This window comes from Lysinibacillus sp. K60, from assembly GCF_019731275.1.
In the GTDB taxonomy this organism is placed as follows: Bacteria; Bacillota; Bacilli; order Bacillales_A; family Planococcaceae; genus Lysinibacillus; species Lysinibacillus capsici.
The window spans coordinates 1-57,671 of record NZ_JAASJR010000007.1 but is presented as its reverse complement, the minus strand read 5'-3'; the positions used below and the strand labels follow the sequence as shown (position 1 = coordinate 57,671).

Below are 57,671 nucleotides of genomic sequence, written 5' to 3'. Positions count from 1 at the left end.
CTTGAATTCGTATTACTCGTATCTAAATGTAATTTATTGGCTAATCGAAGAGCTACCTCTCCACGCGATGCATAAATGCTAAAGTCAATTTCCGCATCTTTTACTTCTCCATAATCAGAGAAGTTGGCAATACGTTTTGCCCCTACATAACGTGAACCCCAATAGTATGGGTCATTCACTGTATCTACCTTAACCCCAGAACTCGTAGTAGCTGAGATAAAATTATTGTCACCTATGTATATACCAACGTGTGAAACACCGCTTCCAGAAGTATTAAAAAATACGAGATCACCCGTTTTTAAATTGTCTTTTGAAATTGAAGTACCTTGCTGGTATTGAGCTTTAGATGTACGTTCTAATGAAATGCCTAGCTTAGAAAAAACTAATTGTGTATATGCTGAGCAATCCACACCTGTCTTAATATCCGTTCCTCCATATTTATAAGGAGCTCCAATATATGCTTTGGCTGTATTTGTTATATCTGCTATTGTTGCCGCTTTCGCATCATGAATACCCATACCTGTAAAGAACATAAACGATGCGAAAATGGGTAGTAACCATTTTTTCTTCAAATCAATCTTACTCCTTTCAAAAAGCTTTCGCCTTTGAACTAAAGTAAGAATAGCATGAAATAGGGTAGAGTTATTTTTCAATAATATTACCGATTACCCCTAAACACCAAAATTGAAACCTTAATTTTAATTGTGTAAAACTTTTGCAATAATAATGGGCAATTTTACTAAAAATATATGAAATTAATGGTTTTATAGGGACATAAGTGTTAATTTAAATGTTTTATCCAATTGAAAAACCGATATTTTAATAGTAACTTTCCAGCTATTTAAATCATTATTAAGTGTTTCTCACGTTATGGCACTAAGGATGGTGGTAGAAAATTCTATTTATCAACGTATCTTCCATTTTATCTCTTTAAGGAATTTATACATCCTTAGACATGTGGACATGCGCTGCTTTTTATGTAGCTCCAGTATCTTCAAAGTCATTTATTGCTAAATAGGAATGGTTAGCCTTAATGTATGTCTTTTTGATCAATGGATACGTTAAACTATAATAAAAATAATAAAGAAACATACGAGAGTGATAGAGATATTAAAATCGAATGAATACTAAACGAGAAGGAGGCACTCCATTGCAGCAAATTTTTAATGAATTAATAAAACAGGACATCAAGCCATTTCTAATCAAGCTAGGCTACAAAAAGAAAGGATTGAACTTCTATCAAACAACTGAAAATCTTATCTATCTCATCAATTTTCAAAAATCCTCTGGTAATACAGCCGACACTCTGATGTTTTATGTGAATTGTGGGATATATGCAGCTGAGCTGGCACAGCTACAATCAAGAGAGTGTGTGACAGCACCCAAAGAAGCAGAATGCCACTTTCGAGCAAGGATTAGCTCCATTGTCGAAGATGCACCTGATCGATTTTCCATCACAGCCACTACAAATTTGGACGAATTAACCAACATATTGCTGCTGGGGTTAGAGGAGGTTCATAATTTCTATGAAACGATGACTTCTGCAAGATCCATTGTTGATTATTATATAGCAGGACCGTTTTTGCACTTGGGCGAAGAAAGTTTTCATTTGTTATTACAAGCCAATGATGTAACAACAGCAAAGCTCTACTACAATGCATTGCAGAAAAAGCATGGAACCGAACAGAGGTGGTCCATTTTCAAAAATAAATACCAAGCCATTTTCAATCAATACGGTGTGGAACTTGGGGAAAATTAGGCATCAAAACCAGAACTCATTCTTGAACGAGTATCTGGTTTTATATTTTAGGAGTTGTTCAGTATATTATCTAGTATTCTTCCAGTTATCGGCATAAAAAAATGGAGGATATAACCACCTAAGCAAACTGTTAATAATGTACCGACACCGATGGGGCCATTAAAAATGATAGCTAACATTAAAAATAAAATATAAATAAGGGTTCTTGAGAAGAAAACCGTTTTTCTTGTTAATTCTTTGATGATCAAAGTAAGTCGATCTACAGGAATTGGTGCAAAATTTGTATGTAAATAAGTTGCCGTTCCTAACCCAACTATAACTAATCCAGTAGTAAAACAGACAGCTTGGCTAAACAAAATATCTGGTGATACTACATCGTGTAATAAAAATAACCATATATCAATCCCTATGCCAGTGATCAATGCGGTGATCAACCCTAAAATTTCAGGCCTTTTTCTAGCTAATAGGGAATTACTACCTATTAATAGGAGAGCTAAGAGGATTTCCCAACTACCTACAGTTAGCCCCACATTTTTAGATAATCCTACTAGAAGCGCATCGAAAGGTGATGTACCGAGTTTAGATTGAATCGTGAGCGAAATACCTAGCGTTAAAATTAAAATGCCCACTACATAAAAGACATATTTCAACTAAAAGACCCCCTTCTACTATTATTATTGCAAATACAACAAAATTGCGTTAAATTGACTATATACTCTTTTTATTGCATTTGCAATATAAATTCTAGGAAGAGTTACGACAAAGGAGTGGAATCAATGTCTGTTAAATTAGAGAAGTGTGAGCACGCAGATTTAAAACAGCTTCAAGCAATAAGTATTGAAACATTCAATGATACATTTAAAGATCAGAACTCCCCCGAAAATATGAAGGCTTATTTAGAGCGTGCCTTTCATGAGCAACAGCTAGAGAAGGAATTGGCCAATTTGGATTCAGCGTTCTATTTTATCTATTATGAGGAAGAAATAGCTGGTTATTTAAAAGTAAATGTCAATGAAGCACAATCGGAACTAATGGGGGATGAGTCATTAGAGGTGGAGAGAATTTATGTTCGACATCAATATCAAGGAAAAGGGCTTGGCAAATACCTTATGAATAAAGCAATAGAGGAGGCTGTAGCTCAAAATAAAAAAAGCATTTGGCTAGGGGTTTGGGAGAAAAATGACAGTGCCATCGGTTTTTATCAGAAAATAGGCTTTGTCCAAACAGGAGCCCATTCTTTTTATATGGGTGACGAAGAACAAATTGATCTTATCATGACGAAAACACTTGCCTAAATGTTATGGCAGAAACGTTGATTCACAACATTTCTGCCTGCTATTTTAATGGCTTCTATTTTTCTTCATCGCCTCAGCCACCGCATCAGCATGTGGATTTTCCTCTTTATAAAGTTCCTTTATTATATTGGCGTAATCACTAGCATTTCGATTTTGACTTAATTTATAGGCTGCCTGCACTTCTTCCACCTTTATTTTAAACCCCTTTATTCCTTTCATTTCTTGCTGCAAAAGCTCAGGAGATAGTTTATCCCACAACACAGGATTTTCACGGAATGACTCATATTTTTCAAGTAAGCTAGTCAAATCTTGTTCTAAAGCTATTCCTTCAATCAGACTTGCCTTTCCATATACATGGACAGCTTGATAATTCCAGGTTGGCACATTTTCATGCTCATACCAAGAGGAAGAGATATAGGCATGTGGACCATTAAATATCACGAGAATGTCTTGTACTTCCTCAAAGGTCTTCCATAAAGGGTTACCATAGGCTAAGTGACCAGTCAAATAATAGTCATTCTCGATTTTTTTCAGCAACACGGGTATATGAGCTGCAATTGGCTTACCTTTTCTTATTGAAACGATTGTTGCGAAGGAATTATGTTGAATAAATTCTTTGATTTCTTCTAAATCCGATACTTTGTAATACTTAGGAACATACATGGAAATCTCTCCTTATACATAAAATCATCGCGAGTTTTTTGAATAAAAAAATAATTATGCAGGGATGTCTTTACATTTTCTACTCAACAATGTAGATTTTATTATAATCAATCACTGGCACCTCTTAAAAGTGCCAATAACGCTATTTCTAAAGGAGCCAAGAAGCATGCTCGAAATGACCCCAAACTTGAATAATCAGGAACCACTTTACCTTCAATTATATAACTATATAAAAGCAGAAATCCAAAATGGAAAGATAAGAGCTCAAAGCAAATTGCCGTCTCAGCGTAGTTTAGCTAAACATTTACAGATTAGTCGCAACACAGTAGATGCAGCATATCAGCAGCTTCTTGCAGAGGGCTATGTGATAAGTAGAGAGCGAGATGGACTATATGTGGTTGACCTTGAAAAAGGTTATTTTCAAGGAGGCCCTCATCATTTTGAACCACAACTAGCGACTCAGCAGAAACAAGACAGACCAGCGATTAAGTACGATTTTAATTATGGGGATATTAATCTAAAAGATTTTCCCTTTAAAATATGGCGTAAATTATCGATGCAGAGCCTTGATGAAGAACAGGCTCAACTCCTTTTATATGGAGATCCACAGGGAGAGCTGAAATTAAGAAATTATATGGCAAGCTATCTTTATGAATCAAGAGGGGTGCAATGTAGTGCAGAGCAAATCGTTATAGGAGCAGGCTTGCAGTTTCTTCTGGGTATCGTATGTAACCTAATTGGACGAAATGAGCTTTTTGCTATGGAAGATCCAGGTTATTATCGCGTTCGTTACCTGTTTAAAGATACTGGGATAAAGGTGAAACCAATCCCACTTGACGAGCATGGTATTCATATCAATCCGTTAAGGAAAAATAATATCAAAGCTGTTTATGTCACCCCCTCCCATCAATTTCCTCTAGGAACGGTTATGCCTATCTCAAGAAGATTAGCATTACTAGAGTGGGCAAAGGAAGAAGATGCTTATATCATCGAGGATGATTATGATGGAGAATTTCGATATGCTGGAAAACCGATTCCTGCACTACAGGGGTTAGATTCGAGTGATCGCGTCATCTATATGGGCACCTTTTCAAAATCTTTGATTCCAGCCATTAAGCTAAGCTATATGATATTACCTAGAAAATTAATAGATTTATTTCATCAAAACAATTACTATGTTCAAACTGTGTCTAGACTCCATCAGCATACGTTACAGCTATTTATAGAGAGTGGGCATTGGGAGAGACACTTGAATAAAACACGAAATAGTTATAAGCGAAGATATGAGGCCTTACTAAAGTCCATTCATCAAACTTTTGGGGAAAATGGGAAAATTTATGGAGCGAGCAGTGGCTTACATATTTTACTTGAACCAAATAATAAGATGACTGAAGAGGAATTGATTGATACAGCAAAAATGGTGGGTGTTAAGGTCTACCCTACATCTGTTTTTTATGCAAATCCCTTGGGTGTTCAGCCCGCAAAGGTATTACTTGGATTTGCTAATCTAGCGGAAGATGAGATTGACACAGGCATTAAGCTATTAAACAATGCTTGGTTTAACAGTACTACAATGACGTGAATCTCTTTCAAAGTTCTATTTCTACATTTCTTGTATATACATAGTAGAGAAAAGTGGGAGGGGGATTTTTATGCAATTTTATTATGGCCATCAAATGCCATTACGTGTATTAGATGAAGCTGAATTTTGGAAACATCAAGAAGAGGAGCATACAGTAGTAATCAGAGAGCTTGTGAAAGATTTGGAGCAGCAATATGTCGATGCGTTAAAGGAATGGGAAAAAGCTTTCGCTCAAACACATCAGCAAGTTGTGAGATATATAGAAACCGTCAATCGTTCACAGGGACAAGTTTCTCCAGCTTTGTTTCAGGATATTTTACAGCTTACTTCCTTCTGTCTGCAACAGAGTGATCAATTTATTCAATTTTGTCGAACGCTTATGCAAGAAAGTCAACCGATAAGCGCCAATCCGACAGCTAAAGTTGTATTAAATCATATCATTGTAGAATCCGAATATTTTATCGGGATTGCTCAAACCATTTTATATCAACAGAAATACTAGGTCTTAACGTCTGGAAAATGGAGTTTGGAGAAGGGACACTTGCCATACTCCATTTTCAGGTCGCTACACCCTAAAAATATTAACTATTCGGAATTTTCTCTTTATATTTAAAGGAGAGGAGGCTTAAAGAATAGTTTTTAAGTGTATCTGTGTGAACAAAGTCATTTAAAATACTTTCAATTGAATGACAATGTTGATTGATTAAATTAATTTCTTCTATATAATTTGAATCAATCAATACTTCTTTTAATGTTTTAAACACTACTTTCTGCTCGTTAAATAAATAAACCAGTTCAAACCTAGCGTTCAATACTAGAGTGGTAATCTCAGGAAAAATAATTCGATCCTTTAGTACTTCAAGAATGGAATCCACGGATTTTACTCCTTCAATAGCTTGTAAAGCTGAAAAAACACCATTTAATAACTCTTCAAAATCAACCTTCATCAAAATCCTCCATCAATCAAAATCCTTTTTGATCATAACATTTTTTCAGAAAAATTTTAATGATTAATATTTTCCTTCAATAATGTGGAAAGACTATTTAGACAATAGTATGTTGTTGAAAAACAAATCCCTTCACATACTTGCAGAGGCTAATAAAAATCCATAATCTGCTCACAATCATTTTTTTAAAATAACAACAAATAAAACATCAAGAAAGGTATTATTATTGTTTGTTTAGATTTTGTTCAAACACAGTATGCTACTATCTCAAAAGGGGTTGATTGTAAAAACTGTGAGCAATATGATGTAAAGATACATCATAAATGATCGATCTTTGGGGGCACGGAAATGAAAAAAAATATCATAATTATTGTCAGTATAATCATGCTTTTTGTGATTGATTTTTTGATTGGTAATTGGCAATATTTCTCCAATAATCAGCCGAAAATTATACATAAAGGTGTAGGAAAGTTAGAGGAAGAGCAATTATTAAAGCCTGTAAAGCTAGAAGGCGAATGGGTATTTTATCCAAATGTATTAATTTCTTTGGGGGAAAATTTTGATAGCTATCAACATAAAAAACTGAATTTAAATGTACCCTTTAATTGGCAATCATATGTAGAGCCAAATGAAGAGGGGCTTTCGGTGGGAACCTATCACGTCAGCATAGAGGTACCATCAGATGGATTTTACGGCCTATATATTCGAACGATTCGTCAAGCTAGTCGTGTATTCATTAATGGCGTTGAGGTAGGGGCTAAAGGAAATCCAAGTAGCGTTTTAAGTGCGTATGCATCTGAAAATGATGATAAATATACCGTGTTTTCTCCTAGTGTCAATAAAAAACTAGACATTGTCATCCATGTTGCAAATTACAATTATCCTCAGGCTGGAATTGTTTATCCTATTGAATTTGGTACGATGAAGGCTATTCAAAAGCATTATCACTGGAAATTGGTTTTAGATATAGTAGTGAGTATAGGTCATATGATAGTTGGTGCGATCTATGTCTTTACATTTTTACAGAATCGCAAGCGTAAAGAAGAGTTATTTTTTGGTCTTTTTACTATTTCATTAGGGTTTTATATGTCGTTTATCAATCAAAAAGTGTTTTTCCTGTTATTTACTGATCTATCAACGGTCAATCAATTACGTCTGCAATTAGGAATCATTCCACTTGCATTGCTTGCTTTAACATTTTTTATAAATGCGATGTATCCACAATTACTAGAAAGAAAAATTTTATACACGCTTGCCATATTGCTTGGTATCGTGTTTGTTATGTACGGTATCTATAATCCCTTTACTAAAAATGAAAGGGCCTCCTCAGAATTTGAAATGATTATGAGAAAAATAATCTATATTAGTGTCACCGCTCCGGTTATATTCTATAATATATGGATTCTTATAAAGGTCATGCTAAAACGTCTAGAGGCTGTGCGTTATGTGCTAATAGTTATTACAGCGATTAGTTGTTATTCCATTTTACTCATTTGTAACTTTTTATTTGGGACGCCTTTTGACTATACAGAATTTTTGTTATTTTTATTAATATTATTTGGCTTTGCCTCATTATTAAATTATCGTGCCAATCAAGCATTTTTAAAAATAGCAGCATTGTCAGAAGAATTGCTTGAACATAACCAAATGAAGAATGAATTTCTTCTGAAAACATCGCATGAACTCCGTGCCCCCCTAAACGGAATATTAAATTTATCCAAATCCTTAATGGAAGGTGCTCAAGGACCATTAAAACGATCGCAACAGGAGCAAGTTATTCTAATTCACAGCGTTACACAGCGCATAGGTCATTTAGTAGAAGATTTATTGTTTTCTTCCAATCAAATGACAGGAGAATTAAGGATTAGTCTACGTAGTGTATCTCTGTCTGTTATACATGAAGTAGTGGCCGAAATTCGTAGTGTAATGCCCAAAAATAGTCAAGTAAGGGTAGCAGCAGAGATAAACTGGGATTTGCCAAAGATCTTCACGGATGAATTACGCTTTAAACAAATTTTATATAACTTGCTGCATAATGCTATTAAATTTACACAAAACGGAACAATCACAGTCACTGCGCATGTTGAACAGCAGCAGATGGTCATCCAAGTAAGTGATACAGGCTGTGGAATTGCGACACAAGAGTTAGATCGTATTTTTAACGCCTTTTATCAAGGAAACAATCATCATAATAAAGAAGGGTTAGGTTTGGGACTAAGTATTACTAAAAATATTGTTGAAAAATTAAATGGTAACATTCATGTGACAAGCACTGTAGAGGAAGGCACAACATTTACATTTACAATGCCTCTCTCAACACCAGAAAACGTAAGTAATGAACAAGCTACCATTACATCGCATACCGATACAGAAATACAGCTTCGATTACCTCTTATTTATAAAGGAAGTGATAAAAAAATACTGGTGGTAGATGACAACCATGTTAATATAAAAGCTTTAACGGAAGCATTAAGTTTAAAGGGATATACAGTGATCGCCGTAGATAATGGCTTTGATGCGATCGATTATATTAAAACCAATCATGTAGATTGTATGTTAATTGACCTAATGATGAATGGGATGTCAGGTTATGAGTTATGTAAACGTGTACGTAAACAATATGATATGCTGGAACTACCCATAATTATCTTAACTACAGTTATGAAGCAATCTGACTTACTGCAAACGTTAAAAGTTGGGGCGAATGACTATCTACAAAAGCCGATTTCTACCGATGAACTTTTTATTCGTATTGAATCTTTATTGGCTGTTCGACAATCTTCAATCGATGCGATCGAAGTAGAAATGAACTATTTATATTCACAGGTCACACCACATTTTGTATATAACACCCTTAATACGATTATTGGTTTAAGTTATACAGATATGGAAAACACACGTGAAGCTCTTTATTGTTTAGCCACTTATTTCCGTGCAAAATTGAATGTTCATTACCGAAATAGCATTGTCCCCATTGATGAGGAGATGGAACTTGTAAAAGCCTATTTATCGATTGAAAAAATGCGCTTTGGAGATCGTTTACGTATTAAATATGATATTGACGAATCTATTCAATTAGGAATCCCTGCTTTGTCCATTCAACCATTAGTTGAAAACGCAGTATTCCATGGAATCTCTAAGAAAGTAGAGGGAGGGACCATTGAATTAAGCCTACAGAGAGAGGGACAATTTGTAAGAATAAAAATCTATGATAATGGTGTAGGAATTTCAGAAGAAAAAGTGCACCAATTGCTTAATGAAGAAAGTACAAGAATTGGCTTTATGAATCCATTAAAGAAATTTAAATTAATAAAAAATGCTAGTTTACGAATTTACAGCGAAGAAGGAAAGGGAACAACAATTGTCATTTTATTACCAGAGGGTGGTGGCACATGAATATAATGATCGTTGATGATGAAAAATTGGCTATTGATGTTTTAACTATTATGGTTAAACAGCTTGCCCAATTTCAGATTAACATTAAGGGGACATTTACAAATTCAACTGAAGCCCTCCATTTTCTTGAAAAAGAAATAATAGATGTAGTGTTTTTAGATATTGAAATGATTGACACACACGGTATGCAACTTGCAAAGCAGTTACTACACAAGCAACCATCCTTACAAATTATTTTTGTTACAGCTCATACACAATTTGCAGTGGAGGCTTTTGAAGTAGAGGCAACGGATTATTTATTAAAGCCTGTGCATGAAAAACGACTGATTATTGCGTTAACAAAAGCACAGAAAAAAATGGTCGTTACGTTGGCGCCGAGGGATGAGAAGAAAAACTCATTATATGCGCATACATTAGGCAGCTTTTATCTACTGGATGTTCAACATAATGTGATTAAGTGGCGTACAAGAAAAGTACGTGAACTATTTTTATATTTACTATTTCACCAAAAAAGACCTATGTTAAATGCAGTTCTTTTAGAGGAATTGTGGCCAGATTTGGACTTTGAAAAGGCAGCTAGTAATTTACATACAACTATTTATCATTTAAGAAAGATATTAAAGGACAATGGCATTCAAGATCCAATACTCTTGGTCAATAATCACTATAAATTAAATGCTGAAATTCAAACTGATTATGATGAGCTGAATCAACTATTGGAGCAGGATCAACATGATGAGAAATCCATTCAGCAGTTATTGAATTGCTATGAGGGTGATTTTTTAATAGATGAGGAGTATTTATGGGTTAATCAAATTAGGCTCCGCTTAAAGCAAGCTGTATTACATGTGCTTGAACAGTATATTGCACGTCCAAACGCTGCCCATACTTTATTAAAGTATAATTGCCTACAAAAGCTATTAGAGCTAGATGAATATAATGAACACTATATGTTTCAATTGTTAGAATTCTTAATTCAACAAAATAGAAAACAAGAATGTATAAAATTCTTTGAATCTATAGAGGCAAAATTAGCTGAAATTGATCTCCCTGTGCCAGAAAAAATTTATAGACAATACAACGAGTATATAAATCATTAGATTATCAAGAAGTGGGGAAAATTCCTCAATATACTATTTCATCAGATGGAGAATTAGAAGCAACCGTAATTTACTATAAATTAATTTAATCCATGGTATTCAATAGAACTGAAAACGTATAGAAAGGGAGCTAGTATATGAACGAAGAGCAATTATTTAAGCAAATGAAAATGTGGCGTAATTGGACTGTTGAATTTCTACGTACAATCCCTGAAAATATTGCTGATCAGATACCCGCTGGACATCATAACAATATTCGTTGGAATGCTGGTCATCTATTAGTTGGTTGGGATCATACCGTTTTTCCAGCTGTTACACAAGAAAGGCGTTTGCCCCTATCCTATCATGTAATGTTCCCAAGTGGCAGTAAACCAGATAACTGGACTGAGCAACCGCCAACAATGGATCAAATCATTATACTCCTAGAGGAACAACCCATTCTTATTGAACAAGCTTGTGAAGGACATTTACATGAACCGCTTAAAGAACCTTTTTTAGGTATGAAAACATTAGGCGACATGGTTGTCTTTCATATGAACCATGAAAATTTACACATGGGGATTATAAAAAGTATGATGCAAACGCTCTTAAAGAATGAAGCCTAACTGATGGAATCAGTTGGCTTCATTTTTCTATATATACCACGGCAACAAATCCTCCATTTTCTTACCTGGCTTACTTGTTTTATCTGTTACGATCCATGTGCCGTCTTTCTTTTGCAGTTGATAGCTTACATTTGTACCATCCGCCCTTTTAAAGACCATATAGCCTATATTACCCTTGATAAAGGTGACAGGGTCTATGACATTTTTGTAGGGAATCTTTCGATCAGGAAATAAAATATGGGTCACTATTTCCTCTGCAATCGTAGCAAGGGGTTTCATATCACTATTTATTTCAGCTTGATATTGCAATTGATCGTAATGATAGGAAGTATACGATGCTAAGTCCAGCTTAAAACTCTGCTGTATATCTAACAGTGTTGCCCTATAGAATGCGTTTATTGCTTTTTCTACATCATCTGCCTCATGTATATAGCGAAGTGTGCTGACACCAGTTGGACTGACTTCAAATGTAATGATTTCCTTACTGTAGGGTGGGGAATGTGCATGCTCAAAGGTAGTAGCTTCCACGTCAACCCTAAAGCTAAACTGACTTTCTCTGACAATCTTTAAAATTTTCACATCATATAAGCCGTACTGCTTAGGATAGCCGTAGTAATGATCAATTTCCTTTTCGATAAATGGATTAAGGATTGTAATGAATGTGTCCCTGATTAGCTGATCATCAGCTTGTTCACCTTGCGCATAAATCTTACATGGCACAATGAACATAGTGAAGATAGCCATTAAAACATAAGCAAATTTTTTCATGGAATAGTGACCTTTCTGCAGGATGATACTTTATAGAGTGCACCAATCACAGCAAATTATCGAGCATTTTTAAAGAAAGGGAGTTGAACAATGGGAAAAATAATACTGCCCTTTTTATGTATGCTTTTGTTATTTCCAACAGCTACTTGGGGGTCAGAACCTGAAGGCTTAAAATGTCCAAATCCAGATGTATTGATGAAAACAACGGAGAAAGACAAAGATGAGCTTAGGCAAGCATTAGCTGACATCATTCCAAAAGTATATGGCTCAAGCCCTGATTATCAGGAGTGGCAAATTGAGGTGATAAAGCCCATGCCCATATTAACTGGCATGGAGGAGAATTACTATAAAATGGTGGTGAACTTCTGTGGAGAAAATGTGACTAATCACTCCTGGTTTGTTCGATTAAGGTTTCCAAGATTACTGCCAGCGCAAAGTGCATCACTAGGTGAGCTATATATCGTGAAAGAGACAAATACTAGATGGGTCCATTGATTTCAATATCATTAAAAAGGAAGAATCCATAAAATGGATTCTTCTCTTTACGACATCGCTACCGTTTTCGTTGCTACAGTTTGTTGAAATGCCTGATCATGCTCAACAATCACCATTGTGAGATGGGAGCTTTTTATAAGCTCTTCAATCTGCATGCGTGAATAGATATCAATAAAATTGAGTGGTTCATCCCAAATATATAAATGAGCCTTCTCACACAAGCTTTTAGCAATCAGGAGCTTTTTCTTTTGCCCACCAGAATAATGAGAGATATCCTTCTCAAATTGAATACGCTCAAAATCCATCTTGCGCAGGATTGATTTAAATAACGTCTCATCAATACCATACTCTTCAATAAATTCCGATAACAATCCCTTTAAATGGGATGTATCCTGTTGAACATAGGAAATGACTAGACCTGAAGCTAACTTTATGGAGCCTGTATGTTGGATGGGCTTACCTAGAATAAGTTTTAACATACTACTTTTTCCGCTTCCATTTTTGCCATCTAAAACAACTCGATCCCCTTGTGCCACTTTGAAGCTAATAGGCTTATTCACGATATGGTTATCGTATTGAATGGATACATCTGTTACAGCAACCATTTCTTTAGATGAACATGATAATGGCTCTACTTTCAATGACTCAGTTTTTTCCACATTTTTTAGCAGCTTTGATTTTTCCTCAATAGCTCTTTGTTGTCTGGATTCCAGATTCTTTGCTCGTTTCATCATCTTAGCTGCTTTATGCCCGACAAAGCCTTTGTCCAGCTTTGAACCTGAATTGGTTGTGCCATTTTTGGAGGCTTCCACTTGATTAGACCATCCTACCGAACGCTTTGAGGATTGTTTTAATCTGTCGATATCTTTTTGCAGTCGTTGATTGGTTACTTCTTCGTGCTCCTGCTGTCGATCAAAATTTAACTTCCAAGAAGAATAGTTTCCACTTTGAACGTCAATATTGGCTCTATTGATCGATAGAATATGGTCAACGCAGCCATCTAAAAAGCTTCTGTCATGTGAAATTAAAATAAATCCTTTTTTCCTGCGAAGATAATCTGAAACCGTCTTTCGTGCATCCGTGTCTAGATGATTGGTTGGCTCATCAATTAATAAAAATTGACCCTCTGTCAAAAACAACGCAGCAAGCAGCACCTTTGTTTGCTCGCCATTGGATAATGTTTTAAAAGGACGATACATGACCTCTGCATCTACATGTAGGTAAGCTATTTCACGTAGACATTCCCAATCCTCTGCCTGAGGACAAATTTCCTCAAATATTTCGTGGGTATATTTATTTGGATTTGAAACAGGGTAGGGGAAATAAGTAAAGTCTACAGAAGAGATGATTTTTCCGCTATACTCATATTTTCCTAATAACAACTGAAAAAATGTTGTTTTACCTCGTCCGTTTCTACCGATAAATCCAAGTTTCCAATCCGTATCGATTTGAAAGTTGACATTCTCAAAAATATTGTCAAAGCTGCTTGGATAAGAAAAAGTTAAGTTTTGTACTTGTATCATGGACATGATAATTCCTCCTTTGTATTACAACAGTTTACTTTTCATACAAAGTCGGTCTATCCATCTATGTTTTATTTCTCCGTATAAGCAGATGGATATTAACGACTTATACGGAGTGTTACATGCGTCACAATAGTTTCTGAATCGCTCATATTTTCCCTCTCCTTTATGGGTAAATGAAAGGTGCAAAATCAACTATGAAAGCAAGAAAAAATCCCTCCAATTGTGCATTGGAAGGATTAGTCTTTCACTGAATAAATACAATTTGCCATTTGTGTCATGACAAATACAATGCAAACTGATTGTTAAAAATGGATAGACTAACCCTATATTTTGTGTTTGAAATCATTCAATTCAAATGAAAATATAGTTTAGTTCTTCATTGTCCATTCATCAGTCCTCTCATAATTGTCTTTTTATAGTAACAAATTTTTTTACAGAATACAATGTAACCTTATTTTCATTCAGTACGATACAACAATTCCTATAATATTTATAGAAATAATTTATATAATAGTTGAAAAATAATTTCTACTATTCTGAAATGTGTGCTATAGTAGGAGCATAATTGAATATTGTGTAAGACTTGGTGCCAAATGAAAGTTTGGCTTAAAAGGGAAGTCGGTGCAAATCCGACGCTGTCCCGCAACTGTAATTCGGAGCAAATCACAAATGCCACTGGGGAAACTGGGAAGGCTGTGAGGCGTGTTGATGAAAAGCCAGGAGACCTGCCAATTTCTAGTACACACCAAATACCTACGTGGAAATAGGTGGTGAAAAGTGACCAAATAGGCACTGTGCGATAATGATTATGCGAAAGTAGATACTTTTTCGTATTGTTTTAGCATTATTAATTTTAACATGCAGCCATTTTCCTAACAGGAGAATGGCTTTTTATTTTTTATAAAAAAGGAGCTTAAAAACATGAACTATACAAGTACATTGATCGGTTACCCCTATATAGGGGAGGAACGCGAATGGAAAAAAGCATTAGAAGCATTTTGGCGCAATGAACTTTCTGAAGAGGACTTTGAGGAAAGATTAAAGAAGATTCGTCTAGCTAGAATCGACAAGCAGCTACAACTGGGTATCGAAATGGTGACAGTTGGTGATTTTACGTATTACGATAGAATGTTAGATACGGCTTTAATGTTTGGTCTAGTACCAAAGCGCTTTAACTGGCAAGGTGGTAAAGTCGATTTACATACCTACTACAGTGTAGCAAGAGGGAATAAAACAGCCGTAGCGAGTGAAATGACAAAATGGTTTAATACCAATTATCACTATATTGTTCCTGAGTATGAGGGACAAAACTTACAACTAACAGAAAATAAAGTGTTAGCTGACTTTTTAGAGACGAAAGAAGCATTCGGGATCATCGCGAAGCCGACATTGATTGGTCCCTATACATTTTGCAAGTTAACGAAAGGCTACAACAAATTAACACAGGTTGAATACTTATTAACCTTATTACCGCTCTATACGCAGGTATTAAAAGAGTTAGTGGATGCAGGTTCCACTTGGATTCAGCTAGAAGAGCCATCCCTTGTTACAACTCTTGATCCAGCAGAGATAAAGCTGGTGCAAGAAATTTACGACCAGTTAGCCATTGCCGTTCCGGAGGCTAAAATAATGCTACAGACTTATTTCGAAGCTTTAAGTGCCTATGAAGCATTAAGTACATTGCCTGTTCAAGGATTCGGTTTGGACTTTGTTCATGGCTATAAAGGGAATATGGAGTCACTGCGTCAATTCGGTTTCCCGCAGGATAAAGTATTGGCAATTGGGGTTGTAAATGGCCGTGATATTTGGCGTTCAAACCTTGCAGAGGTCAACGCGACGATTCAAGCCATTGAACAGCTAAGTCATGCCGAAGAGCTATGGATTCAACCATCAAGTAACCTACAGTACGTTCCAATCACAACCTCTCTTGAAAATGAACTTGACCCTGTTTTAAAGCAGGCTTTGGCCTTCGCAGATGAAAAAATCGTAGAAATCACGGGGCTGACTAAATTCAGACGAGATAAAGATGGTTCCTTACAACATAATTTTTCAGAAAGTATGAAGGCGATTGAGGCTCTAAAAAATCATCCAATCCGCCAAAATAAGTTAATTCATCAAGCCGTTCAAACTGTAACAAAGCAAGATTTTGAACGACACAGTAATTTTACGAAGCGACAAACGATCCAACAACAAGCCTTAGGATTACCGCTGTTTCCAACAACTACAATCGGTAGCTTCCCGCAATCAGATGAAGTGAAAAGAAATCGTAATGCTTGGCGAAAGAAACAACTAACAAATAAAGACTATGAGGCATTTATAGAAGAGGAAACTAAGCGCTGGATCACTATACAAGAGGACCTAGATATCGATGTACTCGTTCATGGTGAATTTGAGCGTACAGACATGGTAGAATATTTTGGTGAAAAATTGACTGGCTTTGCCTTTACAGAAAAAGCATGGGTCGTGTCATACGGGTCACGTTGTGTGAAGCCTCCGATCATTTATGGAGATGTTGCGTGGGCCTCACCAATTACCGTAAAAGAATCAGCCTATGCTCAAAGCCTAACAAAGCGATTTGTAAAGGGCATGCTGACAGGGCCAGTAACGATATTAAATTGGTCCTTTGTGCGCGATGATCTTTCCCGTCAAGATGTCGCTTATCAAATTGCATTAGCACTTCGCAAAGAGGTGGAAGCACTAGAAAACGCAGGAATTTCGATTATTCAAGTGGATGAGCCAGCACTAAGAGAAGGTTTACCGCTTCGAAAAGAAGAGTGGGGGGCTTACTTAGATTGGGCTGTCAATTCCTTCAAGCTTGCTACATCTAGTGTCAAAGATGAAACACAAATCCATACACATATGTGTTACTGCGAGTTTAATGATTTCATCGAACCGATTAGCGCACTAGATGCAGATGTGATTTCCATAGAAACATCACGAAGCCATGGGGAACTTATTTCTTCACTACAAGTGCAGCCCTATATTAAAGGAATTGGCTTAGGCGTCTATGATATTCATAGCCCTCGTGTACCAAGCGAGGAAGAAATGCTCACTATTATGAAAGATAGTCTACAGGTGCTGGACCGTCATCAATTCTGGGTGAATCCAGATTGTGGCTTAAAAACGAGAAAAGAAGAAGAAACCGTTGCAGCATTAGCGAATATGGTTGCTGCTACTAAAACATTGCGTCAAGCCGTACAGCAATCTACATCAAGCTAACGAAGTGATTTTTTAATCTACTACATCTACTCTCCAATTACGAAGACTAGGGTAAATTCCTAGTCTTTTTATGTTATTTATTATATTCAGAAAATAAAATTGACGTGAACAGGCGAGCATGTTATGTTTATTACTAATTTCATAGCAATCATTACAAGTTTGAGTGAAATCGTCTTTCATTCAATTAAAAGGAAAATGGGTGAAATCCCCATGCTGTCCCGCAGCTGTAAATGAGTAGTTTTGTTTCAAATACCACTGAGTGAGTACTTGGGAAGGTGAAGCAAAATGATGATTCATGAGCCAGAATGCCTGCTTGTAAGAAGATTCATTGATGATCTACGAAAGATAGGGAGATGGATGGAGACTTGCTCATCGTGGGTTTTTCTGTCCTTATTCTTTTTTAGAATAAGGTTTTTTTATGCCCTCTCTTCTTCAACAAGTAGATTTATTTGTACTACGGATAGAGATAGGAGACAGAAAATGAGATTGATAAAGTATTTACTTCCTTTCCTGCTTGTCCTGACGTTCAGTTTACTTGCTGGCTGTACAGGCATGGATGAAGAAAAGGAAAAGACCTCAGCAAACCAAACAGATGAAAAAAGGATAACGATTGGCTGGCCATTAGATGTGGGTCCATTGAATCCTCATACATATTTACCGAATCAAATGACTGCCCAAGCAATGGTTTATGAATCCTTGGTGGAATACAACGATGATGGTACGGTTACGCCTAAGCTCGCCGAAAGCTGGGACATCTCCGAGGATAAAACTTCGTATACTTTCCATCTAAGAAAAGATGTGAAATATTCAGACGGCACCGCATTTAATGCAGATAATGTCATTCGTAACTTTGACGCCGTATTAGCGAATCGAGATATGCATTCTTGGATGGGGATGGTTAACCACATGAAAGAGGTTGTAAAAGTGGATGATTTTACAATTCGTCTGCAATTGGATGAGCCATATTATCCTGTCTTAAACGAACTTGCCTTTGTCAGACCTTTCCGTTTTTTAGGGGATAACGGATTCCCAGATGGTGATATGACGCAAGATTCTATCAAAGCACCGATTGGAACAGGCCCTTGGGTATTAACTGAATACAAAAAGGATGAATATGCATTATTTAGTCGCAATGAAAACTATTGGGGAGAACAACCATTAGTAGAACAAATAAAAGTAAAAATTATCCCAGACTCAGAATCTATTTCATTAGCATTTGAAAACGAAGAATTAGATTTAATTTATGGCCGTGGCATTATTAGTTTAGATAACTATACGTATTTAAAAGACAGTGGCAAATACAAAACTGCTACCTCTGAGCCTTTATCTACGAAAGCACTGCTATTCAATACACAATCTGGTCCATTATCTGAGTTAAAGGTACGTCAAGCCATTCAGTATGCTATTAATAAGGAACAAATGGTCGACAGTATTACACATGGTACGGAAAAAGTAGCGAACACATTGTTCTGGGATGCAATTCCTTATGCCAATATAGATTTAGCACCTATTGTATACAATCCAGAAAAAGCCCAACAATTGCTAGATGAGGCAGGGTGGACATTACCGAAGGGTGAAAAAATTCGTTCAAAAAACGGACAGCCGTTGACTTTAGATTTGATTTACATTGCATCCGATGCGATTCAAAAACCAATGGCAGAATTAATGCAAGGTGAACTCGCAAAAATTGGCGTTCAGTTGAATTTAGAAGGGGCAGATGTAATGGTCGGTCTTCAACAATTGATGGATGACCAGGTAGATATTAATTTCTGGCGGACCAATGGACCACCTACAGATCCACATAGCTTTGCAAATGAATCAGCTACACCAAATGCTAGTGGTGTGTATGAGGCGAAATTAGGCTTAGCAAACGCCAAAGAAATCGATACGAAAATTCACCAATTATTAGTAGGGACAGATGAAGAGGAACGCGTGCAGCTTTACACAAATATTTTAACGATGTTTCATGACCAGGCACTCTTTTACCCTATTTCTTACGAAACAAATAATGTGATTTATCAACCATCTCTAAAGGATTTTGCCCCACGTGCATCTGAATATGATATACCTTATGCACAAATGGCTAAAGAAAAATAAAAGTGGAGGAGAGAGTGTGTCTAGCAGAGACAGCTCTCTCTTTATCATAGGATTGAGTAGGAAGTGACAGCATGTATGAGTCGACATGGATGTTTTGTTTAAAAAGAATTTTAACATTGCCCTTTGTCTTATTAGGCGTTTCCATCCTAACCTTTGTATTTATTCGTTTTGTTCCAGTAGAGCCTGCTGAAGTCATACTACGTTTGGCAAGGGTTGCGCCAACAGAGGAAGCCATTCAGGCATTACGTGAAGAGCTAGGGACGGACAAGTCATTTCTTCTTCAATATTTACTATGGGGAAAAGGCGTATTACAGCTAGATTTTGGAACATCTTTTGTTAGTAAATTACCCGTGGCACATGAGCTATTCTCGAAATTACCCGCAACCATTGAATTAGCTATTGCTGCGTTTATCCTCATTTTAGGGCTAAGTATTCCATTCGGGGTAATAAGCGCATTGTATAAGCACACCATCATCGATAAAATCATACAATTCTTTTCCATCTTGAGTGTGTCGATTCCAACCTTTTGGTTAGGTTTCCTATCACTCTATTTATTTAGCTTAAAATTAGGACTCTTTCCGACAAACGGGAAGGGGACACCTGCTCATTTAGTTTTACCCGCCTTCACACTGGCGTTACCAACAATTGGATTATTCGTTCAGTTTATCCGTTCAACCATCCTAGAAGAATTACAACAGCAATATGTTCAATATGCACGGCTAAGAGGATTAAAAAGCTCTGTGATTCTTATCCGTCATGTGTTGCGAAATGCTGCTATTCCCTTGACTTCCTTGCTAGGCATGACCCTTGGCAATCTATTAGGTGGAGCCGTGATTGTGGAGCAGGTTTTTAGCTGGCCAGGACTCGGCAGGTACTTAATAGAATCCATTATGAACAGGGATTATCCAGTTGTACAATGCTATGTATTAATTATTGCGGTTATCTATGTGCTTGCCAATTTATGTACAGATATATTGCATCGTTTATTGGACCCTCATCTAATGATGAAGGGCAGGAGAGATTAAAAATGAAATTCGTACGAACAAAAAGTGGCAACTTAACAGGATTAATTAGTCTATCCCTCCTTGTCATTATTGGCTTATTAGGATTGTTTGCACCAATTTTAATGCCACACGACCCTTTTGCTGTCGATATAGCTAAGAAATTTTCAGTTCCGTCTTGGGACTATCCATTAGGTACAGATCATTTAGGAAGGTGTATCTTGTCACGCATTCTTTTAGGTATTCGTTATTCTTTAGGATCAGCGCTCATCATTCAGCTAGTTGCCATTGTTTTAGCTATCCTACTGGGTGCTTTTGTAGCATTGAAAAGAGGGTTAATCGATTTTCTTTTTATTCGATTATGTGATATTTTATTAGCCTTTCCTACACTCGTACTTGCATTTGGGCTGTTAGGTATATTAGGCCCTAGCTTAAAAAATGTTTTAATAGCGCTCATTTTTACACAGCTTATTTATTATGCAAGAATGGTCCGAAGTTTGTTTATTGGCGTGAATGAGAAAGACTTTGTTCAAGCTGCAAGGATTACTGGCACTACAGGTATCCAATTAATTAAACGCCATTATATACCCAATATATTGCCATCTATTGTCACGATTGTTGCATTAGATATTGGGAAGGTGATTTTAGAAATTGCAGGCTTTTCCTTTATCGGACTTGGCGTGCAGGCACCGATCCCAGAATGGGGCATGATGATCAATGAAGGGAAGCAATACATGCGGCAGCATCCTGAATTAATGCTTTATCCTGGGCTTGCCATCATCCTTGTTGTGTTATTGTTTAATCAATTAGCAAATCGTTTAAAAAAGCTTGACTAGTAAAGGGGAAGTTATGGAGAAAGTTTTAGAAGTGAAAGACCTCACAGTCAAAATCAGAGAGAAAAATATATTAACCTCTATCAATCTGACAGCTTATAAAGGGAGAGTCTTAGGAATTATAGGGGAAAGTGGCAGTGGAAAGACCATGCTTTGCCATGCCATCATGCAAACATTGCCGTCCTTTGCACATGTCAGCCAAGGTGAAGTACTCTATCTGCAAGAAAATTTATTGAACGTTTCAGCTGCTAAATGGAGAGCTTATCGTGGCAGACATCTTTCGATGATTTTGCAAAATCCATCCGCTGCATTCGATCATATTCAAACGATTGAAAGTCATTTTCGAGAAACATTAAAAGCACACTTTAAACTAACAAAAAAAGAAATGAGACAGATCGCCCTTGATGCTTTGAAAAAAGTTCATTTACCTCAGCCAGAGCAGCTTTTATCCTACTATCCTTTCCAGTTAAGTGGAGGCATGCTACAGCGAGTGATGATTGCTCTGTCATTGGCGATACAGGCCTCCCTCTACATTGCAGACGAGCCTACGACTGCTCTTGATACCATCAATCAAAAACAAGTATTAACACTATTTAATCAAATTCGCTCAGCAACAGATGCTACCATACTCCTTGTCACGCATGACTTAGGTGTCATTGCTGAGCTTGCGGATGATGTGGCTGTGATGTATCAAGGAGAAATCGTTGAGCAAGCAAATGTTTTTGATTTTTTTGATGCGCCTCAGCATCCCTATACAAAGAAGCTTTTACAAGCAAGAATGCTATTTTAGAGGTGAAAAAATGACGTTGCTAGACGTGAAAAATATAGACATGCATTATGCTCAAAGACCAGCCCTATTTCAACGAGGACAAAAAATTCCTGTATTACAAAAGATGTCATTTTCACTTCAGGAGGGAGAATGTCTCGGAATCGTCGGTCAAAGTGGTTCTGGAAAAAGCACATTAGGACGCATTATTTTAGGGATTGAACGACCAACAAACGGAGAGCTGCTCTTTCAAGGTGTCAATTTATACGAAGCACCCAGCAAAGAGAAAAAAATGATACGAAAAAATTTACAGGCTGTTTTTCAAAATAGCTATCATTCATTTAATCCAAAACAGACGATTTTCGAAATACTCGAAGAACCGTTTTTGAATTTCGAGCATTTTAGCAAAGTAGAGCGACAACAGAAGGTAAGGGAGTTACTAGACTGTGTAGAGTTAGAGTGGGCAATGGCTCAAAACTATCCCTCACAGCTAAGTGGGGGACAGCAGCAACGAGTCAACATCGCTAGAGCTCTTGCATTAAAGCCGAAACTGATTGTTTTAGATGAGGCCATTAGTAGTCTTGATATGATTTTGCAAAAGACGATTATAGAACTATTACAATCACTGCAAAAAGAGCTACAGCTTGCTTATATATTCATTTCACATGATTTACAAGCCACACGTTTTATGTCAGATCGCATCCTAGTGATGCAGCATGGTCAGCTAGTGGAGGAGATAGGCAAGGACGGGACATATCAGCACCCCGCTTCACAAGAATTATACAATGCTATTTTGCCATCACACCCCCGAGAAAGAAAAAAGAAGGATAGACTAAATTAAACAGAAACTCCATTTTGAAAAAATCAAAATGGGGTTTTCTTAATTATTAAAGCATTTTAGAAATAAAATTAATAATATCAATTATAAAATTAACTTTATTTATATTTTAATTCAAATAATTAATTTTTATTATTTACTTCTTTAAATTCTTTGTTATATAATCAACTTAACTTAAAGGAAGGAGTTCACTATGGCTTATCAAGTAATCACAAATTGCCCTGTCTGCAGTAAAACATTGAAAATTACGAAGTTACAGTGTGCTCATTGTCACACAACCATTGAAAATGAGTTTGAATTGTCGAAGCTAGCATCCTTATCAAACGATCAGCTTCATTTTGTGGAAGTATTTTTAACCTGCCGAGGAAACATTAAAGAGGTTGAAAAGGAACTGGGGATTTCGTATCCAACTGTTCGAGGCAAGCTCAATGAAATTATTTCATCCCTTGGCTATGCTCAAAAGAAGAAAAATGAAGTAGACGAAAAAAAAATTGTAAGCATGCTGGAAAATGGCGAAATCACAACGGATGAAGCCATAAAGCTCTTAAAAGACGAATAGGGAGGAACGACCATGAAAGAGGAAATTACAAAAGTGTTAACGATGATTCAAGAGGGCAAAATTGATGCGGATAAAGGATCAGAGCTGATTCAAGTGCTACAACAGAAAGAAGAATCAGAGAATAAATTTGTGGAAAAAACAAAGTATTTAGATAAAACATTAAAGGTCCGTGTTGTATCCACCGAAAATGATAATGTCACGGTAAATTTACCAATTAAACTTGTCAAAGCCGTATTGATGGCAGGACACAGCATCGCTGCAAGTATTCCGCAATCTGAAAAATACGTAAAAGATATCGACATCAATCTTCTTCTTGAAGCGATTGAAAATGAACTAGATGGACAAATTGTAGATATAAAATCAGCAAACGGGGATTCCGTTGCAGTCTTTATTGAGTAGAGGCGACGAATGATGCATGTAAAAGTGAAAGCAAAAGACGTTCGCTTTACCGTCCCTGTTCCCTATACTGTGCTAACCATTGTCCTCTCCATTTTAACTTCTAAATGGATACAGCAACAAGCCAATAAGTGGACAAAGGCATACTTCGATAAAAAGAAAATAGACTTGACCTTTCCGCTCATCGACAAAGAAATGCTAAAGCCGATTATCAAGGAACTACAAAATTATAAAGGACTTGTGCTAGTCGATGTCAAAGCTCAGGACGGGACTGAGGTTAAGGTTAGATTATAATACGCAATATAGAATGATTTGAGCATGTTATGATAAAAGCATGCTCTTTATTCTTTTAAAGAGTGTCAGTTACAAAAGAACTACCTAAACCCCACAATGTATCTTCTAAATTGCTTAATAGCATTTTCGTTCTCTTCTCAAGATGGTCTGGCAGCTCATTCTTACTGAAATATGTAAGTTTCAAGCTCTCATCATCCTTCATCTCCAATGTACCCCTGACATTTTTTGCAACATAAAGATGAATAACAGTATAGACTTCATCACCATTTGGATATTGGAAATAAAAATCTGGCCCTGAAAAAACACCAACCAAGTTAAATCCATTCGCTACAAGTCCTGTTTCTTCATGAAGCTCACGAGCAGCAGCTTCTTCTAACGTTTCGTTTAGCTCCAAACCACCGCCAGGTAATCCCCAATCCAACGTATCTGATCGATGTTGAAAGAGAATTTGTTTGTCATCGTTAACCACAAGAATTGTCGCTCCAATACTGATAATTGGTCTACTTCCGATGTGTTTCCTTAATTCTGACATATACCCCATTTTGGCCCCTCCTATAGATCATAAAATATTATTCGCCTTTCTCCCTATAAAAACCTCTATTTTCCATGTAATGCTTGAAAATGGATATATTGATATAAATGTACAATCTTTTTTGTACGAAATATTGCTAAAAAATACAGAATAGTTCATTAAAGATGAAAAATAGCTTTTTATAATCAGTCTTTTCTGAATTTTACCTATATTGATTGTTTCGAAAACTCTATGTTAAGGTAAAAAGACAAATTGAATATGCTAAATTTTGGTGGTTCAAATAGGAGTGGATTCTATTTGATTAAAAGGGAAGTTGGTGAGAGTCCAACACTGTCCCGCAACTGTATTTAGGAGCTCGATAACAAAGCCACTGTTTTGCTTGTCAAAATGGGAAGGTGTTATGGGAGCGTTGATCATAAGTCAGGAGACCTACCACGAAAGAAGCATCAATTAACCTACGAGGATAGGGAGGTGTTAGCTACTGCATGATTTTTGTGAATTTAGGTAAATTCACTGTTATTTGGTCTGTCATGCTTTTGTAGATTAACAACTTCTAAAAAGGGATAGAAGTTGTTTTTTTGTTGTTCTGTCGTGTTTGAATGGTAACGCTTACAAGAATAATTAAACAAAGGGGCTGTCATTAATGGAGTTAAATTATTCACCAGGTCTTGATGGAATCATTGCCACTGAAACAAAGCTATCTTTTTTAGACACTGTAGGAAGTCAAATAGTTATTCGAGGCTATGACTTGATTGAATTATCACAGCGATATTCGTATTTAGATATTGTTTACTTATTGCTGCATGGAGAAATACCAACTACGGAGCAACAGGCTGATTTACAGGACAAATTGAAAGCTCATTATCAGGTACCACAAGAGATATTTCAAATTTTCAAGCTATTGCCTAATGGAACACATGCAATGGATGGGCTTAGAACAGGGATTTCCGTTTTAGCAGGCTTTGATCAGCACATCAATGATCGTTCAACTGAAAGAAATTTAGAGCGAGCATATAGACTTTTAGGCGGTATGCCTAATATCGTAGCAAATAGCTATCGTGTATTAAATGGACAAGATGTTGTCGAGCCGGATAGTCAACTTTCCTATAGTGCCAATTTTTATTACATGATTACGGGTAGAAAGCCAACTGCGTCAGAAGAAGAAATTTTTGATCAGTCACTCGTTTTATATAGTGAGCATGAGATGCCAAATTCAACATTTGCAGCTCGTGTCATTGCATCTACACAATCTGATTTGTATGGTGCTTTAACGGGGGCTGTCGCATCATTGAAAGGGAATTTACATGGAGGAGCTAATGAAGCAGTCATGTACATGCTTCTTGAAGCCAAAACAGTAGAAGGCTTTGAAGCATTGTTGAAAAACAAGCTACAAAATAAAGAAAAGATTATGGGCTTTGGCCACCGTGTCTATATGAAAAAGATGGATCCAAGAGCGCAAATTATGAAAGAAGCCTTGCACAAATTATGTTTGGAGCAAGGGAATGACCGTTTATATCGCATGTGTGAAGCTGGTGAAAAAGTGATGGTACAGGAGAAAGGGTTGTATCCAAATTTAGATTATTATGCAGCACCCGTGTACTTCATGCTTGGTTTGCCGATTGAAATCTATACGCCAATCTTCTTTGGCTCACGCACAATTGGCTTATGTGCCCATGTAATTGAACAGCATGACAATAATCGATTATTTAGACCTCGTGTCAATTATATTGGCGAGCGTCATAACCTTGAAGAATTGTCGGTATAATCAAGTTTTAACAACTCGCCATAAAGCTAATGGGCATTCTGATCAATGCCCATTAGCATACTAGTATATCAAACTCAAGTCTTGAAAGGAAGATATAGATGATTAAAACAAATGACATAACGAAGACAGATCAATTACTTATAGAAATTGCGGATTATGTACTAAATACAAAGATTACAAGTGAAGAGGCATACGAAACAGCACGATATGTTCTATTGGATACTTTAGGCTGTGGCATTTTGGCCTTACAATATCCTGAATGCACGAAGCTTCTTGGTCCAGTAGTACCAGGCACAGTCGTTCCTAATGGTACACGTGTTCCTGGAACTTCCTACGTTCTTGATCCAGTAAAAGGTGCTTTTAATATCGGTTGTATGATTCGTTGGTTAGATTATAACGATACTTGGCTTGCGGCTGAATGGGGCCATCCTTCTGATAATTTAGGTGGCATACTTGCTGTGGCAGATTATTTAAGTCGCGTGAGTGTGGCAGAGGGTAAGGAGCCTCTAAAAGTGAAAGATGTTTTAGAAATGATGATACAAGCACATGAAATACAAGGTATTTTAGCATTAGAAAATAGTTTAAATCGTGTTGGGCTAGATCACGTTCTATTTGTCAAAATTGCGACAACAGCTGTTGTGACAAAGGCATTAGGAGGTACCCATCAGGAAATTGTCAATGCATTGTCCAATGCCTGGATTGATAATTCAAGCCTACGAACATATCGTCATGCACCGAATACAGGTTCTAGAAAATCATGGGCTGCTGGTGATGCAACAAGTAGAGCAGTGCAATTAGCGATGATGGCTGTGAAAGGCGAAATGGGTTACGCAACGGCCTTATCTGCACCAGGATGGGGATTCCAAGATGTTCTCTTTAATAAGCAAGAATTAAAGCTTGCTAGACCACTAGCATCTTATGTGATGGAAAATGTGCTATTCAAAGTTTCTTATCCAGCTGAATTCCACGCACAAACAGCTGCAGAATGTGCCGTTCATTTACACCATGAAGTGAAAAATCGTTTACAGGACATTGAACGCATTCAAATTACGACACATGAATCAGCAATACGAATTATTGATAAAGAAGGGCCTCTTCTTAATCCAGCTGATCGTGATCACTGTCTTCAGTACATTACAGCTATTGGCCTTATCTTTGGTGATATTGTTGCAGATCACTATGAAGATGATGTGGCAGCAGATCCACGTATCGATGAGTTAAGAAGTAAAATGGTGGTTGTGGAAAATGGTCAATATACAATTGATTACCTAGACCCTGAAAAACGCTCGATTGCCAATGCGGTTCAAATTTATTACAACGATGGTACATCATCAAAATTTATTGCGTGTGAATATCCGTTAGGACACCGTTTCCGCCGTGAGGAAGCATTCCCTCAAATCATTGATAAATTCCAGAAAAACATTAGTACCCATTATTCACAAAAACAATTAAGTAAAATTAACGAGGTGTGTGCTGATCAAAAGCTACTTGAAAATAGTGCCGTACATGAATTTGTTAATTTATTTGTGTAACTTTCTAGGAAGTTACAGCTGATTCTAGACGTAATTATGGCGAGACATCATTGATTATTAGGGGGTTTTTATAAATGGCGTGGATTGTAGATAAAGCGATCACTCAAAAACAACTGGCGGAGCAATTTCGAGCGCTCATTAAACGTTCAACGATATTGCAAATACCAGGTGCTCATGATGCAATGGCTGGTTTAATGGCTAAAAAGGTCGGCTTTGAGGCATTGTATCTTTCTGGAGCTGCCTACACGGCCAGTAGAGGCTTACCTGATTTAGGAATGATTTATTCCAACGAAGTGGCGGAGCGAGCAAACGATATTATTCGTGCTACGAATTTACCAATGCTCGTAGATATTGATACTGGCTTCGGTGGCGTACTAAACGTTGCCCGTACAGCGCGCGAAATGGTAGAGGCAGGGGTTGCTGCTGTACAGCTAGAAGATCAAAATCTGCCAAAAAAATGTGGTCATTTGAATGGGAAAACACTTGTTTCCCAAGAGGAAATGATACAGAAAATAAAGATGATCAAGCAAATAGCCCCTACCTTAGTGATCGTTGCCCGCACGGATGCGAGGTCTGTAGAAGGCTTAGAGCAGGCTATTTTAAGAGCTAAAGCGTATGTAGCAGCTGGAGCAGAGGCTATTTTTCCAGAGGCTTTACAAACAGAAAAAGAGTTTAAACAATTTGCCAATGAGCTAGATGCCCCTTTATTAGCCAATATGACCGAATTCGGACAAACGCCTTATTATACTGCTAAGGAATTTGAAAAAATGGGCTACTCAATGGTGATTTATCCCGTTACATCCATGAGGGTTGCAGCCAAAGCCTATGAGCAAGTGTTTACCTTAATAAAAAACACAGGAACGCAGAAAGATGCTATTGAGGATATGCAAACGAGAAGTGACTTATATGAAACTATTTCCTATTACAAATTTGAAGATTTAGATAGTGAGTTGGCGAAAACTATTTTACCGAAAGAGGAAGTAAAGTAGGAGAAAAGTTGTTTTTCTCCTTTTCTTTCAAGGAGGGCTGACATGGATAAACTAGAGGACAAAATGACTATCTTTACACCAGAGGACTTTCAAGATGAGGAAGAGCTTATCGCAAAAACGGCAGAGCTCTTCATTAAACAGGATGTCTCACCTAATATTACAGCTATTGAAAAGCATCAATATGAAGTCACTCGTCAGTTATTTCAAAAAGCAGGTGACCTTGGTTTACTAGCCATTGAGATACCCGAAGACTATGGGGGACTGGCACTCAATAAAAAAATTTCAGGACTCGTTGCAGAAAAAATGGGCTATGGCGGCTCATTTAGTGTCTCTTACAATATTCATGCAGGAGTCGGTACACTGCCCTATATCTATTTTGGAGATGCGTCACAAAAGCACAGATACTTACCAAAATTGGCCTCAGGGGAATGGATTGGAGCCTACGCACTGACTGAGCCAGACGCAGGTTCAGATGCATTGCATCCCAAAACAAATGCCATTTTAAATGGGGATGGCTCTGCTTGGATCTTAAACGGTGAAAAGCAATGGATTACCAATGCACAGCTAGCAGATATCTTTGTTGTTTTTGCAAAAACAAGTGAAGGTATGACGGCTTTCATTGTAGAACGTACCTTTACAGGGGTATCTGTGGGACAGGAAGAAGAGAAGATGGGCATTAAGGGATCTTCGACGGCTACTCTTATATTAGAGGATGTTATCGTACCGAGGGATCATGTACTTGGCGAGGTTGGAAAAGGCCATAAAGTGGCGATGAATATATTGAATATGGCTCGTCTAAAGCTAGCTTTCTCCAACATTGGTACTGCCAAGCAGGCTCTACAATTAGCTGTGAATTACGGGAAAGAACGGAAGCAGTTTCATAAGCCGATTGTTGATTTTACAATGATACAGGAAAAGCTAGCGGATATGGCCATTTCGATTTATGGCGCAGAAAGTGCTGCCTATCGAACAGCTGGAGAAATGGACGATGCGATTGAGTTAGCTAGTAAAGAGTCAATGGTTCATAGAATGGCCGATTTCGCTTTGGAATGCGCCCTAAATAAAGTCAATTGCTCAGAAGCCCTTGGTAAAATTGTAGATGAGGCTGTACAAATCCATGGTGGCTATGGCTATATGCAAGATTATGAGATAGAACGATTGTATCGTGATGCGAGAATCAGCCGTATTTTTGAAGGGACAAACGAAATCAATCGTTTAACCATTGCGAAAATGTTATATAAAAAATATACACTCGCACCTTCTACGTATAATACACCAGTAGCCGATCAGCCAGCTGAAATAAATCAGCAATACATCCAGCTTTCAAATTACTTAATGCAAGTAGCTCTTGCTGTCATTACAGACGCACAGATCCATTTGGAACAAGAGCAAGAATACATGCGTCTGTTGGCTGATATAGCAAAGGATCTTTATGTTATGGAAGCTTCTTTACTGAGAACAGTAAAAAACGTAAATGAAAAAACGAAGCACTTGATGACTGATATCATTTGTCAGGAAGGCTACCGTAAAATAGAAAAAAGTACAATTGATATTATTTGTGCTGCTGAAACAAATGAACAAAAGCGAAAAATATGGCTAGATGATATTCAACAACTAAACATCCAGCTACATCAGAATCTCTTTATGAAAAAGCGAGAGATTGCAAGAAGTATTATTAACAATCCAAAAACGATAAGTTAATGGTTATTAAATAGGAGGGAAACGATAATGGTCGATACTTTTGCCAATGTAAGCAAGGAAGGAGCCATCACAATTATTCATTTAGATCATCCACCAGCAAATACTTTATCATCTGCATCAATTGAAAATCTTCGACTCATTCTTAAAGAGTTAGCTGTGGACGAACAAACGAATGCTATCATTATTACAGGCTCTGGACGATTTTTTGCCGCTGGTGCAGATATTAAGGAATTTGTTTCTGCCTTTGGTCAACAGGAAAAAGCATTGCAGATGGCTGAGACAGGTCAAGCGCTATGTGATGAGATTGAAGCCATGAAAAAACCTGTTATTGCTGCTATTAATGGTCCAGCCCTTGGGGGAGGACTAGAGTTAGCATTAGGCTGTCATTTCAGAATTGCATCTAGTAATGCCATTGTTGGTTTACCAGAATTGAAGCTTGGCTTATTACCAACATTTGGAGGAACTCAACGATTGAGCAGAATAACAAGTCAAGCAAAGGCACTAGAATTGATCTTAACAAGTAAACAATTAAATGCTGACGAGGCACTACAATTAGGTATTATTCATCTTGTCACGGAGTCTGAGGAACTTCTGCCAACTGCAAAGGCTATTGCACAGTCCTTTGTTGAAGGTAAAAGTATGACAAGTGTATCCCGTACAATTGAATGTATTATGCAGGGCAGTAAAGATCATCTTCAAAATGGGCTAGAACTTGAACGAACACGTTTTGCCGAATTGTTTTTAACAGAGGATGCTAAAGAAGGAGTTCAGGCATTTATTGAAAAAAGACAGCCAGATTTTAAACATTCTTAAAGGAGGGAATCGATATGACGAACGAAGTACTATTTTCTGTCAGTGACGGCGGCGCAGCAAGCATTACACTAAATCGTCCTAAAGCCTTAAATTCACTTTCTACTGAAATGCTAAAGCCCATCGGAGAAAAGTTGAAGGAATGGCAAGCAAATGATGAGATTAAGTTAATCATCCTAAAAGGAGCTGGCGAGAAGGGATTTTGCGCAGGGGGTGACATTAAAACACTTTATAAAGCTCGCTCCAGTCAGGAAGCTTTCAAAAATGCTGAAATGTTTTTTGAAGAAGAATATCAAGTAGATATGGCGATCTACCACTACCCTAAACCAATTATCGCTTGCCTTGATGGCATTGTCATGGGTGGTGGGGTCGGTTTAGCCAATGGGGCCAGTCATCGAATCGTTACTGAACGGACAAAATGGGCTATGCCAGAAATGAATATTGGTTTCTTTCCGGATGTTGGCGCTGCCTATTTCTTAAATCAAGCACCAGGTTATGTAGGATACTACTTAGCATTAACGGCATCGGTCATCCCAGCTGCCGATGTTCTCTTTGCCAATGGCGCAGATTATTACATGACGAGCGAACAGTTAAACACTTTTTTAAGGCGCATTGAACAATTGGACTGGCATACATTGGAGATCAGTACAGCTCTAATCGAGTTAATGGAGGACTGTTCTAGTTCACCTTCAGCAAACAGCGATCTTGCCAGCCTTCAACATAAGATTGATCAGCATTTTTCAAAAAATACTGTGGAAGAGATAGTTGAATCCTTAGACAGTGACGCAAGTAAATTTGCTCAAGAAACAAAGCAGTTACTTCTAGCTAAATCCCCATCCTCGTTAAAGATCACGTTAAAGCAACTACTAGATGCGCGAGATAAGACATTAGAGGAATGCTTTGCGACAGATTTAATCTTGGCTAAAAACTTTTTAACACACGAGGATTTCTTTGAAGGTGTACGCTCTGTCGTTATTGATAAGGACCGAAATCCACAGTATATCTATCAAACACTCAATGAATTTACAGATAAAGACCTCGAAAAGTTTTTTCAAGATCATCATGTGACAGTAAAAGAGTAAGACCAAGTGGATTTTCTATTCATAAACTTGGAAACCATTTACTATTTAAAAGGTAGATGGTTTTCTGTTTGTAGTAAGATGCAAAGTAAGTTAGCAAAGAGATTGGTATGTTATACTATAAAAAACGGAATAACAGGATAAAGGTACAAATTCATAATGAGTTTGTTTAAAAGGGAAGTTCGGTGAAAATCCGGCGCTGTCCCGCAACTGTAATTCGGAGTACATTTTCAAAGCCACTGTTATGTCATGTAATGGGAAGGGAAAATGTGTGATGATCATAAGCCAGGAGACCTGCCTTTGTCTAGTACAGCCAAAAAACCTACGAGGATAGGGGGTGTTGAGTGTGACGAATTTCCTTCATCATACTCATAGTGCGACAACCAAGAAGAGGGTCTCTATTCAGTATAGACGACTTATTTTATATTGGTTGAAGAACTATGTAGTATTTATGTCATAGCTAGCATCTAACCTTTAGAAGGAAGATGCTTTTTTTATGAACGAATAGGAGTGAACTAGATGACATCACATTCAATATTATTTTATGAAAATCAAGTAAAGCAGCAAATCATGAACAACCTTTCTAGTGAGCATAGTATTTCCCTACAAACTTATATCAAAAAATTAATACAAATAAACCCTGAAAATTACAAAAGTATTAATTATGCCTATTTAAATATAAAACGCGAGTTAGTCGGTACAGTATAATGCTGATAGATGATAAAATTGTAGAGGGTAGTATTGATATTGATCAAGACACTCTATTTAGAAATTTGGATCATTTTGAGATAGAGAGATGCTTTGTATTAGAATATTTAGAAATGCTTTTAAGATGGAATAAACAAACACACGCTATATCTGAAGAGAAACTTCAAAAGCTTTGGATGAAACTTATAAGAAAATATAAATTTTCTCTTGATGAATGGGAAAGAAATGCTGGAAATAGGAATATTCATTCTTACCTTGTGAAAGAACAAGGACATGGTTTACAAAGATTAATTCGTTTTTACAGGGAACGGCATGGAGTGAAATGGTTAGAAAATGCCTTTGATTATGGGATGACATTGCTATTGAAATTTGGTGAAATGCCAGCATTAGAAATGTTTTTCCTCACAAATTTAATATGTTACAAATGGCAACTAGATTACTTAGAGGATGAAGAAGTGCAACATTACTTTTCTCATTTAGCAAATGGGAAAGTGAAAGAGGTCTATAATAGCTTTAGGGCTTACGATAGAGAACAAAATCTTTTAACTGCTACTAAATTATATAAACTTATATCCAAATATAATCCTCAATTTCATACAAATTCTGCTGCAACGCCGGAATTTTATAAGGAATTGGCCCTGTTTATTGAAAGGAAATAATATATTCGTAGTGTCAATCAGTCTATTTTTCTTCAGAATATAGAGTGTTCTATGTTAGCTATTCAACTAGATTATCCTAGTCATTCTACAAATGTAGATCGATTTTAATAGAGAATTTCATACATCATTTAAAATAAATATTTTAATTAGGAAGTAGTAATTATTGATAATCTATTTCGAACTACATAATTAAAAATACTGAATAATCCAAAAATAAAGAAGTTTAGAATCTTGATTTACTTTTCATTTGAAGGATGGTACACTTAAAACTATTGAACAACAACTATATATTGTGTTCGTTTTACAAAGGTACTACTATATGTAGTTTAAAAGGGAAGTTCGGTACAATTCCGACGCTGTCCCCGCAACTGTGAAGCTGACGATGATTGCAACCACTGTGCATTTGCATGGGAAGGGAATCAGAGAATGAAGCAAAGCCAGGAGACCTGCCTTTATAAAACAAATTTATCATTTCTTCGGGGATTAAGAGATGGGAACGTCAGTATTTTTGGTATGTTAACGTTTCCATTTAGCCTATCTCTCTAGAGGAGATAGGCTTTTTATTTTATGAAAAGAGGGATTTCTATGAAACTTTATACGAAAACAATTTGTCCAAAATGCCTATGGGTAAAATCTGAACTACAACGTGCAGGACTTGAAGCTGAAATCGTTAACATCGATCATGATGAACAGGCAAAGCAAACGATTATTGACGCAGGTTTTTTAAGTGTGCCTGTTTTAGAGATGAATGAAACTTTTATAGGAGATGTTCAGGAAATTGTTTCTCAAATTGAGTTGATTGCTCTATGATCGTTTACGCGAGTCGTACAGGTAATGTCCGAAATGTTGTATCCAAATTAAAGGCAGAATGTATCGAGCTCTCGGAGGAATTGCGATTGAACAAGCCCTATCTTTTAATTACCTACACAGATGGTTTAGGTGACATTCCAGCAAAGGTACAACGTTTCTTAGAAAAAAACAGGGATTTTTGTAAAGGAGTAGTTGCCAGTGGCAATAGTAATTTCGGCCATCATGTATTTGGCGCTGCTGGTGAGAAAATCGCCGCTACCTATCATGTACCCTTAGTAAGGAAATTAGATTTACGAGGTAATCAAACGGATTACGAAGCAATACAAACGTTTTATGAAACGAGGGTAATGAGATGAAAACCTATTTAAAGCTTAATAATGACGTACTGAATCGTTATAGTACAACTGGATTACTTGAGTTAGAAAAGGACCGCGAAGCTACGCGCCGCTACTTTTTAGAGTATGTTAACGTACGTTTGCGTTATTTTATAGATATTGAGGAAAAAATCCGCTATTTAGTTGATGAGGGCTACTATGAGAAAGCATTTATCGATATGTACGAGATGGAATTTATTAAGAAGCTGTACAAGAAAGCCTATGATTATAATTTCCGCTTCCCATCCTTTATGAGCGCAAGCAAATTTTATGATAGCTATGCTATGAAAAGTCGTGACGGGGAAGAGATCTTAGAAAAGTATGAGGATCGTATTGTCATTATTGCTTTGTATTTGGCGCAAGGAAACACAACTCTAGCAGAACGCTCTGTCGAAGCAATGATGGAAGCCTACCAGCCAGCGACACCAACTGCTTTAAATAGTGGTAAGAAAGCACGTGGTGAATTAGTCAGCTGCTTTAAATTATCAATGGATGACTCCATGAACAGTATTGCTGAAAATATTGGCTATTGTTTAGAGCTATCACGCCTTGGTGGTGGAGTAGGGGTCAACTTAACAGATTTACGCCCTTTAGGTGATCCAATTAAAGAGATATTAAATCGTGCAAGTGGTGTCATCCCAGTAGCAAAACTGTTAGAAAATTCTTTCAGTTATTCAAATCAGCTAGGGCAACGAAATGGCTCAGGTGTTGTCTATCTAAATATTTTCCATGCAGACATAGAAAATTTCATATCATCAAAAAAACCAAATGCTGATGATAAAATTCGCCTCGCAACCCTTTCAACAGGGATTATTATACCTAGTATTTTCTTCGAACTGATGAAACGTGATAAGGATATCGTCTTGTTTAGCCCATACGATATTTTTAAAGAATACGGTAAACGTATGTCTGAGCTTTCCATTTCAGACATGTACTACGAGCTACTTGATAACCCAAAAATTCGTAAAATTAAACGTTTAAATGCACGGAAGCTTTATACAGAGGTGAAAAAAGCACAATTTGAATCAGGCTACCCGTTTGAAATCTTTGATGATAATGTCAATAAGGTACATCCTTTAAAAAATATTGGACGTGTCAAAATGTCCAATTTATGTACAGAAATCTTACAAGTACAAGAGACAAGTATCATTACGGACCAGGATCAACCAAATGACTATGGATTAGATGTATCGTGTAACTTAGGTTCCATCGATATCCATGCAGCAAGTAAAGTGAATGATTTCGGCGCATTAGTCGATACAGCCATGCACCTATTAACAAATGTATCGCAAATGACACACATTAAAAATGTACCGTCTGTTGCAAAAGCCAATCAATTAATGCATTCTGTAGGGCTTGGCTGTATGAACCTCCATGGGCATCTCGTGACAGAAGGCATCCTATACGGCTCAAAAGATTCCATTGATTTCATGGATCACTTTATGGAAGCGATGAACTATTATTCACTGAAATCTTCGATGGAAATGGCGAAAGAAAAAGCTGCAACCTTCTATCGATTCGAGGACAGTGATTATGCATCTGGTAGCTATTTTGACCAATATATCAATAAAGCTGAGGAAGAATTGTCACCTGTTGTATTGAAGGCACTTGGCAATATTCCAATCATTACGAACAAGATGTGGGAAACGTTAAAGCAGGAAGTGATGCAATATGGTCTATTCCATTCCTATCGTTTGGCTATTGCCCCAACTGGTAGTATTTCATATATTCGTAGCTGTACGGCTTCAATCGCACCATGTACAGAGCGCGTAGAGGTTCGTGATTACGCCGATAGTAGAACCATTTATCCAATGCCTCATTTAACAAATGACAATAGTCATTTATATGTGGAGGCGTATGATGTGAATCCTTATGATTTAATTGATTTATATGCAGCTTCTCAAAAGCACGTTGACCAAGGTATTTCCATGACGCTTTATGTAACGGACAATTGGACAACCGAACAATTGGCTAAAGTATACATTTATGCGTGGGTAAAGGGCATTAAGTCTGTTTACTATGTTCGTCAACGATTACAAAGCTTAGAGGAGTGTGTAGCATGTCAAATATAATTTATGAGGCAGTCAATTGGAATAAGGCAACAAGTGAGCTTGCCCAAATATTTTGGGACCAGCAATGGAAGCAAATTTGGTTTCCAGAAGAGATTGCGGTCAGTAAAGATATTAAGCAATGGAAAAGCTTTGAGCATCAGGACACATATAAAAAAGTATTTGCAGGATTAACCTTACTGGATACTGTACAAACAAATATCGGGATGAATCGTGTTGCTGCTTATACAGACGATTTACAGGAAAAGGCTGTCCTAACTGTTTTTGATGCATTCGAGGCGATACATGCCAAGTCCTATTCTTATATTTTCACAACGCTTTGTACAAACGAAGAAATCGACGAGCTATTTGAATGGGTCAAGAAAAATGAATTTCTACAGTATAAGGCCAATAAAATCGCAGACATTTATAATAGTATTGAAGAAGGCAACCCAGAGAGCTTATGGAAAGCGATGTTCTCCTCCGTTATGCTTGAATCTTTCTTGTTCTATTCTGGCTTTTTCTATCCACTATACTTAGGGGGACAAGGCTTCCTACGAAACAGTGCCGAGATTATTTCACTCATCTTGCGGGATGAATCTATCCATGGGGTAGCAGTTGGATTTTTTGCTCAAAATCTATTCAAGCAATTTTCAAAGGAAAAGCAAGAAGAGCTACATTTATGGGGCTATGAGCTATTATTAGATTTATATCAAAATGAAATGAAGTATACAGATGATATTTATGCGGAAACAGGATTATCACCTGAAGTGCGAGCATATGTACGTTATAATGCTAATAAAGCTTTAATGAATGTCGGCTTTGAAGCCATGTTCCCAGAAGAGGAAGTCAATCCAATTGTGATGAATGGTATTCGTAATGAAGGCTCCACATATGATTTCTTTTCACAAAAGGGCGCTACGTATGCGAAGGCAAAAGTTGCGCCAATCACAGATGACACATTCAATTTTAATCGTTAAGGATGAAGAACAATGAATCTAGAAGTAAAAATTAAAAAAGTTCACGCTGATGCCATGCTACCGATACAAGCCAACCCTGGGGATGCAGGCATGGATCTCTATTCCATAGAATCAGTAGAAATCCCAGCAGGCGTAGCCAAACTCATTAAGACAGGTATACAGATTGAATTACCTAAGGGAACGGAAGCCCAAATTCGACCAAGAAGTGGACTAGCATTAAAGCATAGTGTAACCGTACTGAATAGCCCAGGCACTATAGATGAAGGCTATAGAGGCGAAATCGGTGTTATTTTAATCAACCATGGTCAAGAACCATTTATCGTAGAAAAATCAATGCGCATTGCTCAAATGGTTATTCAGCTTGTTCCTTCTATTCAATTAGTGGAAGTAAATGAATTATCTCAAACGGTCCGAGGCGCATCTGGATTTGGCGCAAGTGGTACGAAATAGCGTGTATATATAAACCTCATAAAGTTTACTTAAAAATCCTGCTTATTCGCAGGATTTTTTTTCTCCTTCATAATAGTAGAAGGAAATAATAGGGTTCATATGGAATGAAGTAATGATAGCGAATTAAAGGAGCTAATAAAATGAAAAAAACATGTTCAGGTATTTTCCTTATGTTGATTGTCCTTCTTACTTCTATCACAACTGCTGCAGCAGCTAGCAGTCAACTAAAAGTGGACGGTATGATAGTACAAACGGAGGTGAAGCCCGAAATAAAAAACAATCGAACAATGGTACCTTTACGCGTGATAAGTGAAAATTTAGGGGCTAAGGTGCATTGGTCGGATGGCAAAGTGACACTGACCAAAAGTGAGATGAGAGTCAGTTTAAAGTTGAACAGTAACAAAGCCGAAATAAATGGAAAAACGGTAATATTGGATGCGAAGCCATACCTAAAGAATGGACGCACCATTGTACCATTACGTTTTCTAGCAGAAACTCTTGGCTGTAAAATTCATTACGATCATTTAACGATCTCAATCGATACAGAGCCATTGATGATTAAGGGGATGAAAGTGAAAGCATTCCTTCATGAATACCACATGACAATGGGCGGAGTAGTCGAGCAAATCAATGGCAATGCCTATATGGAAGAAATGCACCGTATATTTACTAAAAATATGGGCACGAAGATAAAACAGCCTGACGACTATACATGGTCTGTCCATAGCACCGTAATTGGGGGCTATTATAAAATGGGCCAATATGATTTCCTGAACATGGAAGGTAGGTGCATAGCACGTTATGATCTCTATTCGTTGGTGCAATCTTCAGATAAACCTTTGACTGGACAGCCAGACGTGTTGATTTATGATGCAACTGTTGACCAATGGTATGAGTTTAACAAAACAGCAAGTGACTCTATTTATTCGTTAATGGAAACTGCCACGAGAAATGGCTTTGTGACAGTTATTAGTAATACAGTTCCATGATGATGAATCCATTAAAAACGCAATAGAAGAGCACATCTGTATGAATAAGATGTGCTCTTCTTTATTTTATATAGTGAGGATAAAAAGTGCTATTCATTTTTATTTAGAAAAGTACTAGGCATGACTACAAGAATTACTGTTCCACGAGCACAAAGCGTATCCTGCGCATAAACCTCAGTTTCTACTTTCCATTTTTTCGGGTGAATTTCTTCAACAATGCCAATTGCCTTTAATGGAACATGTTGGGGTGTTGGCTTTAGGAAATCTACATGAAGATTAGCCGTTACAAATCGAGGTGGCTCCGCTCCATCACCAATTTCATGTCCATTTTTACGATGCAATGCAAGCGCTGCCGACCCTGTTCCATGGCAATCAATTAATGAAGCAATTAAACCACCATAGATAAATCCTGGAATACCAATATATTTTGATTCAGGTGTATAGATTGTAATCGTCTTTTCACCATGCCACCCTGTGCGAAGATGATGACCATCATCATTCAAACGGCCACACCCATAACACCAAGCGATATCATCTGGATAAATATCTTGAATTGCTTTTTCTACTTTTAATTCTTCCATTTTTCTCTCCCCAATACTCTAGTATTATATGTTTCTAATCGAACGTTAATCATTTAAGTATAATTAATCATTGCCATTCCATCAATAAAAATCTGAATATTACATCTATTTAAACTATGCAAGAAAGCACTACCATACACAGCTTTTTAAAATTTCCACCCTATGTAAAACGCTGGCATGGTGCAATAAATGAAAGATGGTATACTAAACTATAAATAGAAAAATGTAACGGATTACTACGTTCTTTTACCGTGCTGAAGTAGGAATTAAAGGAGTCAAAGGGATGTCATTAGAAAAGATAATCGATTGTATTTGCAAGGAAGCAACCAATAAAGACAGAAAAAAATTAGAAGAATTACTAGAGCAATTGTATGATTATGAAAGTACTAAAATACTTGATATTTACCCTTATCAGATACAAAGTAATGAAAAATATAGTCAAGTAGAAGTATTCTTCGATAAATTAGAGATGGTCGATTTCCAACAAAAAACGCAGGATTATCATTCGTACCAGAAAAGCCTAGAAAAATTTGAGAGATTTTTTGAATTGATGTGGTTAAAATCATCTGAATTTTATGCATTTTATTATTTACCAGATCCTTTATATAAGGATCAATTGTATTATAAAGTCTACGAGAATGAGTGGAATAATAAAATTATACCTAAAGATCTTACAGAAGGCATTTTATTAAACATTGATGAATACACAATGTTAATTTCACTAATAAAATTAGCTGTTTCGGACTATCTCCATTTACATTTTATTTTACCTGAGGAGAATATTGTATTTAGTGGGAATGGCTTAGCCTTTTTAATTTACAGCCAACATAATCTTGAGTTATTAGAAAAGGTTGCTAATACGGAGGGGCTCTATATCCGTTGAAAAAGTGAGAGAACATTCCCAGCAACATGAAGCTAGATAATATGAAACATACCCTAAAAAAATAGCAACAATCTATGTTTCCGTACAGATCATTGCTGCTATTATTTAAAAATCATTTGTTTTGCTATCGATAATTTATGGCCTCTTTAAATTCATCGGTAGCTAGGATATTGTAAAACATATTTCTACTGTTTACGTTTGCTATTGTCCCTGTGACTGTATTGTCTATCCATAGGTAGTATTCATCATCGTTTAGTTTGATCTTATACTGCGGAGCAATTTCGTTATCGACCTCACCGAATTCTCTAGCTTTTTTAAATGTTTTTTCTATAATTTGAATATCTTTGGCATCGGAGATTTGTTGTAAAGTATCGGGTTGCACTTCATCGAAATTAATTAATTCTTGAATTTCTATCACCTTAGATGCTTCTTTCTGATCGTTACAAGCAACTAACGCTAAGGAACAAATCATTAACAACAAAATTATTTTTATTTTCACCTTGTCTTCACCCCTTTTTGTTCAATCTAGTATATTCCCTTATGAACATTTCTTCAAACTGCAAAACCCTCAAAGTATTTACATATTCTAACAGTCTAAAAAAGGTTTAACCATAGCATAAAAACTTATATGAGAGCTTTCCCCTTGAATGGAATTTATAGTATGCTGATTAAAAGGGAGGAGAGGGATTTTATGCTTAAACAATTGATTGTTGGGGATACAACACAAGAATTGGCTTCTACTCGTCGCATACTGGAACGCTTGCCCGACGAGCATTTGACATGGAGGCCACATGAGAAATCAATGACACTAGGAGGTCTGGCCACGCACCTAATCAATCTGCTAAACTGGCAAATGGCTATTTTACAGTACTCAGACTTTGATCTTTCGACCGTTCCGTTGCGACGAGAGGCAATAGAAAAGCGAGATGACATTCTCGATGAGTTCGATGCAAACGTAAGAAAAGTGGAAATGTTGCTTACTGAATGTGATGAGAAGAAGCTCGGAGAGGAATGGACGCTACGTCACGGTGACCATATTATTCGCCAGGAGCCTCGAGCTATTGCGTTCCGCACCTTCGGATTAAGCCACATGGTCCATCATCGAGCGCAGCTTGGGGTATACTTGCGACTTCTCGATATTCCAGTACCAGGCATCTACGGCCCCTCTGCAGACGAAGAAGGTGAGTAAACTACTTCCATGAATCGCTATTTAGAAAGGTATGAGGTGTTCGATTGAATAAGATAATGACGAAAACAGAACGATTAATTATTCGATTAATGGAAGAGGAAGATTACTCTTCTTGGCTTACGCAATATGAAAATCGTTTACCTTCCCAGCATAAGTACGATGAAGGTAAATTAGATATGAGCATCTGTACGAAAGAATGGTTTCGTGATTTAGTTACTAAGCATCATCAGATGGCTGAGGATGATAAGGTGTATGTATTTGGCGTATTTAGAAAAACAGATAATACGCATATTGGTTTTGTAGACTTCTCAACCATTATGAGGGAAGAATTTCAATGGGCTAGGTTCGGATATACCATTCATAACCATTTTTGGAGAAAAGGTTATGGTAAAGAGGCTGTAAAAGCAGCGATTGATCTAGCATTTAAAAAATTAAATTATCATCGAATAGAAGCTCATATAAACCTCGACAATACGGCATCTATAAAATTAGCAGAAAATGTTGGAATGCTTTATGAATGCACGAGGAAAGGATTCATATACGAGGACAACAAGTGGACTGATCAGCTGGTTTATTTTATAAATGAAGAAGACATTTAAAAGGGAGGAGCTGTATGTACGACATGGAGAACTCTTTAGAAGTGCAAAAGAAAGAGGATATAAAAATTTCAATTGTCATCCCAGCCCATAATGAAGAAAAATATATTGGAAAATGCTTAGACTCTATTTTAAAGGCTTCCAAATCCTTTAAAAATCAAGTGGAGATTATTGTTGTCTTAAATCGCTGTACAGATCGAACAGAGGAAATTGCAAAATCGTATAATTGTATCCTACTAAAAAATAGCGATAAGAACCTTTCGAAGATTAGGAACGCTGGCGTTGATATAGCAAGAGGGGAAATCATCGTCACAATTGATGCCGATACACAGATGAACGAGCACCTTTTATCTAAGGCAGAGGAGAATTTAATCACAGGAAAGTACATTGGTGGCGGTGTTACAGGAAAGTTTGAAAGAATGTCCTTAGGAATTTTTGTTTCAGCTTTGTTATTAATCGGACCACTATTTTTAAAATATGGTGCCATTTCTGTAGGCATCTTTTGGTGCTACAAAAAAGATTTTCAAGCAATTAATGGATTTAATGAAAATATGCTCATGGCAGAAGATGCCGATTTTGCTAAACGATTAAAAGATTGGGGAAAAAAGAACGGAAAAAAATACGGAACGATTCCAAATGGGATGATCACTTCAAGCAGAAAATTTGATAAGCATGGAGACTGGGTTTTACTTAAACGTCCTAAAATGATCCTAGCATACCTTAAAGGTACAGATCAGAAACATGCGAATGAAGCATATTATGAAAATGAAGATCGATAAAAAGATACCGTAACGTTAATCTTACAATGATTAACGTTTTTTTGTTATGATGCAATCATTCTAGCTAGATTAAAGAAAAGAATTGAATAATTTTTTATAATAAATTATTCTTTATAACATCAATATTGATGATTCATTTTAGCGAAAGGATGGGGATTGATATAGCTGACGTCAATGTGTCAAACCCAAACAATCAGAATGATGAATAACTTTGAAGATTTAATAGAAAAAGAGTATTCCAATATAGCAGGCATCGCTATTAGAAAAGATAATCATTTAATTTACGAAAAATATTTTGATGGGTACACCCAAGATGATGTTTTGCATATAGCATCTGTCACTAAAAGTATCATCTCCATTCTTATTGGAATGGCAATTGATAAAGGATATATGAAAAATATAGAACAGCATGTGTTAGATTTTTTTCCGAATTATACAGTAAAGCGTGGCGAAAAAACCATTCAAAACATCACCATAGCAAATTTGTTGTCAATGACAGCACCCTATAAATACAAGTCAGAGCCTTATACGAAAGTATATTCAAGTGATGACTGGGTAAAAGCTGCATTGGATTTGCTGGGGGGCAAAGGTAATATGGGGGTGTTTAACTATTCTACCGTTGGCACACATATTTTATCAGGTGTTCTTACAAATGCCACGGGTCAATCTGTCCTTGATTTCGCTACAGAAAACTTGTTTAAACCTCTTGCAATCAAAGCACCCACAAATACAACTATACAAAATAAAGAAGACTATTTCGCTTTTCTGAAGGATAAATATGTCACTGGCTGGATAATAGACCCTAAGGAAGTAAACACCGCTGGTTGGGGACTTACTTTAACGCCACGGGATATGGCCAAAATAGGTCAGCTCTATTTAAATGGAGGTGTATGGAACGGTCGCCAAATTCTTTCTTCTCAATGGATAAAGGACAGCACAAAAGTACAAAGTCGATCAGGAGAGCTGTCCTATGGTTATTTGTGGTGGATACTTGATGATTGCTATGCAGCTTTGGGGGATGGTGGAAATGTAATTTTCATAAATCCTCAAAAGAAGATGGTCATTTCGATTGCTTCGCGCTTTATGCCACGTGCCAAGGATCGTGTTGAATTGATTAGAAAACATATGATGCCATTGTTTGAATAACAGCTAGGGATAATAAAAACTCCATTTTGATCAGCATCAATCAAAATGGAGTTTTTATATTGAATGAAGGGTATGAATGAATCAATTTTGCAAATCATCTTTAAAGGGCATAAAAGCATCTCCTTTATTGACTACAAAAATAATACAAGTGAAAAATTGCAAGCCATCCAAAACAGTTTTGGGGTTCTGTTCAACTTTGTTCAAAATGAGATTAATTTTTAGCAGTATAACCAATTAAGGTATAGCTTTTTTAATCAATTTTTTTATTAAACTAACAATAATACTTGCAACACCCATTTTAGTACTGTATAGTTCTAATTATGACAAAAGTAAAATTAATGAATCAAAAACGTGTGATTGAAGTAGCTGCAACATTATTTTTAGAAAAAGGATTTGCTTATACAAGCATGGATGAATTAGTTCGTGTAAGTAAAGTTTCAAAGTCTAATGTGTATTATCACTTCTCTAATAAGGAAGAATTGTTGGAAGGGGTCGTTGATTATTGGATTGAAATGTATCAATCTGCAATAGATGACTTACTATCTCAAAACCAATTATTAGTTGAAGATCGTATCAAATTGTTTTTAAAGCAAATATCACAAGGAGTTCAGACGAGAGAATATAAGGGGAGCTGTCCATTTATTACGCTTTATATTCAAAGTCCTACAAATGCCACAAAAGTAAAAGAAAAAATAGGTCTTTTTTTTAAAGGCTTACAAACGAAAGTTTCTCTATTCCTTAAACAAGGGGTAGAGAATGGTGAATTTAGAAAGACAATAAATATTGACGAGGTTGCATCTCTTTTTATTACAAATCTTGAAGGAGCGCTATTTATTTCAGAAACACTGGAGGATGCAACTGTAATCATGAAAACAGCAGATCATTTGTTTAACTTGCTTCGATAAAAGAAGCATTTTTTTTACATCAAATTAGTACTAAGTAGTACTACAAGGAGGATTTTTATGAGAACAGTATTTTTAACGGGTGGAACAGGTTTTATTGGAAAGCAATTAGTCGAGGAATTAGCCAAAGAGCACGTTACAATTCTTCTATTAGTGAGATCGAAAAGTAAGGCAACACGCATTTTTCAGGAAAGAGGCATCTTAAAAGAGGCAAATATGCACTTTATTGAAGGTGATTTAACGAAAATAGACTTAGGTATGAGTGTTGAAGATAAGGAGAGGGTATTGAAAACGGATGTGATGATTCACGCAGGAGGCCCTATGGATATTCAAGCGACAAGTAAAGAGGCCGCTTCCGTCTTTTTAAATGGCGCCAAACATATTAGTGAATTAGCTAAAAGTATTCACCAATTAAAGGGCTTGCAGCAATTTATTCATGTTGTAGGCTATATGAGTCCATTTGATGATAAAAATAGCAAGGTTGCGATAGATGTATTTAAAGAAGGAAACAAATTTTTAAAAATAAAAAATCCATATGAGAGAACAAAGTTTTTAGCAGATCTATATATCCGTCAGCAGGCATCAGCTGTAGGTTATCCGCTGTCTGTCATTAATCCGCCCACTGTGGTCGGTAGTAGTAAAACAGGGAGTACAGAGCAGATAGCAGGATTAGGTTTGCTTGTGACAAGTATGCGAAGAGGGCTCATGCCAGTGATTCCTGGAGGTAAGGGATATAGGTTGCCACTGATTTCAAACGATGAGTTTGCGAAGTTTATTGTGCAGGTTTTCAAATTGGAGCAGCCGGCTATTCAAACATATACACTTGTTGAAGACAAAGAGAACGATCCGAACATTGCTGAATTATTAAGTGTTATGTCGGAAAGTATGAATATGAGGGCACCAAAAATCTCTGTTCCAATGCCGCTTATGAAAACAATAATGAAAAGTGGAGTAAGTAAAATAACAAACATTCCTTCTGATGGACTGAATTTTATGACAAAACGAACATTTTCAAATGGTTCGGTGAAAAACATGATGGGGGGAGATTGGTTTAAGAAGACGAGTGTCATGAACTTTTTCCCTGCCGTAGTAGCTGATCTGGATTATCGATTGATGTATCAAAATGGTGAGCATCATCATTTATTTGAGCGAACATTATGCGATAACAATACCCTTTACCAATTACAAGGAGAGGGGAAACCGTTTATTTTATTACATGGTTTATTGAGCGATGGAGAGGATTTATTTCCTTTAGGGAAAGAGCTTCATGAAAAAACGGGTCGACCTGTATGGATTATGGACCTTCCAGGTTTCGGACGTTCTCCTTTTAAACGAGAGAAAAATCTTTTAAATATCTATTTGAATGTAGTGAAAAAGTTATTGGAGAAAGCTACTAACGGTGCCCATCTAATTGGCCATTCATTTGGTGCGTATATTCTTTTGGAAGCATTAGTACAAAAGTACATAGATAAGAAGTATACAATTACTTTACTTCAGCCACCTATTGCTAAAAAAAATGCTCAATCGATAAACGTTCCTCAATTTATAAACAAATGGACATTGAAATTGGCAATTACTAATTTAATAGAGCGTTATTTATTAAATAATGGTTTATTTGAAAATACGGAGAGCATCCCTGAACACTATATTCAAAAAATAGGTAAAAGTTTTACTTCTCCTAGAATTTTAAACACTACTGTTCAGCTTAACAGTTTACTATCGAAAAACATTCAAGGTGATTTCAATGAAGTAACAAAGTATAATCTTCACATTATTTGGGGGGATTCTGACAGAGGCTATTCTGCTCCTACGCATCTGGGTAAGGTTGACTTTGTTCCATATGGGCATCATTTTCCTCTTAACCATCCGAGTGAAACGGCTAATTTGGTCATAAAAAATAGTAATACTAGCAGATGAGCGTGTGGGATTAATAAAAAGCATGTAGTAAGATCGTTGTGTCTTTGAAATAAAGTTGCCTTGTGAAGAAATATTCTTAAACTCCCATGAAAGAACGTTTTTTTAGAAAATGAACTTGCAAATGAAGATGAGATCTTTCTTCGGTAAAAACTAATATTTAGTATCCTTTGATATTACAGTCGAAAAAGTATACACCTAGCCAGTTGTCGAAATTTATTTGACGACTGGTTATTTTAAAAATTAAAAAGTCCAAAACTAAAGGTTTAAAAATGAAGGAAAGCAGAAAGAATTTTGAAGCTAGAAAGGTAAATTTTTGGTGTCCAAAACCTATGTGACCTTTTACATTCATTTTATCTCACTATTATTAGTATACTTTTCAATGAAACACAACTTCCTATAATTTATATTATGTAAACTAAAATTATTTGGCGTGAGGGAGGGCTTGAATCCGCCAACACCCCATAATATCTGTACTTTTCGAGTTGTAACTGCCAAGTTCTTTATAATTTTCATGTGAACGAATTCTCCTTTTTTACGATAATGGGTTTTATTTGTACAGATAATAATTATTGTTTAATACACTATCTGGAGGTTTTCTACGTGCAACTACATGCTGCCATTGATGAATTTGTTTTGTATATCGAGATTGAAAAAAATTACTCAGTTAATACGGTAACGAGTTATGAATACGATTTACAACTCTTCTTAACCTTTTTAACGGATCATGGCTGTTCAACCTGTTTAAACGAGATTACCAAGACCCAAGTACGTCGCTTTATCCAATATCAATTAGGATCATTAAAACAAAAACTCCGTTCGGTGAAACAAAAAATCTCTTCCTTAAAATCGTTCGCTAAGTATTGTTTAGTTGAACGATACCTTACTAATGATTTTACGCACGGGATTGAATCGCCAAAGACCGATGATAAGCTTCCTGTCTATATGACACTAACGGATCTAAAGCAGCTATTTGACTATTTAGAACACGCCCAATCACGTTTTTCAAAGCGAAATGAGCTAATGTTTAAATTATTAGCAACAACAGGTCTAAGACGTTCTGAACTTGTTTCATTAATATGGGAACAAGTTGATCTGGTAAATGAAACAATTCGAATTGATGGAAAAGGAAAAAAAGAACGGATATTGCCCCTTCATCCACACTTAATGCCGCTTCCGGCATCTTATAAAGCTTCTTTAATATCCTATCAAATTTATCCATCAGAGCCAGTTTTCCCTAATAAAAATCGTAAAACATTAGATCCGCGTGGGTTACATTTCATCTTTAATGATGTGTTGAAAAAGTCAGGCCTCCCACCTACCCGCTTTACACTGCATAACTGATGTTACAACAAAATAAGGAAAACGTGTTAGAGTGCCTTTTAAGCCCCATGGAGATGGGAAGATTAAAAAACACTATCTTTTCGTATAGTTCTACAAAAAGAATAGCGTTTTTTCTTGTTTAGTGGATATATTTTCCTCAGCTGCTGACTTAAATTAAAATGTGACCGCCTTCTACATGAAGAACGGTTCCGGTCACGAAACTATTTTGTAGCAAGTATAGTACGCTTTGTGCAACATCTTCAGCTCTTCCTATTCGTTTCACAGGGAGTTTGTTTTCAAGTGCATTATAGAAGTTATTACGTGCTTCTTCCGGCATTTTGCTACGGGAAGGTGTATCAATTATTCCAGGTGAAACGATGTTTACTCGGATCGGAGCAAGTTCTAAAGCCAAAGTCTGGCCTAGATTCGAAATAGCCGCATTGACTGCACCTAGAATTGCTGAGCCAACCATAGACTTGTAGGCTACAACCCCAGAGAACAAAGTGATTGAACCGTTTGGTAAAATTTTCGAAGCACCGTATTTCGCTGCATAATATTGTCCCCAGAATTTGTTTTCAAACAGTTTTCGGGCTTGGGCTGTATCCGTTTGGAGGAATGACCCGCCGGATGTTTCTGCCGCGCTTACCACAAGATGATCGAACTGGCCGATCTTTTCAAAGAAAGACTGGACTTGCTGTTCTTGCGTTGTATCTAGAGTATAAGCCGTTGCTCTATCTCCTAGTTGCTCTTTGGCATTCCGTAATTTATCTTCGGAACGGCTGGCAATGACTACTTCTGCCCCATGAGCTATTAGCTGTTTAGCTGATTCCAAACCAATCCCAGAGCTTCCACCGATCATTATAACTTTTTTATCTTTTAACATGTTTTTCTCCCCTTATACGTTTACTTAATAGATTAAAAATTCAATACCTCTTGCAGATGTAAATCAAGTTCGGATACAAACTTTTCAACTTTCGGATTTTTGACTACATCATAACAAGAGAAACTCTTTAAAGGTTTCATTCCGAGAAATTTCTGTATACGATGTAAATGACTTAATGCTTCTTCTAGGCTGCTCCCTTCAAAAAATTGACTTGGATCGTTAAATGCTTTTTCAGGAGCATTCCAGGTAGTCGAAAACATATATTTCTTTTCAGTCAACAACCCGCCTTCTCCATACTGATCAGCACCCCTAAAAAATAAACCATAAGCATATACTTCATCCATATACGACTTCAATAAGCCCGGGACACTGAACCAATAGATAGGTGTTTGGTAAATGACAATATCAGCCCATATAAATTTTTGTTGTTCTTCTTCGATTTTATATCCTTTTTGAATAATTGTTGTTTTTACATTGTTTTTTTCACTTAAAAAACTGACCATTTTGTTCATCAATGTTTGGTTTAAATTCCCCTCTGCTGAACTATACTTCTGATGACCGTTAATTATCAGTATATTTTTCATCTTTATCTAGCTCCCTCAATTATATGATTTCTAAAAAAACTACCTAGCGTGTAGTTAATAACCCTACTGTACTTAAGGTAAAATTCAAATCGTCTGCTTCATCCGGAAGAATACTCATGATGATGTATCAATAGCAAAAGCATTGATTTATATAGCAATGAGAGCAAACGGTAGTTTGTTTCGTTGATTTCTTGCAATAATTTTAGTCACCTCCTCAATAAGGGATGAAATTATAGGTACAACGATATTATAAATATAGTAACTTCAATTATGGAAGTAGTGATATTTATTTCATAAAGTTTCTGAAAGTATACTATTGTGATATGATAAGGTAAATTAAACAAAAAGATTTTTCAGGAGGATGTTTCATATGAGTGTTATTGAACCAGTAATATTAACCAAAGGAGCACCAGGTGAGACTTGCCCCATTGCTAAAACGCTCGACGTGATTGGGACTAAATGGACTTTTTTAATTATTCGTGATCTGCTTATAGAAGGAACAATGCGATTCAGTGACCTATTGAAATCAATGAATGGAATTAGCCCGAAAACACTTTCACTCCGTCTTAAGACACTAGAAGATCATGGGATATTGAATAAAAAGGTATTCCCGGAGGTTCCCCCTCGTGTGGAATATACGTTAACAGACAAAGGAAAACAATTAGAAGGTATTTTCATTGAATTAAAGAGATTTGGATTAAATTTATAAATAATTTAAATAAGTCATTCTCTAAATTTTGGTAAGTTAATTATGAATCATATCAGAGCATTTTTTTAAAATCTATTTCTCAGGCTATGAACTATACAAACTACGCTATCACCGCATATTGATAGTAAAGTAAAGTTTACACCTCCGAATTTTGTTACTTAGGGTCACTCCTATCCCAAGTGACCCTTTTTATTTTTTTCCTTAAAGTGTTCCTTAACACTTTTTTAAATTTATTTAAAAGAACCTAGGCTGCTTCACTTTTGTCTTTTATTAGATTTTGCAAGATCTCATAATCAACACCTTTTTTAAATACTTTTTAAAAATTCAGAGTATCAAATTTATTACTTATCCATTGGTTCTATATAATGTGTAAAAAAGAGTCGAACATACAAATTTGTATGTTCGACTCAAGTATTCCTGTTTTAGAATCTCAATATATATTTTCTTATGAACTTGAATCGTGATTCTTTAACAACAAGCTAAGTTCATCTCTGTTAGAATAATTTTTATGAATATTAGACAAATCTACATTAAACGATAATTAACATTATTTAAACGAATAATCCCCTTTTGAACGATAATCTATAGGAACCATCCGATAACTATAAGGTTGTGTCAGCGGTATTTATATTATGTAAACTAAAATCATTTGGCGAGGAGGAGGGCTTGAATACGTCAACTTCACATTATATCTGTACATTTCGACTTGTCATTCTGAAGTTCTTGGCTGTTCGAAGTATTCTAACAGTCTAATTTTTTGAATATTACTAAATAAATAGAGTCAAAGAGTCCAAAGTAAAAATGGACAACCTTACATTAAGTATTGTAAAGTCATCCATATCTCTAGTTAATCAAATAAATAATCCTTTTCATGCACCTCCTAAAGTAGAAATATCTATTACAAAATACAAGAAGGTGATTCGTATACTAATTTAGATACATATGAAGTTGTTAATAGGTAATCAAAAATTTTATTAATTCATCATACATTCTTTCGGAATCATGCCCGAGCCAAATTAAATGACCCCAATTTTGAAGAATACAAAGTTTCGAATTTGTGATGTTGTGTTGTGCATAATAAGCATGTTCAACAGGGGCAGCACTATCATTTATACTATGTAAAATTAATGTAGGACACTTAATTGAGCGTAAATCAGCTGCAGAAATTGTTCCAGTTTGTGATAAGTCAATCATAAAACCATATCCAGAGCGTTGTCTATTGTTCATTTTACAAAACATCTCAATATCAACATCAGTAATTTGAGTGGCTACTTCAATATAAGGAAGTTTACTAAAAGAAGGGGCCATTTGTTTAAACATAAATTCGGAAAATCGGTTACTTAAGTGACTAATAATTCTCCAAGTATATTTTTCTATAGTAGGACGAAATAAAATTTTGGCTGCTTTATATTCCATATCTTTAGATGTAAGCCATTGTTTCGTTACGGCCGATTGTAAAGTAAGACTTCTTACACGTTCTGGATAATTAGAAGCAAAAAAGATTCCACTTGGTCCTCCAGCAGAAATGGCAATTACATGTACCTTTTCGATATTCAAATGATTGAGTATAGTTAAATAAGCATGGCAGGCTGTTTGAAGATCTTTCCCGAGAAGTGGATCTGTATTACCATATCCAGCTCTAGAAGGAGTTATTATTGAATAACCTTGTTCCAATAATTCAGCGTAGCCAAACTCTTCTTTACAATTAGAATGTCCACCATGAAACACAAGTATTGGTGTACCTTTTCCTATAATTGAATATTCCATTTTTCTTCCAATATCGTCAATAAAATTATCGATAACTCTTTCCTGATAAAGCTCCGTTTCCCCCATTGAAGTTTGCACAACTTACACCCCTTTTTTAAAAAAACTTAGAATATTGATACATATATAGGATCTAATATCGTTTTATTCTTTTATTAACTTCTTGTACATTTAGTTCTACAAAAAAATGCGTAACCCTGCCTTTTTAGATGAGAAAAGAATTGCACGATCATTATATTGGATCTTTAATGAAAACGAGCGCTGTTTCTTATTACAGTATCACACTCAATTGTTGAATATCACATGGGAGTTTTTTCAACATTATAAACGGTTCAGTCCTTAAAACTTCTTTTTCATCCCCTGAGACAATTATACGGACTTCTTTTGCATTTGAAATGATTCTTAAATATACGAATAAGAAATGTCCAGACTTGTATATGGACAAGAATCTACAGACCCTTCGTTCATGATATTGGTTCACACTCTACAACAGTTGTTGGGCTCCCCATAGATTTTTATCAGCTATGATTTTGTCAATTAGTTCGATAGCATCTTGTTTCTTTATTTCCATGTTTACATCCCGACAAATTCTTATATGCTCTTTTGCTTCCAGCTTATCCCTCTATAAGTAGTCATCTATTCGGTCTATATCCCGATGTTTTCTGTGCTTCGGCGGATGTCTCCACCTCCTTGTTTCTTTCAAGATTGGAGTTTGTTCTGTCATTCACCATAGTTGACTTGGCTCATCTGACTATCACTAGTCAAATTGTTAATTAAAATAACCCTCAAGAGACCTCCCTGGGTAAGCACAACCACTTTCCTCTCATATAACCACCAGATTTACTGTATGGGATTCGCACAGTATTAGACTTCGTTTTGTTATGCAAGTTTATCCATCCCAAGCCAGCCTTCTATCTGATTTCTGTTCAACAGTTTGAGAGTTTGCGTCCTATTACCTCCAGATTCCACGTCGCCATGGACACCCCTGTCTTTTGCTAACAGTTCCTACTGCCAAGCCTGTATGGACTTTTACCATCGAGTTGTTGTACATGCCGGGCACACATAAAAAGCGTTAATCCATTTGGATCAACGCTTCATTTATTCATCTTATATCTCTTTGCTTAACTAATGCGAAACAATAAGCTATAAAAACAGTGGTAAATAGTAACGCAAGTAATGTCCATCCATTAAAGAAGATATTATTTGAATATGTGTTAAGTAATGGAATTTGAGTTATTTTAGTAACTGAATCATTATTTTCAAAGACTAATAATCTAAATTCTCTTGCTTCTTTAAAAGTAAAGAAATATATAATACTCGAAAGAAGGAATGAAAATATAATTATTATTTTATATTGCATTGTCTTGTAAGTTCTTTTAGCAAAAGAATATGCAATTTTAAATGTACCAATAATCGAAACTATCAAGAACGGCATTAAAAATACTAAAGGAAAGAGTCCTGGATTACCATTACTAATATTATTCTCTGAACTACCTATCAAAACTGGTTCAGTTAAAAAATTAATCACGTAAAAGGCGATAGAAGTAACAATAACGTTTAAAGAATAAAAAAACAATGATAATTTATTCACTTTTCCCCCTCACAATCTTTAAATTATCTACTCATGTAAACTGTATTGATTTTATCAGATATTTTTGTCCAACTTACATAATTAGTAGATGTATTATATTATCCACCACCGTCTGGATCTTTATAGCCTACATAATTTCCACCTTCAGTGTCATAACCATGTATTAGTCTCCAATGGTAGTTTTCTCCACTAAGTAATAACCACACTGCTCCAACAGGATTATTACCGTTTTTCGCTGTTTGGATACCTCCAAATGTTGGTGCACCACTAGAATTAAAGTTCCATCCTGCCATGTCATGATTTAAGTAAAGTTTTAGACCATTTGCAAAAGAAATATCTAAAGTATTTTCTGAAAATGTGGAAACCTCATTCGTTTGAATTTGACCTTGCTTTGCTTGTATTGAAGTCCAAATTTATATCTTTGAAGTTCTCTAGCACCCTCGAAATCCTTAGCTTTTTGAGTTTTCCATAATAACAGCCGTTTATAAATGAGCGAGCTTGGAAGAAGGGTACATCTGTCCTACCCATCAGTAACGGAACGTGTAAGACAAATGGAATCAGTGGGAAATATAAAAAAATAAACTTTAGAAGTTGATTATGAGAAATTAGGTTTACCAATCCAATGCATATTTGAAGCCACTGTAAAAAATGGTGACTATAAATCTTTTTAAAATTATATCGAGAAACTTCCTAGTATAGAATTTCGTTAGCATAGCAGGGAGCGCGTACTATATGTTTAATCTTCTTTCCATTAAAACTGTATCATGCCATATCCCATCTAACTGAGCAATTTTTTCTCTTGTACCAACAATTCGAAAGCCCATCTTTTTATGTAATTGGATACTTGATGTATTGATCGCAAAGATGGATGATTGGAGTGTCCAAAATCCCTTCTTTTCACTCTCTTCTATTAGTAATTTAAAAAGCCTTGAAGCAATACCTTTCCCTCTACTATCACTCGATATATAAACACTAACTTCTCCCACTCCAGAATAAACGGCACGTGTAGAGACTGGGGAAATGCCAATCCAACCAACTACTCTATTGTGTTCCTCTGCAACAAAGCGCAGGGCCGCATGATGTCTTTCCTCCCATACCTGTTCACTTGGCACAATTGTTTCAAAGGTTGCTATCCCTGTTTCGATTCCCTCTTTATAAATATTTAATACCTCTTGTAAATCTTTCTTTACCATTTTACGAATAATTAGTGTGTCCATCCCATTTCCCCCTTAGTATTTTAAAAAGGACTGCTAGCTTGCGCTAACAGTCAAATTTTTAACAACATGTATTTGATTGATTGACAAGATTAATACTACATACGCCTGTTTCTGGTAATTCTAATTCCACACGTTTCGACGCTTCTTCATCTCCTGATAAATAAGCTGTTATGGAACGAACCTGTTCATAGCCTGTTGCCATTAAAAATGTGGGTGCACGTCCATAACTTTTAGCTCCGACAATATAGAAGTCCTTTTCAGGTTGACGTAGTATTTCTTCACCATGCGCCCTTACTGTGCCACAACTATGAACATTTGGATCAATTAGTGGCGCTAATGCTTGCACACTTTCTGTTGCTGAGTCAATCGAAAGGCGTAATTCGCTGTTAATTGATAGGTCTGGTCTATTTCCCGCATTGACAATAAGCTCTTCAAATCCTGTTAATACTTTTTGTTCTCCGTTTATAGTACCAACAATATGGATGTTCTCTTCTTTCTTCACCTGTGAGATATAGAAAGGAGTTATTACTTCAACCTTACCTGTATCTACTAATTCGTGAATGCGAACACCGAGTGCGCCACGTGCTGCTAATGCATCTTTTTCTTCTCCACCATAGGCTTCTTCTACAGACTTTTTACGCATAATCCACACTAGCTTTGTTGCAGGATTCTTTTCTTGTAATTCCGTAAGTGCCAATAAAGTATTGATAGCTGAATGGCCACCACCAATAACTGCAATCTTCTTATTGGCATATCGCTTTGCATTGGTATTTATGTCTGGGATCCCATACTCAATGTGATCTGCTAATGCTTTTTCATTTTGCAGCCATACACCTGTAGAATTTGCTGGGTTGGGATTCCCCCATGTTCCTGTTGCATCAATAACAGCTTTTGCCTCAATAATATCGATGTCATCCTCTTTTTCAACATATATATTAAAGGACTGATTGAATCGATTTTTTGATTTCATTTTATCATTTTTTTGTCTTGAAATAGCTACTACTTTGGAGTTCAATCGGATACTTGGTTTTATTTGTCTTAACTCTGCCAAAGGTTTTAAATAAAGATCAATTAACTCATGCCCCGTAGGTATTGTTTCTAAGTTAGGTTCTACCCAATCAGACCCCTCTAATAATGATTTAGCAGCTTTATTGATGTTATATCGCCATGGTGAAAATAATGTAACATGCCCCCAGGTACGAATATTGTGTGCTATTTCATGCCCAGCCTCAAGTAAAATAAATGCTTGCTTTTGTTCCACTAAATGAGCAGCTGTAGCTAATCCAATGGGACCTGCACCAATTATGACAATCGGTAAATTCTTATTGGGGTTATTAACACTCTCCTGTACTTCAATATCCTTAGTAGTACAACAAGATCCATTTTGGTTGATTACTTTTAGTGTTTTCATCATTAAATTCTCCTCTTTTTTATATAAGCATTCACTTATATAAAATGTATTTTTTACGCCTAGCAGTTAGCTAGACGTTGTAAATTTAGTAATTAACACATTTCAATTTCACACATTGTTTTATCAATTTCTTTTATAGCTTTTTCAAATTGCAACCATGTCGAAGTGCCGTAACGATCTATATCTCCTTTAAAGAAGAAGTTAAAAGCAAACTCTTTAGCCTGTATCAAAGTGTATTCTCTACTAATCATAATTAACTTCAAATAAGCGATAAAATAATCTTTAGTTAATACACTAGCATGGTTAACTGTCATTATTGTATCCTCCATTCAATGGATTGAATAATTGCTAAGACAGTATTTAAGGTATCTGTTTAGCAAGATGTCGGTGAGTATCCAACTAATACTAAACCTAGTTCACCATTCTCTTCTTCTGCATGGATCGTAACATCTGTTAATTGCGGTGCAATATCAGGATGAATTGCGACCTCGATACCTTCAATTGTTTGAATTGCATCTTCTTCTGCTGGTGCTTCTAAGCCTACACCTAAATTAACACCACAGCAGCCTGCAATACCAAAGAAACGAAGCGTTTTAACCTCTGAATCAGCTAATACCTGTTCTAAATAATTTTT

General features: G+C 36.3%; 58 protein-coding genes, 2 pseudogenes and 5 riboswitches (1 of these 65 running past the window's edge). Of the genes and pseudogenes, 42 read left to right on the top strand and 18 right to left on the bottom strand.

Going from position 1 to position 57,671, the window contains the following annotated elements; genetic code table 11:
- Positions 1 to 572, bottom strand: partial view of a C40 family peptidase gene (locus HCH28_RS15775; RefSeq protein WP_221681949.1) — the 5' portion only. Its footprint begins 337 nt before the window's first position; the window shows 572 of its 909 coding nt (coding positions 1–572); it begins with the start codon at positions 570 to 572; the stop codon falls past the left edge of the window.
- A gap of 578 nt (positions 573 to 1,150) precedes the next feature.
- Between HCH28_RS15775 and HCH28_RS15770 the strand changes: the two genes are divergently transcribed.
- On the top strand, positions 1,151 to 1,759 hold the full coding sequence (locus HCH28_RS15770) for a DUF4304 domain-containing protein (protein ID WP_221681938.1): 609 nt from the start codon (positions 1,151 to 1,153) through the stop codon (positions 1,757 to 1,759).
- 47 nt (positions 1,760 to 1,806) lie between these two features.
- Here HCH28_RS15770 and HCH28_RS15765 read toward each other — a convergent pair whose 3' ends face one another.
- Positions 1,807 to 2,409: a YczE/YyaS/YitT family protein gene (locus tag HCH28_RS15765; protein WP_221681936.1), complete on the bottom strand. Its 603-nt coding sequence runs from the start codon at positions 2,407 to 2,409 to the stop codon at positions 1,807 to 1,809.
- Between the two features lie 126 nt (positions 2,410 to 2,535).
- On the opposite strand from HCH28_RS15765, the gene paiA reads away from it, so the two are divergent.
- Positions 2,536 to 3,054: a spermidine/spermine N(1)-acetyltransferase gene (gene paiA, locus HCH28_RS15760; RefSeq protein WP_221681934.1), complete on the top strand. Its 519-nt coding sequence runs from the start codon at positions 2,536 to 2,538 to the stop codon at positions 3,052 to 3,054.
- Between the two features lie 45 nt (positions 3,055 to 3,099).
- Here the strand turns inward: paiA and HCH28_RS15755 are convergent, their stop codons facing one another.
- Complete coding sequence (locus tag HCH28_RS15755; protein ID WP_221681932.1) at positions 3,100 to 3,717, bottom strand: FMN-binding negative transcriptional regulator; 618 nt, start codon at positions 3,715 to 3,717, stop codon at positions 3,100 to 3,102.
- A 166-nt stretch (positions 3,718 to 3,883) separates the two neighbouring features.
- Between HCH28_RS15755 and pdxR the strand changes: the two genes are divergently transcribed.
- Both pdxR and HCH28_RS15745 read left to right on the top strand, forming a co-directional pair.
- Positions 3,884 to 5,299, top strand: coding sequence for a MocR-like pyridoxine biosynthesis transcription factor PdxR (gene pdxR, locus HCH28_RS15750; protein WP_221681923.1), 1,416 nt, complete (start codon positions 3,884 to 3,886; stop codon positions 5,297 to 5,299).
- 70 nt (positions 5,300 to 5,369) lie between these two features.
- Positions 5,370 to 5,801 carry a DUF2935 domain-containing protein gene (locus HCH28_RS15745; RefSeq protein WP_066036753.1) on the top strand — a complete coding sequence of 144 codons (432 nt, stop codon included), beginning with the start codon at positions 5,370 to 5,372 and terminating at the stop codon, positions 5,799 to 5,801.
- A 79-nt stretch (positions 5,802 to 5,880) separates the two neighbouring features.
- Here HCH28_RS15745 and HCH28_RS15740 read toward each other — a convergent pair whose 3' ends face one another.
- Entirely contained in the window at positions 5,881 to 6,246 is a 366-nt protein-coding gene (locus tag HCH28_RS15740) for a hypothetical protein (RefSeq protein ID WP_221681921.1), read from the bottom strand.
- Positions 6,247 to 6,594: 348 nt separating this feature from the next.
- Here HCH28_RS15740 and HCH28_RS15735 point away from each other — a divergent pair, with 348 nt between their 5' ends.
- The 4 genes and pseudogenes from HCH28_RS15735 to HCH28_RS15720 all read left to right on the top strand — a co-directional run bounded on the left by HCH28_RS15735 (position 6,595) and on the right by HCH28_RS15720 (position 11,347).
- Positions 6,595 to 9,642, top strand: a complete 3,048-nt coding sequence (locus HCH28_RS15735; protein WP_221681919.1) for a sensor histidine kinase — start codon at positions 6,595 to 6,597, stop codon at positions 9,640 to 9,642.
- A complete protein-coding gene (locus tag HCH28_RS15730) occupies positions 9,639 to 10,742 on the top strand; it encodes a response regulator (RefSeq protein WP_221681910.1) in 1,104 nt (367 codons plus the stop codon). The genes HCH28_RS15735 and HCH28_RS15730 overlap by 4 nt, the downstream gene beginning before the upstream one ends.
- Positions 10,724 to 10,831, top strand: a pseudogene (locus HCH28_RS15725) (GNAT family N-acetyltransferase); the annotation flags it as partial. The gene HCH28_RS15730 and the pseudogene HCH28_RS15725, both read left to right, overlap by 19 nt.
- Positions 10,832 to 10,879: 48 nt before the next feature.
- Positions 10,880 to 11,347 carry a DinB family protein gene (locus tag HCH28_RS15720; protein WP_221681901.1) on the top strand — a complete coding sequence of 156 codons (468 nt, stop codon included), beginning with the start codon at positions 10,880 to 10,882 and terminating at the stop codon, positions 11,345 to 11,347.
- 27 nt (positions 11,348 to 11,374) lie between these two features.
- Here the strand turns inward: HCH28_RS15720 and HCH28_RS15715 are convergent, their stop codons facing one another.
- Positions 11,375 to 12,115: a DUF3888 domain-containing protein gene (locus HCH28_RS15715; protein ID WP_221681900.1), complete on the bottom strand. Its 741-nt coding sequence runs from the start codon at positions 12,113 to 12,115 to the stop codon at positions 11,375 to 11,377.
- A 90-nt stretch (positions 12,116 to 12,205) separates the two neighbouring features.
- Here HCH28_RS15715 and HCH28_RS15710 point away from each other — a divergent pair, with 90 nt between their 5' ends.
- A complete protein-coding gene (locus tag HCH28_RS15710) occupies positions 12,206 to 12,610 on the top strand; it encodes a hypothetical protein (RefSeq protein ID WP_221681899.1) in 405 nt (134 codons plus the stop codon).
- 47 nt (positions 12,611 to 12,657) lie between these two features.
- Here HCH28_RS15710 and HCH28_RS15705 read toward each other — a convergent pair whose 3' ends face one another.
- Positions 12,658 to 14,139 carry an Lsa family ABC-F type ribosomal protection protein gene (locus HCH28_RS15705; RefSeq protein ID WP_221681895.1) on the bottom strand — a complete coding sequence of 494 codons (1,482 nt, stop codon included), beginning with the start codon at positions 14,137 to 14,139 and terminating at the stop codon, positions 12,658 to 12,660.
- Between the two features lie 564 nt (positions 14,140 to 14,703).
- Positions 14,704 to 14,883, top strand: a riboswitch (cobalamin riboswitch).
- 174 nt (positions 14,884 to 15,057) lie between these two features.
- Here HCH28_RS15705 and metE point away from each other — a divergent pair.
- The 9 genes from metE (at position 15,058) to HCH28_RS15660 (ending at position 24,139) form a co-directional block, all read left to right on the top strand.
- Positions 15,058 to 17,355, top strand: a complete 2,298-nt coding sequence (gene metE / locus HCH28_RS15700) for a 5-methyltetrahydropteroyltriglutamate--homocysteine S-methyltransferase (protein WP_221681892.1) — start codon at positions 15,058 to 15,060, stop codon at positions 17,353 to 17,355.
- A gap of 138 nt (positions 17,356 to 17,493) precedes the next feature.
- A riboswitch (cobalamin riboswitch) is annotated at positions 17,494 to 17,686 on the top strand.
- Positions 17,687 to 17,835: 149 nt separating this feature from the next.
- Positions 17,836 to 19,452: a nickel ABC transporter substrate-binding protein gene (nikA, locus tag HCH28_RS15695; RefSeq protein ID WP_255601561.1), complete on the top strand. Its 1,617-nt coding sequence runs from the start codon at positions 17,836 to 17,838 to the stop codon at positions 19,450 to 19,452.
- A gap of 71 nt (positions 19,453 to 19,523) precedes the next feature.
- A complete protein-coding gene (nikB, locus tag HCH28_RS15690; protein ID WP_255601560.1) occupies positions 19,524 to 20,477 on the top strand; it encodes a nickel ABC transporter permease in 954 nt (317 codons plus the stop codon).
- 2 nt (positions 20,478 to 20,479) lie between these two features.
- Positions 20,480 to 21,289: an ABC transporter permease subunit gene (locus HCH28_RS15685; RefSeq protein ID WP_255601559.1), complete on the top strand. Its 810-nt coding sequence runs from the start codon at positions 20,480 to 20,482 to the stop codon at positions 21,287 to 21,289.
- Between the two features lie 13 nt (positions 21,290 to 21,302).
- Positions 21,303 to 22,076: an ABC transporter ATP-binding protein gene (locus tag HCH28_RS15680; protein WP_221681887.1), complete on the top strand. Its 774-nt coding sequence runs from the start codon at positions 21,303 to 21,305 to the stop codon at positions 22,074 to 22,076.
- A 10-nt stretch (positions 22,077 to 22,086) separates the two neighbouring features.
- Positions 22,087 to 22,893: an ABC transporter ATP-binding protein gene (locus HCH28_RS15675; protein ID WP_255601558.1), complete on the top strand. Its 807-nt coding sequence runs from the start codon at positions 22,087 to 22,089 to the stop codon at positions 22,891 to 22,893.
- Between the two features lie 190 nt (positions 22,894 to 23,083).
- Positions 23,084 to 23,449: a DUF2089 domain-containing protein gene (locus HCH28_RS15670; RefSeq protein ID WP_221681886.1), complete on the top strand. Its 366-nt coding sequence runs from the start codon at positions 23,084 to 23,086 to the stop codon at positions 23,447 to 23,449.
- Between the two features lie 12 nt (positions 23,450 to 23,461).
- Complete coding sequence (locus tag HCH28_RS15665; RefSeq protein ID WP_016991732.1) at positions 23,462 to 23,848, top strand: SHOCT-like domain-containing protein; 387 nt, start codon at positions 23,462 to 23,464, stop codon at positions 23,846 to 23,848.
- A gap of 9 nt (positions 23,849 to 23,857) precedes the next feature.
- A complete protein-coding gene (locus tag HCH28_RS15660; RefSeq protein WP_221681885.1) occupies positions 23,858 to 24,139 on the top strand; it encodes a hypothetical protein in 282 nt (93 codons plus the stop codon).
- 55 nt (positions 24,140 to 24,194) lie between these two features.
- Here HCH28_RS15660 and HCH28_RS15655 read toward each other — a convergent pair whose 3' ends face one another.
- Complete coding sequence (locus HCH28_RS15655) at positions 24,195 to 24,680, bottom strand: NUDIX hydrolase (RefSeq protein ID WP_221681884.1); 486 nt, start codon at positions 24,678 to 24,680, stop codon at positions 24,195 to 24,197.
- Between the two features lie 246 nt (positions 24,681 to 24,926).
- A riboswitch (cobalamin riboswitch) is annotated at positions 24,927 to 25,122 on the top strand.
- Between the two features lie 192 nt (positions 25,123 to 25,314).
- On the opposite strand from HCH28_RS15655, the gene mmgD reads away from it, so the two are divergent.
- The 14 genes from mmgD to HCH28_RS15585 all read left to right on the top strand — a co-directional run bounded on the left by mmgD (position 25,315) and on the right by HCH28_RS15585 (position 39,565).
- Complete coding sequence (mmgD, locus tag HCH28_RS15650) at positions 25,315 to 26,436, top strand: citrate synthase (protein ID WP_221681882.1); 1,122 nt, start codon at positions 25,315 to 25,317, stop codon at positions 26,434 to 26,436.
- A gap of 98 nt (positions 26,437 to 26,534) precedes the next feature.
- Entirely contained in the window at positions 26,535 to 27,968 is a 1,434-nt protein-coding gene (gene prpD / locus HCH28_RS15645) for a 2-methylcitrate dehydratase (protein WP_221681881.1), read from the top strand.
- 74 nt (positions 27,969 to 28,042) lie between these two features.
- Complete coding sequence (gene prpB / locus HCH28_RS15640) at positions 28,043 to 28,957, top strand: methylisocitrate lyase (RefSeq protein WP_221681879.1); 915 nt, start codon at positions 28,043 to 28,045, stop codon at positions 28,955 to 28,957.
- Between the two features lie 42 nt (positions 28,958 to 28,999).
- Positions 29,000 to 30,658: an acyl-CoA dehydrogenase family protein gene (locus HCH28_RS15635; RefSeq protein WP_221681877.1), complete on the top strand. Its 1,659-nt coding sequence runs from the start codon at positions 29,000 to 29,002 to the stop codon at positions 30,656 to 30,658.
- Between the two features lie 27 nt (positions 30,659 to 30,685).
- Positions 30,686 to 31,471 (top strand): enoyl-CoA hydratase-related protein, encoded by a 786-nt coding sequence (locus HCH28_RS15630; protein WP_221681875.1) that lies wholly within the window; start codon positions 30,686 to 30,688, stop codon positions 31,469 to 31,471.
- 14 nt (positions 31,472 to 31,485) lie between these two features.
- Positions 31,486 to 32,550, top strand: coding sequence for an enoyl-CoA hydratase/isomerase family protein (locus HCH28_RS15625; RefSeq protein ID WP_221681873.1), 1,065 nt, complete (start codon positions 31,486 to 31,488; stop codon positions 32,548 to 32,550).
- Between the two features lie 124 nt (positions 32,551 to 32,674).
- Positions 32,675 to 32,863, top strand: a riboswitch (cobalamin riboswitch).
- 203 nt (positions 32,864 to 33,066) lie between these two features.
- The gene (locus HCH28_RS15620) at positions 33,067 to 33,255 is read left to right on the top strand and encodes a hypothetical protein (protein ID WP_221681871.1); all 189 of its coding nucleotides are present in this window, start codon (positions 33,067 to 33,069) and stop codon (positions 33,253 to 33,255) included.
- Positions 33,255 to 33,914, top strand: coding sequence for a hypothetical protein (locus tag HCH28_RS15615; protein WP_221681869.1), 660 nt, complete (start codon positions 33,255 to 33,257; stop codon positions 33,912 to 33,914). The genes HCH28_RS15620 and HCH28_RS15615 overlap by 1 nt, the downstream gene beginning before the upstream one ends.
- A 290-nt stretch (positions 33,915 to 34,204) precedes the next feature.
- A riboswitch (cobalamin riboswitch) is annotated at positions 34,205 to 34,382 on the top strand.
- 117 nt (positions 34,383 to 34,499) lie between these two features.
- Positions 34,500 to 34,724: a glutaredoxin family protein gene (locus HCH28_RS15610; protein ID WP_004229925.1), complete on the top strand. Its 225-nt coding sequence runs from the start codon at positions 34,500 to 34,502 to the stop codon at positions 34,722 to 34,724.
- Positions 34,721 to 35,080 carry a class Ib ribonucleoside-diphosphate reductase assembly flavoprotein NrdI gene (gene nrdI / locus HCH28_RS15605; protein WP_048392755.1) on the top strand — a complete coding sequence of 120 codons (360 nt, stop codon included), beginning with the start codon at positions 34,721 to 34,723 and terminating at the stop codon, positions 35,078 to 35,080. The genes HCH28_RS15610 and nrdI overlap by 4 nt, the downstream gene beginning before the upstream one ends.
- On the top strand, positions 35,077 to 37,170 hold the full coding sequence (gene nrdE / locus HCH28_RS15600) for a class 1b ribonucleoside-diphosphate reductase subunit alpha (RefSeq protein ID WP_221681867.1): 2,094 nt from the start codon (positions 35,077 to 35,079) through the stop codon (positions 37,168 to 37,170). Before nrdI ends, nrdE begins: the two co-directional genes overlap by 4 nt.
- Positions 37,158 to 38,126 (top strand): class 1b ribonucleoside-diphosphate reductase subunit beta, encoded by a 969-nt coding sequence (nrdF, locus tag HCH28_RS15595; protein ID WP_004229921.1) that lies wholly within the window; start codon positions 37,158 to 37,160, stop codon positions 38,124 to 38,126. Before nrdE ends, nrdF begins: the two co-directional genes overlap by 13 nt.
- A 12-nt stretch (positions 38,127 to 38,138) precedes the next feature.
- Positions 38,139 to 38,576, top strand: coding sequence for a dUTP diphosphatase (dut, locus tag HCH28_RS15590; RefSeq protein ID WP_221681858.1), 438 nt, complete (start codon positions 38,139 to 38,141; stop codon positions 38,574 to 38,576).
- Between the two features lie 140 nt (positions 38,577 to 38,716).
- On the top strand, positions 38,717 to 39,565 hold the full coding sequence (locus HCH28_RS15585; RefSeq protein WP_221681857.1) for a stalk domain-containing protein: 849 nt from the start codon (positions 38,717 to 38,719) through the stop codon (positions 39,563 to 39,565).
- Between the two features lie 89 nt (positions 39,566 to 39,654).
- Here the strand turns inward: HCH28_RS15585 and HCH28_RS15580 are convergent, their stop codons facing one another.
- A complete protein-coding gene (locus tag HCH28_RS15580) occupies positions 39,655 to 40,146 on the bottom strand; it encodes a PaaI family thioesterase (protein ID WP_221681856.1) in 492 nt (163 codons plus the stop codon).
- A gap of 283 nt (positions 40,147 to 40,429) precedes the next feature.
- Here HCH28_RS15580 and HCH28_RS15575 point away from each other — a divergent pair, with 283 nt between their 5' ends.
- Positions 40,430 to 41,029, top strand: a complete 600-nt coding sequence (locus HCH28_RS15575; RefSeq protein WP_221681855.1) for a hypothetical protein — start codon at positions 40,430 to 40,432, stop codon at positions 41,027 to 41,029.
- A 124-nt stretch (positions 41,030 to 41,153) separates the two neighbouring features.
- Here the strand turns inward: HCH28_RS15575 and HCH28_RS15570 are convergent, their stop codons facing one another.
- The gene (locus tag HCH28_RS15570) at positions 41,154 to 41,528 is read right to left on the bottom strand and encodes a hypothetical protein (protein ID WP_221681854.1); all 375 of its coding nucleotides are present in this window, start codon (positions 41,526 to 41,528) and stop codon (positions 41,154 to 41,156) included.
- Positions 41,529 to 41,720: 192 nt separating this feature from the next.
- Here HCH28_RS15570 and HCH28_RS15565 point away from each other — a divergent pair, with 192 nt between their 5' ends.
- The 7 genes from HCH28_RS15565 (at position 41,721) to HCH28_RS15535 (ending at position 48,899) form a co-directional block, all read left to right on the top strand.
- Positions 41,721 to 42,218 carry a DinB family protein gene (locus HCH28_RS15565; protein ID WP_221681853.1) on the top strand — a complete coding sequence of 166 codons (498 nt, stop codon included), beginning with the start codon at positions 41,721 to 41,723 and terminating at the stop codon, positions 42,216 to 42,218.
- A 44-nt stretch (positions 42,219 to 42,262) separates the two neighbouring features.
- Positions 42,263 to 42,817 (top strand): GNAT family N-acetyltransferase, encoded by a 555-nt coding sequence (locus HCH28_RS15560; protein WP_221681852.1) that lies wholly within the window; start codon positions 42,263 to 42,265, stop codon positions 42,815 to 42,817.
- A gap of 14 nt (positions 42,818 to 42,831) precedes the next feature.
- Entirely contained in the window at positions 42,832 to 43,593 is a 762-nt protein-coding gene (locus HCH28_RS15555; RefSeq protein ID WP_221681850.1) for a glycosyltransferase, read from the top strand.
- A 201-nt stretch (positions 43,594 to 43,794) separates the two neighbouring features.
- Positions 43,795 to 44,739 (top strand): serine hydrolase domain-containing protein, encoded by a 945-nt coding sequence (locus HCH28_RS15550; protein ID WP_255601553.1) that lies wholly within the window; start codon positions 43,795 to 43,797, stop codon positions 44,737 to 44,739.
- A 338-nt stretch (positions 44,740 to 45,077) separates the two neighbouring features.
- Complete coding sequence (locus tag HCH28_RS15545) at positions 45,078 to 45,644, top strand: TetR/AcrR family transcriptional regulator (protein WP_048392738.1); 567 nt, start codon at positions 45,078 to 45,080, stop codon at positions 45,642 to 45,644.
- Positions 45,645 to 45,701: 57 nt separating this feature from the next.
- Positions 45,702 to 47,558, top strand: coding sequence for an alpha/beta fold hydrolase (locus tag HCH28_RS15540; RefSeq protein WP_221681846.1), 1,857 nt, complete (start codon positions 45,702 to 45,704; stop codon positions 47,556 to 47,558).
- 600 nt (positions 47,559 to 48,158) lie between these two features.
- Positions 48,159 to 48,899 (top strand): tyrosine-type recombinase/integrase, encoded by a 741-nt coding sequence (locus HCH28_RS15535; protein ID WP_313150205.1) that lies wholly within the window; start codon positions 48,159 to 48,161, stop codon positions 48,897 to 48,899.
- Between the two features lie 148 nt (positions 48,900 to 49,047).
- Here HCH28_RS15535 and HCH28_RS15530 read toward each other — a convergent pair whose 3' ends face one another.
- Positions 49,048 to 49,761, bottom strand: coding sequence for an SDR family oxidoreductase (locus tag HCH28_RS15530; RefSeq protein WP_221681845.1), 714 nt, complete (start codon positions 49,759 to 49,761; stop codon positions 49,048 to 49,050).
- 32 nt (positions 49,762 to 49,793) lie between these two features.
- Positions 49,794 to 50,345 (bottom strand): NAD(P)H-dependent oxidoreductase, encoded by a 552-nt coding sequence (locus tag HCH28_RS15525; RefSeq protein WP_221681844.1) that lies wholly within the window; start codon positions 50,343 to 50,345, stop codon positions 49,794 to 49,796.
- A 370-nt stretch (positions 50,346 to 50,715) separates the two neighbouring features.
- Here HCH28_RS15525 and HCH28_RS15520 point away from each other — a divergent pair, with 370 nt between their 5' ends.
- A complete protein-coding gene (locus HCH28_RS15520; RefSeq protein WP_132362202.1) occupies positions 50,716 to 51,054 on the top strand; it encodes a winged helix-turn-helix transcriptional regulator in 339 nt (112 codons plus the stop codon).
- A 951-nt stretch (positions 51,055 to 52,005) separates the two neighbouring features.
- On the opposite strand, the gene HCH28_RS15515 is transcribed toward HCH28_RS15520, so the two are convergent.
- The 3 genes from HCH28_RS15515 to HCH28_RS15505 form a co-directional block, all read right to left on the bottom strand.
- The gene (locus tag HCH28_RS15515) at positions 52,006 to 52,887 is read right to left on the bottom strand and encodes an alpha/beta fold hydrolase (RefSeq protein WP_221682359.1); all 882 of its coding nucleotides are present in this window, start codon (positions 52,885 to 52,887) and stop codon (positions 52,006 to 52,008) included.
- 1,033 nt (positions 52,888 to 53,920) lie between these two features.
- A complete protein-coding gene (locus HCH28_RS15510) occupies positions 53,921 to 54,409 on the bottom strand; it encodes a hypothetical protein (RefSeq protein ID WP_221681843.1) in 489 nt (162 codons plus the stop codon).
- A 98-nt stretch (positions 54,410 to 54,507) separates the two neighbouring features.
- Positions 54,508 to 54,702 carry a hypothetical protein gene (locus HCH28_RS15505; RefSeq protein WP_221681842.1) on the bottom strand — a complete coding sequence of 65 codons (195 nt, stop codon included), beginning with the start codon at positions 54,700 to 54,702 and terminating at the stop codon, positions 54,508 to 54,510.
- Between the two features lie 195 nt (positions 54,703 to 54,897).
- Between HCH28_RS15505 and HCH28_RS25095 the strand changes: the two are divergent.
- Positions 54,898 to 55,153 (top strand): annotated as a pseudogene (locus HCH28_RS25095) (AsnC family transcriptional regulator); the annotation flags it as partial.
- Here HCH28_RS25095 and HCH28_RS15500 read toward each other — a convergent pair.
- The 4 genes from HCH28_RS15500 to HCH28_RS15485 all read right to left on the bottom strand — a co-directional run.
- The gene (locus HCH28_RS15500) at positions 55,138 to 55,626 is read right to left on the bottom strand and encodes a GNAT family N-acetyltransferase (protein WP_221681841.1); all 489 of its coding nucleotides are present in this window, start codon (positions 55,624 to 55,626) and stop codon (positions 55,138 to 55,140) included. The pseudogene HCH28_RS25095 and the gene HCH28_RS15500 sit on opposite strands and share 16 nt — an antisense overlap.
- 58 nt (positions 55,627 to 55,684) lie before the next feature.
- Positions 55,685 to 57,037, bottom strand: a complete 1,353-nt coding sequence (locus HCH28_RS15495) for an NAD(P)-binding domain-containing protein (RefSeq protein WP_221681840.1) — start codon at positions 57,035 to 57,037, stop codon at positions 55,685 to 55,687.
- 92 nt (positions 57,038 to 57,129) lie between these two features.
- Positions 57,130 to 57,351, bottom strand: a complete 222-nt coding sequence (locus HCH28_RS15490; protein WP_221681838.1) for a hypothetical protein — start codon at positions 57,349 to 57,351, stop codon at positions 57,130 to 57,132.
- 59 nt (positions 57,352 to 57,410) lie between these two features.
- Positions 57,411 to 57,671: Fe-S cluster assembly protein HesB (locus HCH28_RS15485; RefSeq protein ID WP_221681804.1), on the bottom strand; the 261-nt coding region annotated here is incomplete at its 5' end.

Coding starts and splice junctions, on each gene's coding strand:
- mmgD (WP_221681882.1), top strand. CDS start 25,315: ATGGAGTTAAATTATTCACCAGGTCTTGATGGAATCATTGCCACTGAA.
- HCH28_RS15705 (WP_221681895.1), bottom strand. CDS start 14,139: ATGTCCATGATACAAGTACAAAACTTAACTTTTTCTTATCCAAGCAGC.
- HCH28_RS15565 (WP_221681853.1), top strand. CDS start 41,721: ATGCTTAAACAATTGATTGTTGGGGATACAACACAAGAATTGGCTTCT.
- HCH28_RS15735 (WP_221681919.1), top strand. CDS start 6,595: ATGAAAAAAAATATCATAATTATTGTCAGTATAATCATGCTTTTTGTG.
- HCH28_RS15500 (WP_221681841.1), bottom strand. CDS start 55,626: ATGGACACACTAATTATTCGTAAAATGGTAAAGAAAGATTTACAAGAG.
- HCH28_RS15730 (WP_221681910.1), top strand. CDS start 9,639: ATGAATATAATGATCGTTGATGATGAAAAATTGGCTATTGATGTTTTA.
- HCH28_RS15680 (WP_221681887.1), top strand. CDS start 21,303: ATGGAGAAAGTTTTAGAAGTGAAAGACCTCACAGTCAAAATCAGAGAG.
- HCH28_RS15660 (WP_221681885.1), top strand. CDS start 23,858: ATGATGCATGTAAAAGTGAAAGCAAAAGACGTTCGCTTTACCGTCCCT.
- HCH28_RS15715 (WP_221681900.1), bottom strand. CDS start 12,115: ATGAAAAAATTTGCTTATGTTTTAATGGCTATCTTCACTATGTTCATT.
- HCH28_RS15520 (WP_132362202.1), top strand. CDS start 50,716: ATGAGTGTTATTGAACCAGTAATATTAACCAAAGGAGCACCAGGTGAG.
- HCH28_RS15555 (WP_221681850.1), top strand. CDS start 42,832: ATGTACGACATGGAGAACTCTTTAGAAGTGCAAAAGAAAGAGGATATA.
- HCH28_RS15710 (WP_221681899.1), top strand. CDS start 12,206: ATGGGAAAAATAATACTGCCCTTTTTATGTATGCTTTTGTTATTTCCA.
- HCH28_RS15755 (WP_221681932.1), bottom strand. CDS start 3,717: ATGTATGTTCCTAAGTATTACAAAGTATCGGATTTAGAAGAAATCAAA.
- HCH28_RS15615 (WP_221681869.1), top strand. CDS start 33,255: ATGCTGATAGATGATAAAATTGTAGAGGGTAGTATTGATATTGATCAA.
- nrdE (WP_221681867.1), top strand. CDS start 35,077: ATGAAAACCTATTTAAAGCTTAATAATGACGTACTGAATCGTTATAGT.
- HCH28_RS15610 (WP_004229925.1), top strand. CDS start 34,500: ATGAAACTTTATACGAAAACAATTTGTCCAAAATGCCTATGGGTAAAA.
- dut (WP_221681858.1), top strand. CDS start 38,139: ATGAATCTAGAAGTAAAAATTAAAAAAGTTCACGCTGATGCCATGCTA.
- HCH28_RS15490 (WP_221681838.1), bottom strand. CDS start 57,351: ATGACAGTTAACCATGCTAGTGTATTAACTAAAGATTATTTTATCGCT.
- HCH28_RS15625 (WP_221681873.1), top strand. CDS start 31,486: ATGACGAACGAAGTACTATTTTCTGTCAGTGACGGCGGCGCAGCAAGC.
- HCH28_RS15585 (WP_221681857.1), top strand. CDS start 38,717: ATGAAAAAAACATGTTCAGGTATTTTCCTTATGTTGATTGTCCTTCTT.
- HCH28_RS15575 (WP_221681855.1), top strand. CDS start 40,430: ATGTCATTAGAAAAGATAATCGATTGTATTTGCAAGGAAGCAACCAAT.
- HCH28_RS15630 (WP_221681875.1), top strand. CDS start 30,686: ATGGTCGATACTTTTGCCAATGTAAGCAAGGAAGGAGCCATCACAATT.
- HCH28_RS15540 (WP_221681846.1), top strand. CDS start 45,702: ATGAGAACAGTATTTTTAACGGGTGGAACAGGTTTTATTGGAAAGCAA.
- HCH28_RS15545 (WP_048392738.1), top strand. CDS start 45,078: ATGAATCAAAAACGTGTGATTGAAGTAGCTGCAACATTATTTTTAGAA.
- HCH28_RS15740 (WP_221681921.1), bottom strand. CDS start 6,246: ATGAAGGTTGATTTTGAAGAGTTATTAAATGGTGTTTTTTCAGCTTTA.
- metE (WP_221681892.1), top strand. CDS start 15,058: ATGAACTATACAAGTACATTGATCGGTTACCCCTATATAGGGGAGGAA.
- nikA (WP_255601561.1), top strand. CDS start 17,836: ATGAGATTGATAAAGTATTTACTTCCTTTCCTGCTTGTCCTGACGTTC.
- paiA (WP_221681934.1), top strand. CDS start 2,536: ATGTCTGTTAAATTAGAGAAGTGTGAGCACGCAGATTTAAAACAGCTT.
- HCH28_RS15505 (WP_221681842.1), bottom strand. CDS start 54,702: ATGGCAGGATGGAACTTTAATTCTAGTGGTGCACCAACATTTGGAGGT.
- HCH28_RS15525 (WP_221681844.1), bottom strand. CDS start 50,345: ATGAAAAATATACTGATAATTAACGGTCATCAGAAGTATAGTTCAGCA.
- prpB (WP_221681879.1), top strand. CDS start 28,043: ATGGCGTGGATTGTAGATAAAGCGATCACTCAAAAACAACTGGCGGAG.
- prpD (WP_221681881.1), top strand. CDS start 26,535: ATGATTAAAACAAATGACATAACGAAGACAGATCAATTACTTATAGAA.
- HCH28_RS15720 (WP_221681901.1), top strand. CDS start 10,880: ATGAACGAAGAGCAATTATTTAAGCAAATGAAAATGTGGCGTAATTGG.
- HCH28_RS15655 (WP_221681884.1), bottom strand. CDS start 24,680: ATGGGGTATATGTCAGAATTAAGGAAACACATCGGAAGTAGACCAATT.
- nrdI (WP_048392755.1), top strand. CDS start 34,721: ATGATCGTTTACGCGAGTCGTACAGGTAATGTCCGAAATGTTGTATCC.
- nikB (WP_255601560.1), top strand. CDS start 19,524: ATGTATGAGTCGACATGGATGTTTTGTTTAAAAAGAATTTTAACATTG.
- HCH28_RS15620 (WP_221681871.1), top strand. CDS start 33,067: ATGACATCACATTCAATATTATTTTATGAAAATCAAGTAAAGCAGCAA.
- HCH28_RS15685 (WP_255601559.1), top strand. CDS start 20,480: ATGAAATTCGTACGAACAAAAAGTGGCAACTTAACAGGATTAATTAGT.
- HCH28_RS15580 (WP_221681856.1), bottom strand. CDS start 40,146: ATGGAAGAATTAAAAGTAGAAAAAGCAATTCAAGATATTTATCCAGAT.
- HCH28_RS15515 (WP_221682359.1), bottom strand. CDS start 52,887: ATGGGGGAAACGGAGCTTTATCAGGAAAGAGTTATCGATAATTTTATT.
- HCH28_RS15665 (WP_016991732.1), top strand. CDS start 23,462: ATGAAAGAGGAAATTACAAAAGTGTTAACGATGATTCAAGAGGGCAAA.
- HCH28_RS15745 (WP_066036753.1), top strand. CDS start 5,370: ATGCAATTTTATTATGGCCATCAAATGCCATTACGTGTATTAGATGAA.
- HCH28_RS15495 (WP_221681840.1), bottom strand. CDS start 57,037: ATGAAAACACTAAAAGTAATCAACCAAAATGGATCTTGTTGTACTACT.
- nrdF (WP_004229921.1), top strand. CDS start 37,158: ATGTCAAATATAATTTATGAGGCAGTCAATTGGAATAAGGCAACAAGT.
- HCH28_RS15670 (WP_221681886.1), top strand. CDS start 23,084: ATGGCTTATCAAGTAATCACAAATTGCCCTGTCTGCAGTAAAACATTG.
- HCH28_RS15550 (WP_255601553.1), top strand. CDS start 43,795: ATGAATAACTTTGAAGATTTAATAGAAAAAGAGTATTCCAATATAGCA.
- HCH28_RS15530 (WP_221681845.1), bottom strand. CDS start 49,761: ATGTTAAAAGATAAAAAAGTTATAATGATCGGTGGAAGCTCTGGGATT.
- HCH28_RS15635 (WP_221681877.1), top strand. CDS start 29,000: ATGGATAAACTAGAGGACAAAATGACTATCTTTACACCAGAGGACTTT.
- pdxR (WP_221681923.1), top strand. CDS start 3,884: ATGCTCGAAATGACCCCAAACTTGAATAATCAGGAACCACTTTACCTT.
- HCH28_RS15675 (WP_255601558.1), top strand. CDS start 22,087: ATGACGTTGCTAGACGTGAAAAATATAGACATGCATTATGCTCAAAGA.